A 49445-nucleotide genomic window follows, 5' to 3' on the forward strand; every position below is an offset into this window, starting at 1 on the left:
TTAAAGCTTTTTGATTGGTCATCCCACATCTTTCAAATTGCTTCACCTTATCAACTAGAACGATAGCATTCGTTACGACAATTCCATTTAGCATGAGTAAACCGATCATTGCTGGCATACCGATTGGTTCCTTCATAATATAAAGTCCAATTAATGCGCCAATAACAGAAAATGGAATAGCGAACAAGATAACAAACGGTGCTTTCCCTTCTTTGAAGGTAAAAACCATAACCAAATAAACTAAGAAAATACTTATTGCTATGGCAATCGACAAATCTTTGAAACCATCATCCATCGATGCAGATACACCTTCCTTATAATAGCTAATATTTTCAGGAAGCCGTAAGTTATTAATTACCTTATCTGCTTGGGCAATTACATCTCCTACTTTTTCATCCATAATAGTTCCATACACCATGATATATTCATGGCCATTTAGATGAGTAATTGAAGTTATATTATTAACCCTCTTCAGTTCTCCTATTTCATGAAGAAAGACAGGCATTCCCATTGCAATACTGATTTGGAGCTGTCCTAAATCTTTAAGAGATGTAACCTCATCCATTTTCAATCCTAGGTTCACTTCTCTTGTTTCCTCTTCAACCCTCATGGTCGTTACTACATCCCCACTAATGAGTGTTCGAAGGCTTTGTGCAACTATAGCTGGAGTGATTCCTTTTTCAGCAAGTTTTTTATCATCCAAATCGAAAACGATTTCTGGTACTTCTCCTTCTAAAGATGTTGTCACGTCCTCCATTCCTTGTACTTCTTTTAAAGCAGTTGTAATCTGCTCACTTGCTTTTTTAATATCTTCAAAATCCGTCCCATTTACAACTAGTGTGTATCTGCTTTCTGCCCCTCCTATAATTCCACCAATACCTGTGACGGTCATTTCCTCTGGTTCAGTTATCGTTGTTAATTGTAGTCGTACGTCATTTACATAGTCAGTCAAATTTCCAACAGAATCATTGACGACGAATGAAATCGTCGCACTTTCAGATTGACCGCCAATATTGGTATTTATAAGGTTGATGTCCTTTCGATCTAATAATATATTCTCTACTCTACTTACGACATCAGCTGTTTTCATGAAAGAAGTTCCTTTTGCCATTGTCATTTCGATTTTGAAATCATTCATTTTCTCTTGTGGCAGGAAGGTTGTCCCTAGCCTCGGTGCAATAGTGAAAATAGAGCCTATCAAAATTAATAAGGCCACGGTTAAAGTAACTAAACGATGGTGTAAAACCCATGTCAAACTGTTTCGATACCAAGTTTGAAGTCTATTTTCATGTGATTCTTTAGTAGTAATTTTTAATAAAAAGACCTTTGACAATATTGGAACAACCGTTACAGCTACAATTAATGAAATCAACAATGAAATAACAATAGTCCATGCAAGTGGCTTAAAAAAACCTCCTACAATTCCTGGCACAAAGGCAAGTGGTAAAAAAACAGCAACTGTTGTGATCGTTGAGGAAGTAATCGCAGTTGCTACTTCACTTGTAGCTTGCTCTATTAATTCTTCATTTCTTTCTTTAGAAGCTCTTACTCTTCTAAATATATTTTCAATGACGACAATTGAATCATCTACAACTCGTCCAACTGCTACAGCGATACCAGCAAGTGTCATAATATTTAATGTATATCCCATTGCCTTCAACAAAAGAAAAGATGCAAAAATTGAGACAGGGATGGAAATGACTGCAATAATAGTCGAACGAATATTTTTTAAAAATAATAAGGTGATGATGATTGTCATTAACGCCCCTAAAAATACTTCACGTAACATAGAATGGACCGATTGATTAATTTCGATGGATTGATCACGTAAAATTTCGACTTTATAATCTTCCGGAATAGCTAAATTGTTTATTACATTTTTCACTTGATCAACGATGGCTACTGCATTAGCACCACCTTCAGGAATAATGCTGAAACTTACGCCCTCTTTTCCATTAATGCGTGTCATATTGTTCGTATATTCACTTTCATATGAAACTTCAGCTATTTCGCCTAAATTCGTAGTTGTAATGTTTTGCGAATTTATTTCTTTAGTAAAAACCTTTATGTCTCTTATTTCCTCAATAGATTTTAGCTCGCTATTTATTCGCACTGGTAATACTTCATTTGATATAGAGATGTCTCCAGTCGGTATTGATAGATTATTTGCCAAAATAGCTTCTCGAACATCGTCTAAAGTAATACCATTTGACATCAATTTTTGTGGCAGAAGTCGAATAAAAATAAACTTTTCCGTTGTTCCATTGATTTCTATATCACTTATACCTTCTATTACAGTAAGTTGTGGAATTATAGTATTCTTGACAAAGGTTTGAACTTCGTCAATTTTTTCTGTAGCATATATTCCCATCGAGAAAATAATTGGATTTCCACCAGGTTTAGTTAATTCGAACCTCGGTTCCCCTGCAAATTTAGGCAACTGTAATTTATCTACACTTCTCCTTACGAGCTGCTCTGCTTCTTTCATATCCGTTGTCATTTCAAATTCAATCGTTGAAAAGACGGCATTAGCAACACCGTTCGTATAAACATTTTTTCTCCCTTCGAGTTTCATCAATTCCCTTTCCATTTGCTCCCCTATATCATTCATCGCTTGTTTAGGTGAAGCTCCTTGATAAGGGATAACTACTGTTAAATATGGAATATCAATATTCGGATATTTTTCAATATGTAAAGTTTGTAATGAATAAATTCCTCCCACAATAATAAGTGGTATTACTAATATCATTGTTAAAGCATTTTTCATACTAAAGCGGATGAACCGTTTCATATTGCACCTTCCTCAAACTATCCCTAGTAGTATTTTCTTTTCATCCCTGCTCCATTTGTATAACAGGCAACAATAAATCTAATTGAGTAAAGTCATCACCTCGATACCACTCAAGAATGGAGCGTGTCGGCACCCATTTATGTTGAAGCGCATATTGAAGTAATTTTATGTATCCATCCTTGATCGTTGTCATTTGTTCTTTAAATGGTAATGCCAGACATATACAAGAAGGCATATGTTCAATAAAATCACTTTCAGCTAGATCATGTATTTTTGTATCTGCTGGAACACCAAAGCCGATTTGAGCTTTGATTACATCTTGACCTGATAAATAATTTAAATAATAACTTTTAATACTTATATTTAATTGTTTTAATTCGTTTGCTCTTTTTTCAAAGTGCGCGCCAAATTTACCCGTTGTTGATTGAGCTGTATACCAAATGATTTTTTCATCATTTTTATCAATCAAATAGATACCATCTCGAATCGAATTACTTTCCAAGTAACGTAAGCTAATATCCAATAGGTCTCGTTTTTGTTTCATATTTTGAATCCATGTTTTCATCATTTCCTGGCGAGTCGTTTCATCCTGCTCGTGTAAATAATTTTGAATTTCCTGAATAGATACATCTGCTAATCGCAAAGTGGATATTAACTTTACTGTCGCAATTTGACTATCTGCATACACTCGATAGCCATTTGAACTTCTTTCCTCCGGTAACAGTAATTTTTTAGTTTCATAAAAGCGTAATGTGCTTTTGGCTATACCTGTTCTTTCAGAGAATTCTTGAATGGTCATAAATTTCTTCAAATCATCACACCTCTCTTAATTCCAATGTAAACCTTCAACTAACTTGAAGGTCAAGTATTATTTACCATTTTATGTAGTGAAACGGAATTATTTATCTACAAAAAAAGCCCCTTGTAAGGAGCATTTTAGGGGCTTAAAATTAAACATAATAAACGGGGATCATTATTTATTTGTATTGTATTCCCAACAATAAAAGTGAATCATTGTGCTGCCTCGCTCTTTTCAAATCGTAAAATCCTCTTTGTTACTATTGCCATCACTACCATGGCAATACTAATCATTAAAATAGGAACATAGACTTTAACACTAAATGCTTCAAATAATAAGCCATACACTATTTGCCCAATTGGTGCCATACATTGTGAAACGGCAATGATAATAGCCATGACCTTCCCTAAGTTTTCATTAGGTGTTTCTTTTTGTACAAGTGTAATAACATAAATGGAGATGATTGTCATAATATCATAGCGATTAAAAGTGCGCTCAAAACAAATAAAGTATAGGATGGATAATAGCCAATATTCAGCAGCAGAGGCGTAACCGCTATAGCCATTGGAACAATCAATAAAGCAGTAATGAAAATCCAAATATACAAATTAGTGATACCCATTTTTTTTGCAAAGTACCCCATTGATAAAGCCCCTAAAATTGTGGCAAAATCGATTAACCCCATCCCTACTCCATATAGTGTATCACTACTTAGCAATGTAACACGGAGAATAATCGGTACACCTACGACAAACAGCGGTGTTAATAATAAATTTAATAATGCCGCTAAAATCATACATTTGAAGATAAAAGATTGCTTCACAACATAGCGAAAGCCCTCTTTCAAATCATTGACAAGCGTCGGAATAATATGACCGTTCCGCTCTCGCTGTATAAATGGGATATGAATAAACATCTCTAATATGGCCGATAAGAAAAAGAACACACCGCTCACCACGACAAGTACTTTTAAGCCAATCAAACCGTACAGTATTCCTCCTAATACAGGAGCAGCTACATTAGACAATGCTTGAATACCATTAACAATTCCATTAGCTTGCTCAAGCTTTTCCTCTTCTACAAGTACTGGAATACTGGCCATCACTGCAGGTGCATACATAGCACTAACGAGGGAAAGCAATACCATCACTACACCAATAAGAAAAATCGAACTATTACCAATTGCTAGCATTGCGAAGAAAATAAACACAATTATGCTACTCATAAAATCGAAAATCACCATTAAATTGCGTCGATTAAACCTATCAGCAATGGCTCCTCCGAACGGTGCTAGTAAAATTGGAACGCTCGATATCGCAAATAGTACTGCAAAAAGATCGGCACGTCCTGTAATATCTAGTACATAAAGTGATAAGGCGAACCTTAAAAGCGCAGAACCTAAAATAGAAATAATTTGCCCAATCACCATCAGGTTAAAATCTTTTGAAAAGCCTTTTCTTTTAATCTGTGATTCCATCATTAGACCCCTTTCTTTTAGAACTATTAAAGTAACTATCATCCACGCCTATCTTGAACCAATTAGAAGGCTCTGATTTCCGCTACGGGCTACTCGCTTTCCCGCGGGAGTCGAGTAGTCCTACGCTACAATCAGTTAAAACGGGAATATATTGGCAAAATAGCAACAAAAATCCTATTATCGCTCAATAATAAGCCTATTTTTTTCTAATCAACACGCCTGAAATAAATCATTTTTTCGAATCGTAAGAAGAAGAACATTACTGAAAATACTCATAGTACTTAACCATATGAGCCACTCAATTTGCGTACTCCAAGACATCATTAGCAGCAATAGTCCCACGATAATAGATACATAATTTCCAGTGCGACTAATTTTTGATTTCCGACGAAATTTTTCCTTAACGTCATAGGCAGATTTCTTTATTTTATGTTTCATTAGATATACTTTTTCTTTTAACTTCTGTTCAGTCTCTTTTGCCTTTTGATGATAAAAAAACGATTTATCCCCTTTAATCATGACGTTATTCATCTCCATATCGTCGTTTTAATAACTCCGTTAAAACTCTCTCTTGGAAGCCTGAAATCTGTTCTGGTTTCTCTACCTCTATATTTACCGTCTCTTCATACCCATCTAGTTCCTCACCGTCAAAACGATAGAGTTTTTGCAATAGCGTCCACAATGTTTCAATTTCCTCTGTTGTAAAGTCTTTAAAGATGTCTGCTAAAAAGTAAGTTGACTTCTCCGAACAAGCAATTAAAGCTATTTTTCCCTCTGAAGTAATCTCGACATTGATCGATCTTTTGTCTAATTTACTTGGTATCGTTTGGACATATCCTTTTTTCACAAGACTCGTTATTAACTTATTCGCAGTTTGCTTAGTCGTACCAAGCTTTTTAGCTATATTTACAAGTGTTGTATTTTCTTCTGGTAAATGGGCAATAGCAATTAGAGCCATATGCTGTCTAGAAGTTAATACCTCTAAATATTCATCTCCTCTTATTTGAACCTTATTTACAACTGAAAACAAAGTCGCATAACTTTGCTACATAAAATGCAATTCCTTCAATAAAAGATTAAAATCCATATGTAGCACCTCTCTATTTAGTCACCATGTTTACCAAATGAAACATAACGATTTTTAAAAAGTCAACATGGTGACTTTTCTATTTTATAAATAGAATGAGATACAGCACTCTATAGACCGACTGTCGATTTATAGCATTAAATGCTATCCCTCCAAAAAAAGGAACTTATTTTAAACTTCTTCTTTAAAAGCTAGAACATTCCCCATAGGAATAAATACCTATTCATTTAATCATTTTATATTAAATTATGTAAAAATTAATTTTTATCATTGAAGGTACTACCAATATTACTTTTTTTAGTATATTATATTCGTTGTTTCCTTTTATTGAAAAACTTGATTAAATAGGTGATTTCGTGAATCGATATTTTCAATTTTTGTTCCTTTGCCATAGATTACCAAGCCGATCTTTTTTTTACAGAGGTGTTCAATTTCCGATTTGCGCACGTTGCACAGGAATTTGTATTGGATATGTGATTGGCATTATATTGGCGTTATTTAAAGTTTTACCTTTTTTTTATGCTCTTATTTTAACAATTCCTATGATTATAGACGGATCGGGACAATTATTTAATAAATGGCTTAGTACAAACTATCGGCGATTAGTAACAGGAATACTAGGTGGAATAGGCATTGTTTTTATGTTTTTATACGCCGCTCTCTTATTTTGGAGTTTAACTATTTATCTCTATAAAAAAGGGGAATATATTGGTTCATTAATTTTTAACTAAGGAGACTAAAATGTTTTGTACATACTGTGCATCCAATCTATTAGAGAATGCAGAAATTTGCCCAAATTGCGGCGTTAGAAAATTCAAAGTACTTAATTACTGCCATAATTGCGGCTATGAAATAAATCCTTTTCAAGATATGTGTACTTCATGCGGTATTATTTTAAGAAAATCTCCAAAGGGTACTCATCCACTAGCTCCTGCATTACTTACATTTCTAATACCCGGTGTAGGCCAAATCATTAATAATCAAGTGGGTAAGGGATTTCTTTGCTTATTTATATTTATAATGATTTCTGTTTATATTTTAAATAATTTAATAATTGGATTCATAATTGTTGGTTTACCTATTTTAATTGATGCTTATTTAATCGGGAAAAAATGCTATGAAAGAAAAGCAGTAGGAAAATGGGAATTTTTTTAATTTTAGGAGGTTTTATTTAATATGTTTTGTCCACACTGTAGTGAAGAAATTGCGGCACAAGCAGAAATTTGTCCAAAATGTGGTGTTCGTGTACATAATACATACCAAGAGGATAAACCTAATATAGCTATTAATATCCTTTCCTTTTGTTGTATACCGCTCTTAGGGATTATTATGTACTTTGTATGGAAAGATGATAAGCCTAAAGCCGCTAAATCCGCTTTAATATGGGCGCTGATTTCAGTCGGTATATATGTAGTATTGATGTTCTTATTTGGAGTACTAGGGTTTGTACTTGGTTCTATCGACGAGTATAATTAAAAAAGAGGCTGGGACTTAGCAAGTCGAAACTTTTAAAAGCGCGGGAAATCAATTTTAAACATTGATTTCTCGCGTTTTTCTGATGTGGAGTTTATGTTCCTGCTACCTATCCTCATTACCTCCTCATTTCATATTCAGTTCATAATGTCATGTTATAGTAAGAAACATAAAGGATTCATATTTTAGTTGAAGAAAATGAAGGGAGATTTTAACGTTGCAAGAGACTTTAAAAGATACTACTAAAACGAAGGATTGGCGACGTTTTATTCGCTTAGTCAAACAGGCTGAGCCACCGATGTGGCTTTTAATTATTTCATTAATTATGAGTTTAGCGACTACAGGCGTTGGCTTTATCGTTCCATTATTTACAAAAAAATTAGTCGATGGCTTTTCATTAGAATCACTTGATTATTGGCAAATTATTATATTAGGTATTGCTTTTATCGTGCAAGCTATCGCGAGTGGACTTTCCATCTATTATTTAAATCGTGTCGGACATCATGTTGTCGCGAAATTACGAGATCAGCTTTGGAGAAAGCTACTTCATTTACCTATCCCTTATTATGATGAGAACGATACAGGTGAAACATTAAGTCGTGTTACGAATGACACAGCTGTCGTTAAGGAGCTCATTACAGAACACCTTGCAAACTGTGTATCTGGTGTTATTTCCATTATTGGCTCCATCATCATTCTACTAATCTTAGATTGGAAAATGACATTAGTGATGCTAATTGCTGTTCCGCTTGCTATGGTTATTTTAATGCTTCTAGGAAGACGTATGTTTGTCATTTCGAAAGGAATGCAAGATGAGACAGCCAAATTTACATCTGTGCTCAATCAAGTTTTACCTGAAACACGATTAGTAAAAGCTTCAAATGCTGAGAATATTGAATATGAGCGTGGCAAGAAAGGAATTACCAACCTCTTTACGTTTGGCTTAAGAGAAGCTAAAATCCATGCTCTTATTTCGCCACTCATTTCGTTTGTCTTAATGTCAGTCCTTGTGGCCATTATTGGTTATGGAGGTGTTAGAGTTTCTTCAGGAGAGCTTACAGCTGGCGACATGGTGGCATTTATTTTATATTTAATCCAAATCATCATGCCGATGACCCAATTAACGATGTTCTTTACACAGCTTCAAAAAGCAATGGGTGCTACAGAGCGAATCAGTGCATTACTTGAACATGAGGAAGAAGATATTTTCGAAGGAAAAACATTAGAAAAAGTGAATCAGCCGATTCATGTAAAAAACGTTTACTTTGCTTATGGTGAAGAACCGATTTTATCGAATATTAATTTTACCATTGAACCTGGTCAAGTTACGGCTATCGTAGGACCTAGTGGCGGAGGAAAAACAACTACCTTTTCTCTATTAGAAAGATACTATCAGCCTACTAACGGAAGTATCACACTCGGAGACACGCCTATCGACACGTACTCCCTACATTCTTGGAGAAGCCAAATCGGCTATGTTGCCCAGGAAAGTGCACTGCTGTCTGGTTCGATTCGTGAAAATATTTGCTACGGCATTGACAGAGAAGTGCAGGATGAAGAGCTTGAAAGAGTTGCCAAAATGGCCTATGCCGATCAATTTATTAATGAACTACCTGAGCAATTTGATACAGAAGTTGGAGAACGTGGCATTAAGCTTTCTGGCGGTCAGCGACAAAGAATCTCCATCGCCAGAGCACTTTTACGCGACCCTCAAATATTAATGCTAGATGAAGCAACATCTAGTCTAGATAGTAACTCGGAAATTTATGTTCAAAAAGCATTGGATAATTTAATGCAAGGTAGAACAACGCTTGTCATTGCACACCGCCTTTCAACAGTAGTAGATGCAGATCAAATCCTTTTTGTAGAGAAAGGACATATTACAGGCAGTGGCACACATGATACTTTATTTGAGACGCATGATATGTACCGAGAATTTGCCAAACAACAATTACGTATAAAAAAGGAATAACGAAGGGATTTGTTAGCATAACAAAACTATTAGTTGTAGATGATGATGCGCATATTCGAGAATTAATTAAGGTATTTTTACAAAATGAAGGTTTAGAGGTAATTGAAGCTACGGACGGTGTAGATGCACTGTCCAAATTGGATTCTGATAAGGTGGATATGATTATTATGGATATCATGATGCCAAATATGGATGGCTGGGAACTATGCGAAGAAATACGTTCATTTAATGATAATCTACCCATCTTAATGTTAACCGCAAAGGGAGAAACTTCACAAAAGGTAAAGGGCTTTCATCTTGGAACAGATGATTATCTTGTTAAACCATTTGAGCCAGCAGAGCTGATCGTTCGTGTGAAATCAATTCTTAAAAGATACCGTATTTCCCTATCTCAGCTTGTGGAAGCTGGCACTATTAAGTTAAATCGAAATACACATGAAGTCTTGTATAATGGCAAATCTTTAACACTTCGTTTAAAGGAATTTGAACTATTATTTACATTAGCAAGCTATGCTGGAAAAACTTTTTCACGTGAACAGTTAATCGAAGAAATTTGGGGGTACGACTATGAAGGTGATGAACGTACAGTCGATGTTCATATTAAAAGACTTCGTCAACGTTTCCCTCAAGAAACAAGTGGATTTGTTATTCGTACAATTCGCGGCCTAGGCTATCGACTGGAACTTGTTTCATGAGAAGATTAAAAAATAGTTTAAAACTTTTTTTAATTTTAATGCTTCTTCTTACCATTAGCATCGTATTTACTTTTATCTCCTACCACATAACGTCCTGGCTTTATGATTGGTTAGGCAAACATCCACAAGGTTTCTGGCTTCAATTCTGGACCGTAGTTGGTGTTTTTATTCTCTTTGCATGCACTGTTATTATCACCTTTTTAATTGGGCTAAAAAAACAACGGAACTATTGGAATACGATTGTAGATGCATTAAGTCGTATTGCTAAAGGTGATTTTACTGTCAAGTTAGATCTTAAAGCAGATGATGAAGATCAATTTGGTCAATTAATACATGGCATCAACCATATGGCAGTCGAATTAGGTGAAATAGAAAGAATGCGCCAAGAATTTATCTCGAATGTATCGCATGAAATTCAGTCACCTCTAACCTCTATTAACGGCTTTGCTAAAGCATTGAAAAACATAGACCTCCCAGAGGATAAGCGACAGCATTATTTAGCAATCATTGAGATGGAAAGTAATCGACTATCAAAAATTAGTGACAATTTACTAAAGCTTACGTCGTTAGAATCACAACATCACCCCTTCGAGCCAAGGCATTACCGGCTCGATAAGCAATTGCGCAATGTAGTGCTAGCACTTGAACCAAATTGGCTAGCTAAAAATATTGAGATGGATCTTCAATTAGAAAACATTTCAGTAAATGCTGATGAGGACTTAATGAATCAAGTATGGATGAATTTACTAAGCAACAGTATTAAATTCTCGCCAGCTTCTGGCATTATTACAATATCTATGACGAAACAAATAGATACGATCACTATAGCTATTCATGATAATGGTATTGGTTTAACGACGGAACAACAAAATCATGTATTCGAACGATTTTATAAGGCAGACCAATCGAGGACAGCTGAGAATGGCGGAAGTGGCTTAGGACTATCTATTGTGAAGAAAATCGTCGATATGCATAAAGGCACAATTACTGTTGAAAGCAAGCTTGCTGAATTCACAACGTTTTTTTTAACATTGCCACTAGAAACCAATATGACTCGTGCAAACGAATAGGAGATTCTTTCTTCGTCTGCACGAGTATATTAGGCAGATGAACTAGTAAGCTACTTTTCTAAAATATTGATAAACTTTTTCGAGTTTTTTGCTTTGTCTCCCCTTCTTACTTTCCATATTGCCAAATTCAAAAAACTTCACTTGTTTAATGCCAACAAAATTAAATAACGCTCTTTTCATTAATATTTTATGCGCATTATTCAGCCATAAGAGTGGATATTTTGTTGGCCCCTTCATTGTCGAAATACACACTACTGATTTTCCCTTTAAAAGCCCCTCAGGAAATAGCCCCTTTTTATCTTTATAAGCAAAATTGGCCGCAAACAATTGATCAATATACCCTAAAAGCATAGCTGGTGGTCTTCCCCACCATATCGGATAAACAAATACGATTTTATCAGCCCACTTAATTTGTTCACGATATTTCTCAAGCTTTGGATCACGAAACATATCACGACGACGTTTATGTTCATGAAATACTAAAATCGGGTTAAATTGTTCCTCGTATAAATCTAAAACTTGAGTCTCCTTTATGGAAGGATTGTCATGACAGCCCTTAATAGCCTCCTGTAAAAAAGCATAATTCAAACTTTTATGATTGGGATATGTATAAATAATTAATGTATTCATCATGCATCCTCCATTACTTATCATTTGATAACAAAATAGTAAACTATCTATTTTTAGTTGTCAAATGATAATTGTTTTAAGATAAGTTTTTTGTTATCTTGTCAGTAAGAGGTGAACCCATTTGGACAAAAAACAATTATTTCATCAGTTCGTAGCATTTACAGCAGCGGTACACCAAGTAACGCACGAACTAACTCAAAACGTTAAAATCGATAATATTACACCTGTACAATATAAAATTTTAGAATATATAAAGGTAAGCCAGCCAGTTACACCTACTGAAATTAGTGATTGCCAGCATATGTCCTTACCTAATACAAGCCGTGAATTACGAAAACTACAGGAACGAAAGTTTATTGAAAAAATTAGCGATACTGAGGATCGAAGAAAGCACTATGTTTGCCTTACAGAGGATGGAGAAAAAATAATGGAGGAAGCATTCGCCTGTATAGAAGATCGCTTTCAACAGCTTATCCAACATGCATCTAAAAATGATTTAGAGGACATTCATCATGCATTAAACATTCTTGACGAAAAGGTCTTTAATCCAAAATTATAAAAAGAACCTGCATTGCTTTTCATTAGGAAAAGCAATACAGGTTTTTTCACTGTTTAGTATATTGACATAGAAAGCGTTCCACACCCGGGTATTTCTCTCCAAGGCTAGTTATGAAAAAACCATAGCGTCCATAAAAATCAACAGCCTCATTATCCGTTTCAGCAACAATTGATGGGTACTTACTTGCTATATAATTAATCATTTTACTGCCAATACCTTTTCCTCTTTGATCAGCTAATACAGCGATATGTTTAATCTCACACTCTAATCAATTACGCCAAGGCGTAATTACGTCCGGATTTTGAATTGTGCCCAGGCCTGCACGATGCAGGTCAGTTAGCCGTTTTCGCAGGATGCGAAGGTTTTAGGCTAACATCTTTTTTTCATTCCTTTAAAAATCCGTGACATCCGCCGGAGGTTTTATCTTCATTCAGTAGGTGTTGGGCTGAAAAGGAACTACCCCCTCATTCATCTCGCCATCTTCAGAGGTGGAAGTCTTCTGCTGAATGAAGATAAACTGATTTGTTCTATACCAATACAACCGACTATTTCACCCTCAACTACGAAGCTATATAATGTCCTATCCGATAAAAATATATATTTTTCATACTCTTGTTGAACTTTTTTATCCGAAGTTGCAAATGAAAGTAGTTTTCTAATAGCTGGAGAAATAGTGTTTGCTTGAACTATATTCATCTCTTATCTCCTTAACAGTTGGTAGCAGGAATGACCACAGCATGACAAGCTTGTTCATAAAACTCGATTGGACCCGCTCCTCCGATAATTGCATATTCATACCCCATCTCATGCATATCTTTTAAACAATGATGGAGGAGGGAATATCCTATCCCCTTCACACGATTAGATTTCGCTACACCCATTGGGCCAAAATAACATTTTTTATTTTGATAAATGTCAAATCCAGCAAATCCGACAAGATCTCCCTTATTATCAAAAGCTACATATATGGAAGGTGTAGTACTTAAAAATGCACTCTTTATCGTTTCTGACCACTCTTGAGAAAAATGACTTTCTACAAAATGAATGAGCTTGTTCTTATCATCACGATTGACTCTACGAATATTATTAGAAATCGCATCTGGGAAATTGTAATTGCGAAAATGAGTAACCATATCCCGCGAAGTTGTACCAAGCTTTAAAATCAGTTTCATATCTTCTTCTGAAACGAATTTCTCAAGCATATTCGTCTTTATTAGTGCTTTAAGAAAGTGACCTTCATTTAAATAAACCTGGTTATAGTTTTGCATATAGCAAATTGCTTGTTCCAATACTGTTAAAACATCATTTGATACTGGAACAGAAAATAAATTATGGCTTGTAACTTTCTTTTCTGATTTTTGATCAAATTCATTAACCAAGTTTCTTAAAGAAGCTTCATTCATAGTACATTTTAATACTAATTCACCAAGTGCCCCCTCTTTTTCTTTAAAACAAGCAAGCAGGAAATGAATTGGCAGTAACAATTTTTGTTGTGAAGAGGAAGCTTCATCTTCTGCATTCTTTATGATCCTTAACATACGATTTGTTAATTTTATAGTAGTTGAATTCAAATGCCTGACCATCCTTTCATTGATTCTTTTCAACTTCTAAATTTTTAACACTTAATAAATAATCTTTATATTAAATAATTGAAATATTAGGACTTTATCATATCATTAATCATGTTTTCTATTATAAATAAAATCGAAACTATTCATTTGCTTTTCACAAAAAATTAGGAATGACATTTGTTAAAACGAATGTTGATTGGAGTGGAGGCTGGGCGACTCCTTGGGAATCAGCGATAGAGGAACGAAGGCTAAAAGCATCACATCCTGTGATAACGCCTTCGTGATCAACATCCTGTTAGCCCGAGACCCTGGAGCGTAGCGAAGCGGCTCATCGGACGCCCCTTGGAAGCTTTGCTCTGCGTGAAAGCAAAGCGTCAGCGACAAAGCGGAAATCAACCACACGTTATGGTAATGAGCCATATAAATGATTTCTAATAAATTGATCCAACATCGGAATTTAGGGATGACATTTTGCTAAAACGTATGTCATGCATATAAGTTGATTGGAGTGGAGACTGGGCGACTCCTTGGGGATTAGCGATAGAGGAACGAAGGCTAAAACCATCACATCCTGTGATAACGCCTTCGTGACCAACATCATGTTGGCCCGAGACCCTGCAGCGAAGCGAAGCGGCTCATCGGACGCCCCCAGGAAGCTCTGCTCTGCGTGAAAGCAAAGCGTCAGCGACAAAGCGGAATTCAACCACACGTTATGGTAATGAGCCATATAAATGATTTCTAATAAATTGATCCAACATTGGAATTTAGGGATGACATTTTGCTAAAACGTATGTCATGCATATAAGTTGATTGGAGTGGAGACTGGGCGACTCCTCGGGGATTAGCGTCACAGATAAGACCCTGCAGCGAAGCGAAGCGGCTCATCTGACGCCCCCAGGAAAGCGCCCAGTCGGAACGGAAATCAACCACACGTTATGGTAATGATCCTAGTTAGAAAACGTTATGCCAATACATCGTCACTCATCTGCACTTTTTTTAATAATATAAAGATGTATAGAAGGAGGAGACATAAGTGGAAGTAGCAGTGTTAGACAAGAAGTGGATAGAAGAACATTTTGAAACACTTCCATTATGGCAACAGTCAGCATATACCGACTTCGCTGCCATGGTTGCAGATGAAGAAAATACGTTCCCCTGTATTCCAGCTAGAAAAGGTTTTTTATCGAACCATTTACGCTATAGTTTTATCGGAGATCCTCGAGAGGAACATTCGATAAAGACGTTAGCACTATGCTTAAAGGAATACGATAAGCACTGTCAAACATTCGGCAACTATACAACACATACCATTTTCTTCAAAACCCCTAATGATATGCATAAAAACTTCGATGTAGCGGATTATAGTAATTTATTTTGGTCAGTTTTAAACAATTTAACTAAATTTGATGATATCGATTGGCCAAAGGAAATTCCAACCGATCCATCGCACCATGAATGGGAATTTTGTTTTAACGGTGAGCCTTATTTTGTGTCTTGTGCAACGCCCGCACACAAATTAAGAAAGAGTCGTCATTTCTCAACTTTATTAATGGCATTCCAGCCACGCTGGATATTTGAAGAAATGAACGACTCAACTGTATTTGGTCGAAAATTAAAGAAGCTTATTCATCAACGCATTACAGAATACGATGCTATTCCCGCTCATACTGATTTAAAATGGTACGGGCAAGAAGGTAGTTATGAATGGAAGCAGTATTTTTTAAGCGATGATGATCGTAGTCCATCGAAATGTCCTTTTTTACGTATGCAAAATTCTTTGATCTTTCCACAGAACAAAGGACATTAAGCTTTCTTACCTTGTTTTTGCCTTTTCATGACAATCCAAGTCGCAATTCCTATTAAGATGATAAAAAGCAGGCTCACGAAAAAACCGAGTCTGCTTGTTTTTTCCCCTAACGTTCCAGACACTGTCACCACAATGAGCAACATCCCTATTCCACTCTTCACATACCCCCACTTCGACAGCTTCATTAGCTTCATATAGGTCACTAAAATAAAGAGCCAATTATAAATCAGCATTAAACCTGCAGCTGTAATCAAATATTCAAAAATCTTTTCTGGCATGAGGAAGCCTATTACAATCGTTATGATTAGACCACAAGCTAAAAAAAGAAATGCAGGAAATGGAATCTTCATTTTCCCCTTCTTCGCTAGAGAAGTTGGGGCATCATGATCCTCTGCCAATGTAATCAGAATTGTTATGACCGCGTATAAAGAGCCTACCATTGTTGAAAAACCTGCAATAATTAAAACGCCATTAAAAATATCTGCAACAAAAGGTATATGAAAACCATTAAGCACTGTAATAAATGGACTTTCCTCTATAGTAAAGTCCTTCCAAGAAACAAGCGCCAAGGCAAGCATAATAGCTATTACAAAAATGACAGTAATCGTAATAATCATCACTTTTCCAGCTTTCGGCGCTTCTTTAGGGTTTTTTAAATCAATGACCATTAAACCCATAACCTCAATTCCTCCAAATGCATAAAAGGCATATAGCAGTCCAAGCCAAATTCCTTTCACACCTTGCGAGAAAAATTCTTCATAATTTACATGCATTGCATCAAGTGCAGCTGAATCCGTGTTAAACCCTTTTATAATTAACACAACCGCTATTATAATAAACATGACAACCGCTGCAGCCTTTAACGCACCAAAAATATTTTGAAATTTTTCAAAGCCCTTCATGCCCATAAGGATAACGGCTAATCCAAGTGCAGCATAAATAGATGCAGCAACCCATAAAGGAAGCATTGGAAACCAAAGCTTTGTAAAAATACCAAGCGCCGTCAATTGGCTCCCCATAATAAGCATCTCAGAAATCAAGTAAATCCAGCCATTACTAAATCCTGCCCAATTTCCAAAAGCTTGCTTTGCATACGTACGGAATGAACCCTTATCTAGATTGTCAACTGACATCTTAACAAGAGCATCATAGACGATATACGTAGCTATCGCCGCTAACAAAAAAGGAATTAAAACAGCAGGACCACTTTTATGTATGGCCATACTTGTCCCAAGAAAAAATCCTGTTCCTAGTGTACAACCTATACCGAGAAGCGAAAGCTGCCACCAAGACAACCTCCCTTTCCTTGTTTTTGATGTCATTTGATCAACCCTCCTGCCTTTTGCTTACTTTCTTACTAGTGGCAATGTCATGCAACGAATGCCACCGCCGCCTTTTTCAAGCTCTGTGACTTCAATTTCTATTAAATTCTTTTTTTGCAATAGTGGATGCTTCGTCCATTGTTGCTTCGTTGCTTGCTTACTAATCAACAGTGTTTCGGGATTAAGATTGATAAAATTGATATCAGGGATTGTATTATATTTTTCAAGCCAGTAAACATCCAAGCCATGATGATTTAAAAATTGCTCGGTCATTTCGAAACGACTTGTTTGAGGTGTGAACACATGTACAGGAAAATAACGCATAAAGTTTTTAGCTATTACTAGATCTGCGTTTGCCACATTACAATTCATATCTAAATGAAGTGTATCGGAGCGTCTTGGCAAATCAATGATTGCGATTTCAGAAAATCCTTCCTGAAAGATGCTATCCTTAATACTTTCTACAGCCTCTAGCGTTGTTCTCATGCCAATATTAATAAGCACTGCATCCCTATTTAAAATCATTACATCTCCACATTCTAAAGCGGCCGATGGTTGTTTAACGTTTAAGATTTTTTCTGGAAACCACTTTTCTAATAATGAGTGTGCATGTGTATACTCCGGACGCCTTAAAGAGCTACCCGCCTCTCCAAGAAACATACTATTTCCTAAAACACAGGCTAGATCGCGTACAAAGTACCTATTTATAAGCTGCTCACTTACGATGTTCTCCTCATTTGTTAGCTCTTTCGAATAGTCAATCACCTTGACACCCGCATTTTCTAGCGTCGTCTTTAATTCCATGAAATTCTCCATTGCTTTTACGTGATTAACAGTAGCACTCCACCCTACATTTTCAGCTATTGTTGAATCTGTTACATCTAATTTTGATGGCTCACAAAGCATAACGACCTCCAACTCTTCATGCTCCGACCAACAATTCAGTTGAAATGAATCCAAATACATTCTCCCCTTTTTGAATGATTATCTCAGCTTAGCGTTACCATCAAAACTGGGATTATACAGATAATATGTAAATGGAGATTAGCATGATTAGAATCTAAAGGAGGAAATCTCTGGAATTTGTGTAATTAAAACAAGGACAGATAAATTTATTCAATTAGAAATGAGTGAAACGATGGAATACTATAAATTTTTACGACAATATGTTGGTCACCAACCCATTATTTTGCCAGGTGCTGTTGTATTAATCTTAAATAATGAGAATGATGTATTGTTACAAAAGAGATATGGTGGAGGTTGGGGGCTTCCAGGTGGCTTGATGGAATTAGGAGAAAGCTTAGAAGATACCGCAAAAAGAGAAGTGTTAGAGGAAACAGGTTTGATGATAGAGGACCTAAAGTTATTAGATATTTTTTCTGGTCCAGATTATTACCTTAAAGTTTCTAATGGAGATGAATTCTACTCCGTTACAGCCGTCTATTATACGAGAAATGTTAAAGGTGATTTAGTAATTGATTATAAAGAATCAGAGACAATGCAATATTTCTCACTATTAAAATTACCAGATGGAATCGATGGTAGATATATTGAACCGTATGTATCACAGTTAGTTATGAAATAAGCTTTAGAGAGAAAACTTATTAAACAAGTATAATTTGTTTTCTCTCATTAACGTGTTGAAAAGCAGTTGAATATAAGCTTCATCAATGAAAATACTGATGATAAGCTTGCTCAGCATCCATTTCGCTTGTAAACATTAGAATATCATTTGTTATTGGGTAATAATTCTCAAATAGAAAAAGCGCCAGTTCATTTGGATGATCCGGATTATTCACAACTGCCGCTTCCTGTATGTTCGCTACATCCTGAATATATGGATGGCGATAAAAAATATAAACAATATCCCCTACACTATATTGCTGCTCCATCCCATCACCTTCCTCTGATTTTCCATTAGTTTGGTGTTAGAAGCAGTAAATTATAATTAATTTTTGATTTTCGTGTAGATATTCATTAAAAATATTCCCCACCTACCAACGCTCCTATCATAAAACGTCTCAATTAGAATATATATTAATTTATGTGATAAATTTCACTAGATTTGATCCTAATGTATTAACACTGAACATTCCGATTATTTGGTACACTTAAGAAAAGGAGGAGGAAATATGATTAAACAATCAGTTATTGAAAATGTACTTGAAGCTGCCCTTTCAACAGGTGGCGATTTTTCCGAAGTTTTCATCGAGGATAAGTTTGTCAATGAATGTACATTGCAAAGTGGAAAAATTGAACAAAGTATTTCTGGACGTGATTTTGGCATTGGTATACGTATTTTTTCTGGTCTTCAGAGCATCTACACTTACACAAACGATTTTTCAGAGGAAGGCTTACTAGCAGCAGCAAAACGAGCAGCACTTGCCATTAAAGGAGGTGCTACCGGAACGATTCAACCACTAAAAAAAGAAATTATTACGCCTATTCATAACATTATCATTCTACCAAACAGTGTGGAACATGCTAGAAAAGCAACAATCATGCGACAGGCTAATGACATTGCTAGAAATTATGATGAACGCATCAGTCAAGTTAAAGTTCGGTATTTTGACGAAGAGCAGCATGTTTTAATCGCCAACTCAGAAGGAAAATTTGTAGAAGATACGCGTATTCATAGTCGACTTGCCATCCAGGCAACTGCCTCCGAGGGCAAAGAAATGCAAACTGGCTTCTACGGTCCTGGCGCACATGCTGGCTTTGAATTTATCGGAAATCTAGATTTAGAGCACTATGCTGGTGAAGCTGCACGTATTGCGGTCACAATGCTTCATGCCGATGAATGTCCTAGCGGAAAATTACCAGTCATCATTGATAATGAATTCGGCGGTGTTATATTTCACGAAGCTTGTGGTCATGGACTTGAGGCTACAGCAGTCGCGAAAAACAATTCCGTTTTTGCAAATCGTCTTGGTGAAAAAGTTGCCCCTGATATTGTTACATATATTGATGATGGCACACTTCCAAACGAATGGGGTTCCCTTAACATTGATGATGAAGGGGAAAAAACACGAAAAAACATCTTAATTGAAAATGGAATTTTAAAAGGCTACATGATTGATAAATTTAATGCGCGCCGTATGAATGCTGAGCCAACTGGATCTTCACGACGCCAATCCTATCGTTTCAATCCAACATCCCGAATGACGAACACATATATCGCTCCAGGCACATCTAAACCTGAGGAAATTATTGCATCTACCGAATATGGAATTTATGCAAAATATATGGGTGGCGGTCAAGTAAATCCATCGACTGGTGACTATAACTTCGCGGTTATGGAAGCTTATATTGTGAAGGATGGAAAAATCGATCGTCCTGTACGTGGTGCAACACTAATAGGTAACGGAGCAAAAACATTGCAGCTAGTTGATCGCGTTGGGAATAATCTTGCACATGGTGCCGGCATGTGCGGAGCCATTAGTGGTAGTCTTCCTGTCAATGTTGGTCAGCCGATGATTCGTGTTAGCGAAATGACAGTTGGAGGAACAAAGGGGGAATAATTGATGAATATTGCTGAATATCAAGAAAAACTACTAGATCAGGCGATAGAAGCCGGTTTTACAGAGGCTGAAGTTTATTATGAACGGAAAAATACGTTTAAGTGTATGCTTTACGAAGGACAGATTGATAGCTATGAAACGTCTGAGGATGGGGGCCTAAGTCTACGTGGGCTGCATAACGGAAAAATGGGCTACGCCTATACAGAAAAACTAGACGATGATTCGATGTCCTTTTTAATCAACCGTGTAAAAGCAAATGCAGACGTTCTAGATGAAGATGAGGGCATAGATATTTTTGAAGGCAGTAATAAATACACGCCACATGAATTTTACAATGAAGAATTAGAGACAATCGGAATTCCTGAAAAAATTGAACTGCTCCGTTTAATTGAACAAAAAATCCGTGCCTACGATTCGCGCATTGTAACACTTGATTACTGTTTCCTTCAAGAATATACTACTGAACGTTCATTAACGAATAGTAAAAACCTTGCCCTATCACATAAGGAGAATGGCTTAGTTATTTTCCTCTCTACGGTTGTAAAAGAAGGTGAGGAACTGAAAACAGGTAGTTATTTGAAAATGACACGTGATTTTCATTCTCTTAATGCTGATGATATTGCAAAAGAAGCGGCTGAGGAAGCTCTTACGAATTTAGGTGAAAAATCGATTCCAGCTGGCAAATATCCAATTGTCCTACGCTCAGACGCGGCAGCATCATTATTAAGTACCTTTATGCCGATACTCTCAGCTGAAAATGCTCAAAAAGGCCAATCCTTATTAAATGGAAAGGTTGGACAAAAAGTGGCGTCAGAGGTTATTACATTGCTGAATGCTCCATTCCATCCCGCTGCTTTGTCTGGAGCAAGTTTTGATGGAGAGGGTGTTGCAACAAAAGAGCAGGCAATTATTTTAGATGGCACACTCCAAACATTATTGCATAATAGAAAAACGGCAAAAAAGGACGGCTGTAAAACAACTGGGCATGCACATAAAGACTCCTACAAAGGTACTTTATCTATTGCGCCCCAAAATTTATATATTTCGACTGGTAAGAAATCTCAAGATGAGTTAATTAACTCGGTTACTGACGGAGTACTTATTACAGATTTATCAGGGCTTCATTCTGGTACGAATACAGTTTCTGGTGATTTTTCGGTTGCAGCTTCAGGATTCCATATTCAAGATGGCAAAATTGTCTCCCCTGTCAAGCAAATGACAATAGCCGGAAACTTCTTTGAGTTCTTAAATGATATCGAAGAAACTAGTTCAGAGCTTTACTTCCTACCAGATGGGTACGGCTCCCCTTCTCTCCTTGTGAAGGAGCTATCAGTGACGGTGGAATAAAACAAAAAACGCGTCACATTTTATAGATTAAACTAGACTATATGGTACTTCTCGGCAAAGCTTGTCGCTAATCATCGCGACAAGCTTTTTGATTGCAGCTAATTAGCCTCGATAAGTGGGTCACAGTTCCTCTGTTTGGCACTGTTTTTGTTCTGGTCGTCTGCTTCACCGAGACAATAGCAAGCTGCGGCGGCAGTCTGTCCTCGTATACCTGTTCCCCATGTAATGAAGAAAATCATCGTCCCTACATTACGATTCGTTTACTAATCTTTGAAATGTAAACCTCTCCATTCGTACTATGAATAATACGTCGCTTAAGCGAGGTTACAATTATTATTTCATATAGGAAAACGCCCAATAAAGCTGATGGCATCACCTTCTCGGTTAAATTTTCTTATGGAGGTAAAAATATGAAACTTTTTTACCTATTGATACGTACTAATTATGCAATGATGTTTATCATGCCAGATTAATAGGAGGGGTGGAATTTATGAAGAAAATTTGGACTTTGTTTCTTGCAGCGATACTTATTGTACCGATATTGCTGCAGCCAGCGACCGCTCAAGCGGCAAGGGCCATCACAATTTATGTGGACGGGGTTCAATTAAAGACCGACCAGCCACCAGTGATGATTCAAGGGCGCGTTATGCTGCCGCTTAGAGCAATCTTCGAGGCATTGGATGCAAGCGTGGATTGGGATCGAAAGAATCAAACCGTTACTGGGAATAAAGGAGGTACAACGGTAGTTCTCAAGATTAAATCGAAGGTAGCTACTATCAATGCCGAGAGAGTTACGCTTGATGTACCAGCACAGATAATAAATGGCAGAACAATGGTGCCAGTACGCTTTGTTAGTGAAGCGCTTGGTCAGGATGTTGACTGGAACTCGTATAATCAGATTGTATCTATTAACTCTGACACTCCGAGCAATATTAGTATTTCTCCAGTGAACTATGTATCGGTTAAAGATGTTGGTAATCAAGGAGATGGGCGTGACCTGGAGGTTAGCTTCTCCAAATCGTCCACTGAATCACTTGTGGATCATTACCGGGTTCTCGTTGTGAAAGCTTCAAAAAGCTTCAATCAGGCGTCGGCCCTGAAGGTCTCCGCTTCAAATTATACGAAAGTATCACCTACCGGCTCAGATCGTTCCATCACATTATCCCAGAGTTCACGGGATGTGGACGGAGACTTTATTAGAAATGACCAGCCTTATGTAGCGTATGTACTTGCAGTTGGAAAAGGTTCTTATTCCAGCGTATTATCGAAGTCTTCTCCGAAGATTACCCTAACGAACATGTCTTCGGTTGCAGAGGTAACAAATGTGAAAATTAGCGATATTAGCGATTTCGGCGACGGACGCGATATCTCGGTTAGCTTCACTCGTCCGCAGAATGACAACAATATTTCGAATTACCGTGTGTTTATCGTAAAGACTAAGGACGCTAACAATTTCAGTCTTACTACTGCGAATAATTTATCCAGTAGCTACTATACGACAATGTATAAATCGGGGAGCAACGGCGGTACGATGACAGGAACTCTGTCTTCCTCAGCACGTGATACTGCCGGTGATTCCATTAAGAACGGCGTACCTTATACAGCATTCGTCTTGTCAGTTAGCAGCGCTGATTCAGCTGTTAATAAGCTGTCATCTGCTTCTTCATCAGTAACACTTAGTCCAAATACAGTGGCTACTCCTGTTATTACTCAAGTTGATGATGTCAACGACTATGGAGATGGACGCGATCTGCGAGTTAGCTTCAACAAAATATCCAATGAGTCTAACATCAGCTCTTATCGGATCTTTGTTGTAAGAGCTAGCAACTATTCGAACTTCACATTGACGAAGGCGAACAGTCTATCCAGCTCTTATTACACGCAGGTGAATAAGTCAGGCTACAATATTACTCAGGTTCTCTCTTCAGGTGCACGAGATACAGACGGTTATGCCATTCAGAATGGGGTCAGTTATCGTATATTCGTAATGGCTGTAGCTACGAACTCTGGGAATAACGTGTTATCGTCTGCTTCCAATGCGATTACACTATATAGCAGCAATGTAGGAGCAGTATCGAATCTCTATGCCAACGATGTGAATGATTATGGCGACGGCCGTGATCTCTCTGTCTCTTTCACTAAAGCGGCGGATGAGTCCAATATTAGTCATTATCGTATTATGGTTGTACCAACATCGTATTACAGTAACTTCAGTCTGGCGGATGCTAATAATGTATCCAGCAGTAATTATACGACTTTGAACAAGTCAGGAAAAAACAATTACGAGCTGACGCTCTCGGGAAATGCTCGGGATGTGCGTGGCAATTATATCACGGATAGAACTAGCTACCGTGTCTATGTTCTCTCGGTAGGCAATGGCAATTATTCCGGCAGCAATGCGCTGTCCGCGCCAACGTCAACGATTACGCTCGGTAAGAACATCAATGTGCAGGCTGTAACCAATCTAACTGTTGCTGATGTAAATGATTATGGAGATGGCCGTGATTTACAGGTATCGTTCACGAAGCCTTCCGATGAAACAAATGTCAATCAATATCGGATTTTTGTCGTACCGACAGCTTATTACAGCAGCTTCAGCCTATCACAAGCCAATAGTAGCTCTTATTACATCACAGAAAGCAAAGGCGGAAATAAATCGGTAACTAGAACGTTAGATGGGGCTCGAGATGTTCGCGGTTATTCCATTACGGAAGGCACAAGCTACCGTGTTTATGTACTGACTGTAGCGAATGGAAATTCTTCAAGCGTCAATGCTCTATCTTCTGATTCATCGGTGATTACACTTACTAAGAACAAAACCGTTCAAGCGGTCAGCAATGTTAAGGCAAGCGATGTAAATGATTTTGGAGATGGTCGAGATTTACAGGTATCGTTCAATCATGCATCTGATGCATCGAATATAAGCGAATATCGAATTATGGTAGTACCTAAAAATAAACCATTCAATACTTCAATAGCAAGCAACGTCCAATTTCCAAACTTTACTGCCGTAAGTACTTCTGGCAGCAGTACTGACCAGGTTCTTAACGTTAAGGCAACGGATATAGATGGCAACTCTATCACTAACGGTACGCCGTATAACGTCTACGTATTGTCAGTTGGAAAAGGCAGTTCAGCCGGCACAGTTACATTGTCTGGCGCTTCGAATGATATTACGTTAACCAATTCTGCCGCAGTAGAAGCAGTAACTAATGTAAGTCTTTCTACCGCTGGGAATACTGGGACCTATGAAGACATACGGATTAGCTTTGATAAAGTAAGCAATGAAAACAACGTAACAGAATATCGAGTATTCTTGATTCAATCAAAAGATGTAGCAAATTTCAAGTTATCGGATGCGAATAATGTCAATCCACAGAATTACACATCATTCAAGTCGAACGAAAATACCAAAGGTGCATCTATAAATATGTTTGATGCATTTGGAACTAAAATCAATACTGATACTACTTATCAAGCTGTAGTAATGACCGTAGCCAAATCGGGAAATGGAAGTTTAAATGTATTATCTTTACTGTCTACTCAGTTCATACTTCAGCCTAAACAAGTTGATCCCCCGTCAGAAGGGGTAAAGTCTGCCCCATCTGACACTAAACTTTAAGAGATAAGTAATACTTCTTCACAAAAGGGACCCCTCTTATGGTACTTCATGTACCATAAGAGGGGTCCCTTCTTGTTGTGCGCAGCACAGCTCATTTGTCCTCCGACTGTTTCTATAAGAGCTTAATGAAATTATTTCGATAAATCAATTTTTTTATTTAATAAATAAATAGTCATACCACCAACAGTCATTGACAATAGCTCCCCAACGCCAACCGTAAACCATGTAGCCCAAAACGGAAGATCGTAGAGAATTGTTAATTGCCCTGCAACAGTGAACATTGATATAGCAAAAATCAATGCAGTTATAACCATTTTCACAAGATCATTTGTTATATTTTTCGTTACTCTTCGACAAAGAATCAAAACGAGAAATGTCGCAATTCCACCAATCGGTACATCTAATATCCACGTTGGTGACATGAAGTTTGCAAGTACTACTCCTAAAGTCACGGCAAGTACATAGCGTTTGTTGTATAGGGCTAGGTAGTTAAACATCTCCGATAAACGTAGTTGAACTGCCCCAAAACTTATGACTGACAATAATACAGTTACAGCCACATATAAAGCTGCAACAAGTGCCGTCTTTGTAAGCTCGGTTACAGAAGTACGGCTTGAATCTTTTACAATAGATGTATTCAATTTTATTCTCCTTTGTAAAATAGCACATCCGCTATTTTAGTAATAACTACGGCCAAAGGAAGAGAGCTTGTCGCCCTATCTGAAGTGCCGCAGTGCAAGCTGAATTTTGCTTACTTGCATATTATATAGAAGAATTTACGATTGAACAATACTATTTAGTAAGCCAGCCGCCATCAATCGGCATGATTGCACCGTGTATATAATCAGCTGATTGACTAGCCAAATAAAGTGTTAAACTCGCCACTTCACTTGGTTGTGCCCAGCGTCCAGCAGGCGTTTCTTTAGCGACCCATTTTGCGATTTCTCCATCACCTTCAAAATCAGCCTTGTTCATCGGTGTTTGAATGGCTCCAGGTGCAATGGCATTGGCGCGAATTCCTTCACGACAATAATCTAAATCTAGCTGTTTGGTATAGCCGACAATCGCATGTTTAGATGCTGTATACGCCGCACCACCACCGCCTGCAACAAGCCCTGCAATAGACGTCATATTAACGATGACGCCCGATTTTCGTTTTACCATATGGGGTAATATCGTATTCGTCACAAAAAAAGTACCCTTTACATTGGTATTCATAATTTTATCCCAAAGCGCCTCATCTGTATCAAGCGTTTTTGCAAAGCCATCTAAAACCCCTGCAGTATTTAATAAAATATCTACTTGCATAAAGATTGAAATTGCAGCTTTAAATGCTTGCTCTACATCGTCCTTATTGCATACACTACCTACTTTATAGGCAAATTGTTCAGGGTATTGGTGAAATAGATTTCCTAACCCTTGCTCCTCTATATCAAACCCGAATACGTTTGCTCCATTTTCTAAAAATGCAATAGCTTGGGCATGACCAATACCTGAAGCAGCCCCCGTTACAAATACCGTTTTGCCCTTATATTCTTCAAACGTCATTGATCTCTCTCCTCTAAAAACAAAGAAACCACCTCATTTGAGATGGCTCTTCCGTTTAATTAACAATTATCCAATCTTCCGCTAATAAATCACAGACTGTCGGTGTGAACATTGTATAGCCCTCACCACGTACATTAATTAAAAAATAAGGATTCAAAGTCTCACCATCATGTTCGCTTTGTCCAACTAGCTTCACATATAATTCGGCACCGCCCCAACCTTTACGAATTACTTTTTCTCCCGCCTTTAAGCGTGGTAAAATCTCTTCAAACGTCATTTAAATTCATCCTTTATTTACATTCTTTATCGGATTAGTATACTGGAATTCTCAATTGTTTACAACCTAGCCCTCAAGCAAAACAGTATAAAGTATATGTTGCCCATTTATTTCCGCAATGATTGTATAAGTATTATTTTCATTTGTAGAGAAAATCTTTGTTCCACTTTCCAGTTTAGTAGCATAAAAATCCTTAAAATTTTTAGAGGAATTTGTAGTTTTAATAATTTCCCCTATCTTCTCACACTTCGTATATTCAAATTGTTGCATTGATTCCAAACTTGTAGCATTAATATAAATCAAATTATTATACTGAAGAATATCCACCTGAGAATGTTCTTTAAGGATAGATTTCGCAGTGGGATTAGTATTTATAGCTGGTGTACAACCTACCAATAATAATATTAGTAAATTACATATGAGCATTTTCCTCATAACAAAACACCTTCTTTTTTTAACTATCTGGAACAACTGCGGCTCAATTTAAACTCGTCGACATTGGCCGTCTATATCTCCCGAAATTTAAGTAACATAATTTTGCCTAGCTTAACGTTGAAGCCTTCAGAAATTCTCTCTTCTCTTCTCACCTCGCAAACTATTAATCTATTTTCTTCTTCATTTGCACTTGCTCCGTCTTCACTTCAAGCCCATTCTCCGTCAAATAGCTCGTTGCTGGATTACTTGCTAAAAAGTTAACTGTTGCCAGTTTTACTTTGTGTTTTGTAATGCTTGCGATAAAGTGTGGAATAAGTTCAACATTGCCATTCCCTAATAACTCTAATTGATAAAGCACTATGCTGTCGATGGCACCATCCCTATCCCATACTGTTCTATACAGCATATAGCCAATCGCTTCATTATTCTCGTTATAAAAAATTTTAGCTTCTCCTTGTTTATTGCTTTGCCAGCTACATTGCCAAGGGACATCTTCCTGATAAAAAGATAAATGCGATAGCTCTTCTGGCCGAATAGTTTCCACATGAATTACGACTGGCTGCTCTACTTTTGCTTCATATTCGCCACTTAAAAAAAACAATTGATTTGTTATTGTATAGCCATACTTTTCATATAACGCAATTGCTACTTTATTCTCTTTTATAGCTTCAAGCGTTGCAACTTCCACCTTCTCTCTTTCATAGAGGGCGATGGTTTCTTCCATTAAAACACGCGAAACACCTTTACCGCGATAGTCTGGAGAGATGCCAGTTCCACCATTCCAAGAGATTTTCTTACCATCCATTAGTCTAAATCCATTTAATACAATGCCAACAGGATTATTATGATCAAATGCGACGATTGATAGCTCTAGGGATAGTCCTTCTCCAACGAGTCGGTTTAAAAACACCTCTGCATTCATTTCTATTTGTACAAAATACCCCTCAAAACCTTTATTCCAAGCTTTTAAAGTTTCATTTAACGTGCACTGTGAGACTGTTTTTATTTCCATGATTTCACCCATCCCTACGTTAATTTAGTGATAAATCTTCTAAAGATAATTTTTTTATGATTTCATAACCATTCCCAGGACCATTTGGCTTTACAATAACCATTCCCATATTCGAAATCTCCCCTAATCCAACATCTTCAGGAAAGCTATGGGCAATAATCACTTGATTCGTTCCCTGCGGTGGCTTTCTTTCTAACACTGATTGCAAACTTGATAATATATTTGTCTTTTCAACAAAAGGAATATTCCCACCCAATTTATAAATTTCATAACCAATTGGGTCAATTTGGATATAAGAATACGGAAATGCGAGCTGTGCCGTTTCAATTGTACGACAAAAAGGACTTACGACTATTGGGGAACTAATCGGAATTTGTAAATGACGTAGCAGTTGTCCAAAGTAAACGGCCTGCCTTCGTCCAAATTCAGACAAATTTCTTTGCGTAACACAATCTTGAAAATTTAAATATGGCTGATCTACCCCGACAGTCGCTTGACCATGCCTTGCATACAAAACAAATCCACCCTTTTTCAATAAATCAAGGATTGATTTATCCAAATATTTCAACTCCCCCTAATAGAATACCATCGATTAGTAGTACTATATGAAATGAATTACTCAAATAATGTAAAAGTGAAAGTTGAAACTGCTTTTCGCATATAAAGGGCGCTATTCCACTAGCAAATATTTCACTTTGCAGGTAGCAGCGGACTTAGATCAAAAAAAATTGAAAAAGCTTCCTTAAATTTTCTGTTGAAAGCCCCGTGTTGAACAAAATTCTCGTTACAATATCCGTTAATATTATATTGTAACGCTTTAAATGAAGGTGATTTCCGTTCCAAGTTTCTCGCTTTCGCACAGACATCCCCCTTTGCAGAAGTTTCCTTTTTTCACTATAAATCAAAGTAACATGCCATAAAATAATTACTATGAGGGATAGTTGATTGGAGTGAAGGCTGGGCGACTCCTTGGGGATTAGCGATAGAGGAACGAAGGCTAAGAGCATCACATCCTGTGATAACACCTTCGTGACCAACATCCTGTTGGCCTGAGACCCTGGAGCGAGCAACGCGAGTGAAGCGGGTAGAGGAACGAAGGCTAAAAGCATCACGTCCTGTGATAACGCCTTCGTGACCAACATAGTGTTGGCCCGACGCCCCCAGGAAGCTTTGCTCTGTGCGAAAGCGAAGCGTCAGCAAATGTTTTATCTGTGCGAAAGCATAGCGACAGCAACAACAAAGCGCCCAGCCGGAACGGAAATCAACCACACGTTTTGCCGAAGAGTCATACTTTAATTTCATTAACATAATAGTTTATCAACCAAAAATAAAACTTCCTACAATTTTCTGTAGGAAGTTTCGAAATTTACTTTATTGGAATGGTTACTATTGCGGTTGTCTCTAAATGTTTTGAGGAATCGATAGAAATTTGACCGTCGTACTTATTGACTATTTCATTCACAATAAACAAGCCTTGCCCTCTTGTTTTACCATTCTCCGGTTTCTTTGTGGAAAATCCTCGCTTGAATATTTGCCCTGCTTCTACTATATTTGGTCCGGTATTTGTAACCTTAAATTTATATTGCGTGTCATCAGCTTTACAGCAAATTGTTATTTTACGTTGTTCTTCCGGTAATTCATTTGCAGCATCAATCGCATTATCTATTAAATTTGATAAGATTTTGATTAAATCCGTAGTTCTAATTTTATTAAATGCATCCGCAGAGACTGTGAAATCCATATCAATATTATGATTTTGTGCCGTTAGTTTTTTCGTTTGCAATAAAATCGCCAAGCCAGGATGATCAATATTTAATTTAAGAGACTTAATAGCATGAACTTCTTTAGACAGTGAAGATAAATATTGTTTTGCCTGATCAGGTTCGTCTAATTGTAGAAATCCATGCAATACTTGTATATGATTTGTGAAATCATGTCTTAAAGAGGACACGGAAGTGATTAAAGTTTTAATTTCCGCTTGATATGTATTTTCTGTTGCTCCAACTTCTTCTGCCACTTCTTTTTGATACCATCTCTGTAAAAAGAAAACAGAGCCGATCACGATTAAAATGAGTACACCATTAAAAATAAAGATAAAAAGATTGTCTTCGATCACTTTTCCCTTAATGTCATTTAATGTGTCTGCACTAATATCAATGCCTAAGTATGCAATAACCTCCCCTGTTTCATCCTTAATCGGTGCACCAACAGTTAAGTAGGAGCCATAAATAGAATCTAGTATTACATCAGTTGCAAATGTTTCTCCATAATAAGCTTTTTGCAATTGTGTCTCGGGTACTGTACAGTCCATTCCGATATCAAAGCCTTCAACTTCACTTGGTAAACCCATGATCATTGCTTTGGATACCTTTGGATTTTCAATATCTAATGTATAAACAAATAATGCACCTATTTTTACTCTTGCATCGTTTAAGTAGCTTCTTAATTGCCAATAATATTCGTTTTTCTCGGGGTTATCTAAAAATTGTTTGTACGCCTCTACATCAATAGAAGATGCGATAGAAATAGCCGATTCCAGACTTTGGTTCGCTATTGACTCTTCTACTGTCTTTTTCATTTTTATATAGGATGTAAAGATGTTTAAACTTGTAAACAATACTAATAAGAGCGTTGATAATATTAAAATTAGTTTTATTTTTCGTGTTTTCATACAAACTGGTACTTCCTCATCTTAGACATGAATTATGTCTTAATTTAATTGAGCTTGGCTTTCACATTACATAAAAAAATCGTTAGTCGTAGTTGACATCATGTCATATTTTCAACCAAGGAAACAATTTCATATCTTACCTATTATACTACAATATACTTCTTTTTTTACGGTTGTTTTAAAATCTTATTTGCGTAGTGAATCACTCTTCCTGCTGAAAATCATATGCAGAGAAGTAAGAAATTTAGAAGTTTGAAACGACAATGGCTATTTATCCCTTTACATGAATCTTAAACACACTGTTCCAAATACGTTTTCAGGATTCTTCGCTTCTCTAAATAAGAATATTCGTTCTTAGTTTATCATCACAAGCAAGTTTTTCCTATCACCTATCTACATTTATCGCACCCTACTTTTCGTGCTATTTCCTCCCCCTTTTTGAAATTGGAGTCGTCTGTCGGAAAATGATAAAAAGATCAGGCCATTAAAAGACCTGATCTCTTCATTCTAAGTATTTATTTTTTCCTACTCGATGTCTTTGTCTCATCCTGTACATTTAAAAATTTCGGTCGCTTACGATAACCTGAAGGAGATAGGCGAACTAAAGATTTTTTAATGTCTTGCCAATCTAAATCTGCTCCCATATTTAAGTACGGAACGCCTAATACTCGTAAATTTGCAATATAAAGAAGTATGAAAAACACTGAAATAAAGAATCCAAATAACCCCAAAAAGCCAGATGCTAAAACAATGATTATCCTGAGAATACTCATTGCTGAAACCATGGATTGATTGACAAGTGTAAAAGCTGCAATACTTGACGTAGCTATAACGACAATCATGGAAGGACTCGTAACACCCGATTTAATGGCTGCATCTCCAATAATTAATCCCCCGACAACGCTTATGGAACCACTGATAACATTGGGAAGATGTATATTTGCCTCCCGAAATATTTCAAACATAAAAAGCATCAATAGTATTTCAAGGATAGTTGGAAACGGGAGCCCCGTTCTTGATTCAACAACTGTTGCCAATAGGATGGATGGCAATTGCTCTTGATGGTGGGTTGAAAGTGCAAGCCAAAAACCTGGTAAAAGTACACTTATTAAAATAGCCACTATTCGTAGTAAACGCTCCATAGAGCTTACAAGAATCGGATACTCATTATCCTCACCTGATTTAAAAAGTAACATTACATTAGTAGGTGTAATAATGGCATATGATACCCCATCGACTATGATGATAATACGCCCTCTACTTAAGGCTTGTACAGCAAAATCCGGGCGTCCAGTATAATCATGTTTAGGTAGAATTTTATCGCTCTGCTCAATTCTTTCCATCAATATATCCCCACTAAATATAACATCCGCATCAACTCCCTTGAGCTGTAATTTTATTTTCTCAAGCATCGTTTTATTTACGACATCTTCTAAATAAAGTACAGCTACGGTTGTTTTGGATCGTGTGCCAAGCTCATATGTCTCAACACTTAATGAATTAGTCGGTAATCGTTTTCGTATTAAAGCAATATTAATTAATACATCCTCAGTAAAATCATCTCTCGGACCTTTGACAACTAATTCAACAGTTGTTTCTTTAGGCTCTCGATTTGGTTTTTTAGCGATATAACTTGAATACAGCAAATCCATATCTTCGAAATATAGTAAAACATGTCCTTTATAGACTCTTGTGATGGCCTCATCTTTACTTGTTATTCTCTGAAGATGGGGAATGTGTAAATGATTTTGTATATGTTCTGCTAACAATTCATCCGATGTTGCAGTAAATAAGGATTGAACTCGTTGCACAATAACGGTCTGCAGTAACCGCTCATTAATCATCGCTTCACATTTTATCAAATGTACTTTATGTTGCTGAAAGCAATACTCTTGAAATACCACATCAGCAGAGCGTTGAAATAATGACTTCAAAGATTTCAAATTTAACGCTTGTTCCATTGAAGAAATATCCATCATCTCCTACTGAGCCAGCTCCAAATTAGTACATTTATGAAATTAACATAAATACACTTACTGATATTTTCTCCATGCTTTTAAAAAATATTCAGGAATATATGCTGTTTATTATGCTTTGTCAGAATAATTTAGCGGTAAAATTCCAACCTATTATTAGCAAAGATTTATCCAATCATCTTCTTTAAATTTGCCATTTCAATTGCAGACATTGCTGCGTCATAGCCTTTATTTCCTGATTTAGTCCCTGCGCGTTCAATCGCTTGTTCAATATTTTCAGTAGTAACAATGCCAAAAATTACAGGTACATTTGTAGTTAGTGACACATTGGCAATTCCTTTTGCTGATTCATTACATACATAATCATAATGTGTTGTAGAGCCACGAATTACCGTACCTAATCCAATAATTGCATCATATTTCTTTGTTTCTGCTAACTGTTTCGCGATGAATGGAACTTCAAATGCTCCTGGAACCCATGCTACGTCGATAGAATTCTCATCCACTCCATGACGCTTTAAACCATCTAATGCACCGTCTAATAATTTACTTGTAATAAATTCGTTGAAACGACCTACTACTACTGCTATTTTTAAATCCGTACCAATTAATTGTGCTTCAAATGTTTTAACCATTTTAATCTCTCCTCTTTTATGTTGTATAATCACATCACCATAACGTGGGGCTGATTTCCGTTCCGGCTGGGCGCTTTCCTGGGTGCAGTTCACTATCCCCAAGGAGTCGCCCAGCCTCCACTCCAATCAACTTATATACATGGCATACGTTTTAACAAAAATCCTCCACAACTTTAGGTGATAGGTCTTTTTATATAGTCATTGTGTTTTTTTCCATTATTTGTCGATGGCGATATGTTGCCAGTGCTTCTATGGAAATCATTTTTAAACTATGTTGTGCTGCATATTTAACGAGATCATTAAAGCGTAGCATTTCGCCATTGTCGCCCATAATTTCACATATAACTCCTGCAGGAACGCTATTACAAAGCTTTGCCAAATCTATTGTAGCTTCCGTATGTCCTCTACGTTCTAATACACCATTGTCCTTTGCTATTAATGGGAAGACATGACCTGGTCTACGAAAATCTGCAGCTTTCGCTTGTGGCTCTAGCATTTTTTGTATTGTCATTGCCCGTTCAAAGGCGCTAATTCCAGTTGTTGTGTCTATGTGATCTATGCTAACGGTAAATGCGGTTTGATGATTATCTGTATTAATACTAACCATAGGCTTTAATGCTAATTTTTGTGCAAGCTGCTGTGATATCGGCGTACAAATAAGACCCCTTCCATAGGTCGCCATAAAGTTAATCGTTTCAGGCGTCATAAATTCCGCAATCGCTAATAAGTCCCCTTCGTTTTCTCGGTCCTCATCATCAACTACAATAATCATCTTCCCTTGTTTTAAATCCTCAACTGCTTCTTCAATCGAATGTAGCAATATCGCCACCTCCTGTTCAATAATGTTGATTAAAATCCGTTTTCAGTTAAGTAGTCTCTTGTAATGGTCGGCGGTTCCTGTCCACACTTAAGTTGATGCAAAATGTATTTTCCTACTAAATCGGTTTCTATATTGACAAGATCCCCCATCTTCTTCAACCCTAAAATTGTTTCTTTGTATGTGTGGGGTATCAGTGATACTGTGACACTATTTTTCTCGACATGAAAGAGTGTTAAGCTCGTTCCGTCAATTGTGATGGAGCCCTTTGGAATACAGAAGTTCGTTAACTCCTTTGATAGCTCTATATCAATATAAACTGCATTTGCTAACGGCCGCTTTCGTATCACTTTCCCTACTCCGTCTACATGTCCGGATACAAAATGACCACCGAATCGCCCATTCGCTGACATAGCGCGCTCTAAATTTACCGGATCTCCAATTGCAAGCTGCTGTAAATTTGTTGCTCTCACCGTTTCAGGCATTACATCCATCGTAAGCTCTTGTTCATTAAAAGATATCACTGTTAAACAAGCACCATTGACCGCTATACTGTCCCCGAGCTTTACATCCTCTACCATTTTCTTTGAAATAACGGTGATTTTCATACTTTGTCTATCGCTTTGCAAGGTTTTTACGGTGCCAATATCCTCAATAATTCCTGTAAACATTTTTTCACCCGCTTTCATTCATTGGTCCAAGCTTTTCTCTTCCGCTTTCGGAGTCCTATGTACCTCCTCCCTTAATCAAAAATTTCTGTTCAAACAAAAAACCCCTTTGATTAAAGGGGTTTGGGAGTTCATATAAATAAGACGTCAACAAATAAACCTTAAGGATACGAAATTTTTCCATAGGCTATCATCTCATCGTTCTTCTCCCATCCAGACTCTCACTGTCGGTTTTGGATTTGCACCAAATCAGCTTGCGCTCACGGACTTTGAATTACTTCATCACCGCCGATTGGGAATTTCACCCTACCCCGAAGAACTACTGCTATTCAATTCGTTAGCTAAATAAAACAAAAAACTTCCCAACTTAAACGATGGGAAGTAGTTTACATAAAAGCATAATCAAATAAACCTTATAAACTCAAGCGAATTTAAAAAGCTCTTACTTTTACCCTTCTCCCATCCAGACTATAACTGTCGGTTTTGGATTTGCACCAAATCAGCTTGCGCTCACGGACTTTGAATTGCTTCATCACCGCCGATTGGGAATTTCACCCTACCCTGAAGGATATTTTTTATTTAGCTATTTCTTACGATAACACTATTTTATTTTATTATCCAGATAATTCTTAATAAAAATTTTTCCTCTAACTAATGTCGCTTTTGCAAGTCTCAATGTCAGATAAAAACAGCCACCACCTTTGGTCATTATTAAAGACCAAAGGCGTGGCTGTTTAAAAAGACAAATCGATTATGCCTCGGCATAATTGCGTCCGGAATCGACTTTGTTCTTGAACAAAGTTAGAAGTAAAATTTATACAGTCAAACTACCGTCAACAGAGACAACAGCACCAGCCATGAAGCTTGCTTTATCTGAAGCTAAGAATAGGACTGCTTCTGCTACTTCTTCTGGTTCACCATGGCGTCCCATGCGTACACGTGACATTTCTTCTGGTACGTATCCTGTTTTTTCAAGTGTTTCACCAACACTATGGAATAATGGAGTAACAATACCACCTGGACACACAGCATTCACACGAATACCTTTATTTGCATACTCGATTGCTACACCTTTTGTTAAACCGATTACTGCATGTTTACTCGCTGAGTATACAGCAATACTGTGCTCTGGACGAATACCTGCAGATGAAGCAGTATTTATAATCGACCCTTTGCCCTGTTTTTCCATTACTGGAATGACATATTTCATACCTAGGAAAATACCTTTTACATTGATATCCATAAGACGATCGTATTCTTCCAATTCAACCGTTGTAAAAGGTGCAAACTTTTGAATGATGCCAGCGTTATTGAATAATACATCGATACGGCCATATGTGTTTATAGCTTGCTGTACATAATTCTGAACATCCTCTACTTTAGAAACATCCGCTTTAACGAATATCCCTTCACCGCCATTTTGTTGAACTAGTTTAAGAGTCTCTTCTCCAGTTTTCTCGTTAAAATCAACTAACGCGACTTTATAGCCATTTTCAGCAAATTTAATACTAGTTGCTCTACCAATTCCACTACCTGATCCTGTAATAACTGCAATTCGATTTTCATTTGTCATATTAACTTCCTCTTTTCACTTTTTATATTTTTTTACGTAATCATAAATATTTTCTCAATCGGTGGTCCTCTTTGCTTTTCCATGTTTATGATCTTAGTTTAATTTCATTTTCATATGATCTTCGTAATTACCTTTAAAAATACTCATGCCTGTTGGGGAAAGCTCCACCATTTTGTGTGCTAGCTTATTAAGAAAATATCGATCATGTGAAATAAAGAAAAGTGTTCCCTCAAAATTCAAAAGAGCCTGTTCCAATACTTCTTTACTATATAAATCAAGATGATTAGTTGGTTCATCCATAATAAGCACGTTAGCTTTTTGCAATACGAGTTTCGATAATGCTACTCGCGCCCTCTCACCTCCACTGAGGGCAGATATCTTTTTAAACACATCTTCACCAGTAAATAAAAAATTCCCTAAAACAGTACGAACTCTCGCTTCTTCCATGTGCGGGAACATACTCCAAACCTCATGTAAAATAGTGTTATTTGGATGTAAGTTCGACTGCTCTTGATCGTAATAACCTATCGTTATACCGTTACCCCAAGCGATAACACCTGTATCTGGACTAATCTCCTTTAACAGAGTCTTTAATAGCGTTGATTTTCCAACACCATTTGGACCAATTAATGCAACCTTTTCACCACGATGTAGCTGAAAACTAATATTTTTTAATAGCGGTTGTTGTTCGCGTTCTACGGTAAAAGAAATTGATAAGTCTCTTACATTTAACACTTCCTTATGAGAGTTTTTTTCTATTGAAAATGCCATCTGTGTATGTTTTAAATCCTTCAGAGGCTTCTCAATTCGTTCTATTCTCTCAAGCTGTTTTCTTTTGTTTTTTGCACTTTTAGAAGAAGTGGCCATAGTAATATTGCGTTGTATATAGTCTTCCATTTTCGAAATTTCTTGCTGTTGCAAGACATATTTTTTTCAAGCAATTCGCGATTTTTGTCTTTATTTTCTACATACTTAGAGTAATTGCCGACATATTTCCTGACTTCTGTTCGCTCAAGCTCATAGATACCGTTAACAAGTGCATCTAAAAAATATCGATCATGCGAAATAACAAGAATGGAACCTTGATATGAGCTTAAATACGTTTCAAGCCAATTTAAAGTTGTAACATCCAAATGATTCGTCGGTTCATCTAGCATTAATAAATCTGGCTGTTCTAGTAAAATTTTCGCCAGTGCAAGGCGAGTTTTTTGTCCTCCACTTAGCTGATGAATAGGGGTATTTTTAGACATACTTTCAAAGCCCATGCCATTAAGAATAGTGTTAATTTTAGCTTCTATTTCATAGCCACCATGCTGCATAAACCATTCTGATTTTATTGCATATCGATCCATAATTTTTTCAAGTTTTATAGGATTGTCTATGAACAACGGATCGCTCATCTTCTTTTCAAGCTCTCGAAGTTCTTTTTCAGCCTCAAGAAGGTCAGGTAACGCTTCTAACATTTCAGCCCAAATTGTATTGTCTTGCTTCAAGCCACTGTCTTGCCGCAAGTACCCAATTTTAATACCTTTCCCGATGTAAATCTCTCCTTTATCATAGGGAAGGTCTCCAGCAATTACCTTTAATAATGTTGATTTACCAGCCCCATTAACACCAATGAGGCCAATTTTATCTCCACGCTCAATTTTCATTGTTATATTTGAGAGAATTGGATCTCCCAAATAGCTTTTACTAATTCCATTTAATTGAAGTATCATTTATATAATCTCCTTATAGATTTTGACCATCTCTTTTGCAAAGCTAAAGACGCTTAACAAATGAATGGACAGATAAGGTTACTCATCTTTTTTCACTCCTATCAATTATGCCTCGGCATAATTGCGTCCGGAATCGGCTTTGTGCTTGCACAAAGAACTCCTTTCCGATTCCGTGACATCCGCCGGAGGCTTTAACTTCTTTCAGCAGGTGTTTGGACACCTGCTGAAAGAAGTTAAAACACAAAAAAGGCGCCGAAAGAACGGCGCCTTAAAAGTGCGAAAAAACCCTACAGCATAGGAAAGGTTTCTTATATTTCACAATGGAACGTAAAAAAGCGCCGTACAGAACCGGCGCCACAATGCGTAAATATATTTATTCAAGTTCATCAAAAATTATTGACTACAATTGTTAAAATAAGAAGGCAAAAGCTTCCGGAATCTGTTTTCGATATGAAATTTGCTTAAAAAAGGGCAGACTTCTCCCTTTGACAGCAAATCTCCAAGCAATCTGTAAGATTTTACCTCTTTTTCTGTTAAGCCTTTTGCGAATACAGTTTCCATCACTTTTACCTCCTTTCGAATTCAATAGTTCTTACTAATCTATCACAATATTATAAAGAACACAAATTCCTTAATCAAATTTTCATCCATTACCAAGCATAATAAAACTCACATCAATGAATAACACGAGTTTAATAATGCTATAACTAACTTAGGTTGCTAACAGGCATATTAGCCGTATTATTTAATTAAGGAACCTCTTTTCGATAAGCACGTTCTTTATACATGGCACTTTTTAATCTGCTTGACATAAAAAAAATCATAGTAAAATTGTGAGTCATTGTTCGTGTCAACTCCAACAATGAACACAACGTATATGATTAAATTCTATTCCCTCATTGGAGGTTTTTTTATTGCAAAACATCTTGAAAAAAAAATCTTATAACAAAGTTATATTTTATACCTTTATTGCTATTTGCTTTATCGCTTCTGTTTTTTTCGTTTATCACAACGAAGCATTTTATGAGCGTCCAATTGCGGAAGTTATAAAAACCGAATTAACAGAATCAACCCCTGTAATGGATATGTATGAAAATAATGATCATTTATATACTCAGTTTATTACAGCTGTATTAAAAAATGGTGAAGAAAAGGGTAAGCTGATTCATTTTACAAATGAGTATTCAGCATCTGGAGCCTTCGATCAAGAGTATCAAGTTGGAAATAAATTATTTGTTTCCATTAAAGCCAAGACAGACAAAAATGGAGATTTAACTGGGACTATTTTAGACGTGAAACGTGATCAGTTCGTCTTAATAGTAGCGTGGATTTTTATTTTTGCTTTGCTGATTGTTGGTAAAAGACAAGGTTTATTTTCAATCATTAGTTTAATTGTAAACTCCCTTGTATTATCTTTTGCCTTGGATTTATATGTGCATTCAAATATAAATTTGATATTTATAAGTGGGGTATGTGTTCTTTTATTTACGCTCATTTCTTTAATTCTCATTAACGGCTTGAATGAAAAAACATATGCAGCGATTGTTGCAACACTTTTAGGAACATTTATTTCGTTATTAATTAGCTCTTTAGTCCTATGGGTTACATCCGAGAATGGTCTTCGGTATGAAGAAATGCAATTTTTAACACGACCTTATCGAGTGATTTTTATGGCTGGGTTATTTATTGGGGCACTAGGGGCTGTAATGGATGTCTCCATCACAATGGCTTCTTCTATGTTCGCATTATTTGAGCAAAACCAAGATATTTCTGACCAAGCTTTAAGAACTTCTGGAATGGATATCGGGAAAGACGTTATGGGAACGATTACAAGTATTTTGTTCTTCGTTTATATTTCTGGCTCATTTCCAATGTTAATTTTATATTTAAAAAATTCTTATCCATTAGGGCAAACACTTTCCATGAACCTTTCGTTAGAATTAGCTCGTGCCCTAGCAGGTGGAATTGGTGTTGTCTTAACGATCCCCATTAGTCTTTACACTTCTATTTTTTTCATTAAACGAAAGAGGGCAAAATAATGAATGTATTAGTATGGTTAACGGCCATTTTATTTATATTGATGATCGTTATTGGTGGAAAAAAAGGAGTAAGATCATTTCTATCTTTATTTTTAAACTTTGGGGTACTCTTTATTACTATTTTTTTAATGACCAATCCAAAGAATAGTCCGGTTTTATTAACGTTTATTGCCTGTACCGTTATAAGTTGGATTAGCTTATTTTTTATAAATGAAATGAGTAGTAAAACGATGACTGCTTTCATTTCTACGATGATGACGATTGTAGTTTTATTACTTTTTATTGTTTTTGTAACGGAGAAATCAATGATTCGAGGATTTGGGGAAGAATCCGCAGAAGAAATCAGCATATTTTCACTTAATATCGGCGTCAATTTTGTACAAATCGGAGCTTCTGTTATTATTATGAGTACAATTGGTGCAATTTTGGATGTTGCCATTTCCATCGCTACTTCCATGCATGAGATTCTTCATCATAATCCGTTAATAAGCAGAAAAAAATTATTTACATCAGGTTTAAGCATTGGAAAGGACATTTTAGGTACAGATACAAATACATTATTTTTCGCTTTCTTTGGTGGATATTTAAGCTTGCTCATATGGTTTAAAGATTTATCTTATTCAATTGGCGAAATTATAAATTCTAAAGTATTCGCCACTGAACTGATTATGATTTTTTGTGCAGGTATTGGAATCGCACTTATCATTCCTATTACCTCCTCAGTAAATGCCTATTATTTAATAAAAAAACGAGAAAAAACTGAAAATGCTTCATCATAGACCGTACCTGTCACCCTGCTTTAATATCGACCGGTGACAGGTACTTTTATGCCACCCCACTCAAAATTAATAGATATTCATTTAAGTTATATCGAAATATTTTACGGGATTTTACATAATATCGATTTGAAAATTGCGTAATCGAACAACTTTACATAAAAAATATGGCTTAAAACCAAAAGTTGTGGAAGACATTCGTTAAAACGTATGCCATGTATATAGTTGATCTTCGTTACGACTGGGCGACTCCTTGGGGATCAGCGATAGAGGAACGAAGGCTAAAAGCATCACGTCCTGTGATAACGCCTTCGTGACCAACATCGTGTTGGCCCGACGCGCCCAGTCGGAACGGAAATCAACCACACGTTTTAGTGATGATCCAAAAATATTTATTTATTAATGAAAAATTTGCTCATCTAGAGTTATTTGTACGATTCTTTTTCATATCCTGTATAATCATGTCATTTTTTTAAGTATAGGCAGTAACATTTTCAAGAAAAAAACGTCTTTACAATTAGATTATAAAGGAGAAAATTTGTAATGAAATATATTATCTTTGATTTTGATGGAACATTGGCAGATTCTACGGCAGTGTTTGCAGCAGCTTGGAATACAATTGCGCAAAAATATAAATTTAAAGGGATTGAGTTAAAGGAAATTGAATCATTGAAAAAATTATCTATAGCGGAACGAAGTAAATTATTCGACTTCCCTATGTATAAATTGCCCATGATTTTACCTCAGTTTTATCGCTTGTATCGTCAGTCATTAAATGATGTTCATCTTTATGATGGTATGAAGGAAGTCCTGATGGAAATTGATAAAAGGGGCTATAAAATCCTTATCATTTCCTCCAATTCACAGGAGAACATTTTAGAATTTCTAAAAATGAACGGTATTCATTGTGTATCAGACGTTCTTTGTTCAAACCGTATTTTTGGAAAGGATAAAGTGATAAAGAAATTTTTAAAGGACTCAAGCATTACACCATCAGAAGTTTTATACATTGGTGATGAACAAAGAGATATCGCAGCCTGCAAAAAAGCGGGGGTCCCTATAATTTGGGTTGGTTGGGGATATGACGCTATTGAAGTTGTACAACAAGAGGAACCCGAGTACAAAGTTTCTACACCACAAGAAATTTTAAATATTATATAGACGAAGAGGATAATAGCGATTAATTTGCTATTATCCTCTTTGTCTATGTATTAGTTAAGCCTTTGCTTCGCTAATATGCATTAATTTTTCTGCTGCGCTGTTAATTCCTTTATAAGCATCGGTTAATTCATGCATACTCACCGAAAATTGCTGGGTAAACGTTGCGATTTGATTTGCTGATTCATTGACTTGATCAATAGATTGTTTAATGCTTTCTAATTGATTTGTAATGCTATCGGCACTTTCCGTACTACTTTGCGACATTTTCTGTATTTCAGATGCTACTACAGCAAAGCCCCGTCCATGCTCCCCTGAGCGAGCAGCTTCGATGGAAGCATTTAATCCAAGAATTTTAGATTTCATAGCTAAATCTTTTACTAAATGAACAATCGTATTGATTTGTTGAATATCGCCAGTCATTGATTCCGAAAATTTGGATAGCTCTCCCAAGCGATTTGATACATCTACACTTGCTACTGCTAACTCTTCATTCGTTGCTGTCATTTCTTCAACAGCACTCGAAAGCTCAGTTGCTAATAAACGCATACCATCCATTTTTTCATTCGAAATAATGGCACTTAACACACCGATTACTTTCCCACCATCAAAAATAGGCTGTGCAGATGCAATATACGCCAGTCCAAATTCCTCCGAACCTCGCTCTTCCCTAATAAACTTTCCTTGGCTTAGAGACTTTTCAGTTGTTGTTCCACGATACTTGGCTACAGGATCTCCAACTTTAATCTTTAAGTCCACTTGTTTACCTGGCTTGTAGGCAATGACCTTCTCAGTATCAGCAACTATAATACAAGCATCATCTGGATATGTAACCTTGTAAAAATCGATAGAATCTATTGCTGCCTGTAGTTTTGGATGCATTATTTTTCCCCTTCTTCCATAACACGATTATACTGAAATTTCTCAATTTAACTATAGCATGACACCTAAAAAAAGACACCTTAAGCTAAAGTGCCTTTGAAAAAACTACTACAACTTTTTCAAGATTTCTACATATTTTTCTGCTGTTCTTACCTCAACTGTAAGAGAGTTTTTACTATAGTTAGCTTTTATCAAAAATGGTACATCACTGGTATTGTGGAATCTAAAATCTAAGCCACCATAGGAAACTGTAGCGTCTCTTCCTTTTGGAACATACCCCACATCTAAAGAATGGTGATGACGTTCTACAAATTTTATTGGTATTTGATCAACTGCGTTAAATAAGGTCGAGGACGTTTGACAAATACCTCCCCCAATGCCCATCACAACCTTTTTGTTAATGATTTCTGGTGCGGGCTGATATCCATTCGCTTCGTCTCTAGGTCCAACGACTGTATTAAACGAGAAATAATCTCCACTTCCAACGATAACATTATTAATTGCCTTCGCAGAAAGCTCAATATTTTTATTTCTTCCTACATCATGGGTATTGAAGTAAGTTGTATAGGATGCAACAACTACGTTTTCTAATAAAGGAATATCTTCTAAATAATATCCGCTTTCTGTAATATAAAGAGGCATCTCCACTTTACCACCGGTAGCTGATGCTTCTAATATTCTCTCTACTAATTCACTTTCTTTTAAAACAATTAAAGGACTACCTTTCATTATTTTTCCTTGATCGTCCAGCTTATCGAGGATCATACGCTTATCATAGCCTGCCGTTTTTTCATTCCCTCTCGCCAACTCTTTTGCTAATTGCTCAATTTGTTTTGTATACGATTGTTTATCATTTTCATAGCCCATTTCTTTCGGTGAAATTGTTTGTATGATGGTTTTCGTAGAAGGATCCACAATTTTAACAACGACAGGCTCTGTTTGTGGTTGTTCTAAGGTTACAGGCCTTTTTAAATCATCCGCTTTTTGCTCTGACTCTTGAATTTGTTGTACTTGCTTATTCTCATCCTCAGATTTCCCCTGACAGCCAACTAGCCCAATTGTACAAATAATACATAATGTGGTCATCCACTTCTTTTTCAAATAAAACACCTACCCTATCGTCATACTACAGAGACATCTTATTCGTGTATTGCTGATAGTGTGTTTCATTTCATCATTTTTATTTGTTTATAAAATGAAAACACTCTACAAAGTTACATGACTTTGTAGAATGCAGATGAAGGACACGTTACATCTTTATTTAGCATATTTCACATAAAACCTATAGATTAATACGATATAAATCCAATCATAAATAAAGATTGCAAGCGAAATAATAGTAATCAATGGTGTTCTAAAATACATATAGAAGCCCACTGCTGCAAACACAGTACCGACCATTTTACAAACGGCTATGCCCATTGATTGGCCACTTAAGTTCCCTCTTTGTATGAATAAGGCAATAAAAAGCCCTGACATCATTAGATTTTGGAAAAATGCGGCATATATGCCTGCTGTATCTTTGAATTCATGCATCAGCGCTAAAATCGTGAAAAAGCTTACTACGAGTGTTATGAAAAAAGATGAATAGAATACCTTTCTCGGAATAACTTTTTTATACTCCTTATACCCATAAAGTAAAAATTGTATCAGAATGAAGATATCCAAAAGAAACCACAGGAAAGTAAGGATTCTTTGCAAGTCATTTAGCGGATACATAAATGAAAAAATAAACTCCCATGAAATATTGGCACAAATTGCGGCCATGGGCATCCCATATCTCTTATCCTGTATTCCTTGTTTGATAATTAATATATATGTAATAATCCAAAAGAGCCACATGGCAAAATGGCAGATCAGTAGGAATTTTTCTTGAGTCATTTACCCATACACCTTCCCTCATTAATGATTCTTCGATACTATATGTGAAGAAATCTATTCTTTATGTCTAAAAAATTTGTAGAAGGATATGTAAATACTCAAAGCTCTTAAAATCTTAAAAGTAAGCGCCTATACATTCATGAACCAATCATATATAGTAAGACGAGGTGATGATATGAAAACTAAAATTTTTTTTGATAATGACCAATTTATCGCAGGTACTACCTTAAAGGATGATATCGAGCTAGAACTAAACAATATGGCACTTCATACATGTGTGAACGAAGCAGATGTGCTGGAAAACCGGAAAAAATTGGCATATACTTTAAATTGTGACCTAAATAATTTTATTTGCACGCAACAAACACATAGTGCTAATTTCCATAAAGTTATCATTTCTGATAAAGGACGCGGCGCTGAGCAAATGGACACTGCCATTAGTAATACCGATGCACTTTATACAGTAGAGCCAAATTTACTTTTATGTAGTTTTACAGCGGATTGCGTTCCTGTCATTTTTTATAATGAAGTCAAGGGCCTTATCGGCGTGGTTCATTCAGGCTGGCAAGGGACTGTCAAGGAAGTAACATCAAAGCTTTTCCAACATTTGATGGAACATGAGCATTGTAATCCACAAGATTTTCATGTACAAATCGGTATGGCACTTAGTCAGCAAAAATTTGAGGTGGATACAGATGTTTATGAAAAATTCCACAATCTAGGCTATGCTGAGGACTTTATGTATTACAATGCAGAAACAAATAAATATCATATCGACAATCAACAAACTGTCAAAAAGCAATGTGAGCTTGCAGGTATTCCTTCTAAGCAAATTTTGATTGATTCAACGTGCACATATCTTAGCCCAGATGGTTTTTCCTACCGCCAAGATAAACACGCTGGCAGACATTTAAGCTTTATTATGAGAAAAGAACAGTAGAAGAAAGGGACAATCCAATTATTAATGGAGTGTCCCTTTTGTAGTGCGGTACAACAAAATTCGGCGCTTTAAATAGGATAATTTCCGTTCCAAGCAACTCTCTTTCCTGTAGGCAAGCGCCGAGCCAATTTCTCTGCTTACGTTGGTGCTGTCGCTTTGCTTTATCACTATTAACCAGAGTGGCATGCAAGAAGATACATACTTGTACTTTCGCGCAAAAAACATTTGTTGGTCCGACACCCCTAGGAAAGCACCAAGTCGGTACGGAAATCAACTTTGCTGAAGGACAATACCTCTATCACAAAAATAAAAAGGATGTATCTCATAGTAGAAATACACCCTTTTATCATTATTTATTAACAGGACGATCTTTTCCAATCCTAAAAACATAATAGCTCATGATCACAAGAACTAAGAAAACAATTCCCACAATAAGAGAAACTCTAGTATCATCATTAATCCACATACCGATTAGCACCATTATTAAAAAGGCAATCGTTAAATAGTTTGTAAATGGTGTTAAGGGCATTTTGAATGGGTGCTTGGAAAGTTGTTCACCTTTTATTTTTCTAAATCGGATTTGACTGATTAAAATAATAAACCACGGAACCATTCCTGGTAATACACTAGCACTGTATACATATACAAATAAATTTCCTGGTGCAATATAACTTAGAATAACGCCGATGACCAAACCAACTAGCACGCCTGCTGTACCGAATATTGGAACACCATTTCTAGAAAGCTTCGCAAAAAATTTAGGTGCTTGTCCATTCATGGCAAGCGTATATAACATGCGTCCAGCACTATAAATTCCACTATTACAGCCTGACATTGCTGCTGTAATGACCACAAAATTTATAATACCTGCCGCAGCAGTAATTCCAACCTTTGCAAAAGTTGCAACAAACGGGCTACCAATCGTACCTAATTCATCCCACGGATAAACTGTTACAATGACAAAGATTGCACCGATATAAAATATTAAAATACGCCAAATAATACTTTGAATCGCATTCGTTATAGTTTTTTGAGGATTTTTCGCTTCTCCTGCTGTAATCCCAATGAGCTCAACACCTTGATAGGCTGCAACTACTAATGATAACGCAAAGAAGAAACCTGTCCAGCCGCCAGTAAAGAAACCTCCATGATCCCAAAGGTTCGATAATCCGATTGCCACGCCTCCATTACCAATCCCAAAGAAAATAAGACCGAAGCCTGCAATAATCATTAAAACAATCGTTACAATTTTAATCATGGCAAACCAAAACTCAAATTCTCCAAAAGTTTTAACAGAAATAAAGTTGGCAACACCTAAAATAACCATTGCTATTAATCCAGGAATCCATGCTGGTAAATCAGGATACCAGTATTGCATATAAGTTCCTACAGCTATGATTTCTGACATCCCAACAATAACCCACTGAAACCAGTTACTCCACGCAGTTAAATAACCGGCTAATGGGTGAATATATTTATAGCCAAACGTTGCAAAGGAACCTGTACTTGGCTCCATATAAAGCATTTCTCCCATTGCTCGCATAATGAAAAAAATAAATATACCTGCTATACCATATGCAAGGAGCACGGAAGGCCCTGTCCACTGAATGGCATTAGCAGACCCCATGAACAAGCCTACGCCAATAGTACCTCCAAGAGCTATCATTTGGATATGACGTGCATCTAATCCCCTGTTTAATTCTTTATTTGCCACAAATTACGCCTCTTTCTGAAGTTCTTTCTACGATGAATTATCTTATAATAATAATAAATTCTTTTGAAAAATACAATTGTATTTTTAGGAAAAACACGAATTATGGCAAGATGACAAGGGTTCTGAGCATTTTGGGGTTCTTTCCGTCGCTTTGAAGGTTCTATCCACGATTTTGACGGTTCTATCCACGTCTTTGGCTGTTCTATCCACGTTTTTGACGGTTCTATCCACGTTTTTGACGGTTCTATCCACGTCTTTGGCTGTTCTATCCACGTTTTTGACGGTTCTATCCGTCACTTTGGCTGTTCTATCCGTCACTTTGGCTGTTCTATCCGTCGCTTTGATGGTTCTATCCGTCACTTTGAAGGTTCTTTCCGTCACTTTGACGAGGCTATCCACGATTTTAACGGTTCTATCCACGTTTTTGGCTGTTCTATCCGTTACTTTGACTGTTCTTTCCGTCACTTTGATGGTTCTTTCCGTCACTTTGACGAGGCTATCCACGATTTTAACGGTTCTATCCACGTTTTTGGCTGTTCTATCCGTCGCTTTGACAAGGCTATCCACGACTTTGGCTGTTCTATCCACGATTTTGATGGTTCTATCCACGTCTTTGGCTGTTCTATCCGTCGCTTTGATTTCTATCCGTCACTTCGAAGGTTCTTTCCGTCACTTTGATGGTTCTATCCGTCACTTTGGCTGTTCTATCCGTCACTTTGACTGTTCTTTCCGTCACTTTGATGGTTCTATCCGTCGCTTTGGCTGTTCTATCCGTCGCTTTGATTTCTATCCGTCACTTTGACGGTTCTATCCGTCACTTTGGCTGTTCTTTCCGTCACTTTGAAGGTTCTTTCCGTCACTTTGATGGTTCTATCCGTCGCTTCGGCTGTTCTATCCGTCGCTTTGATTTCTATCCGTCACTTCGAAGGTTCTTTCCGTCACTTTGATGGTTCTATCCGTCACTTTGGCTGTTCTATCCGTC

Annotated in this window: 44 protein-coding genes, 2 pseudogenes and 2 riboswitches (1 of these 48 only partly in view); of the genes and pseudogenes, 16 read left to right on the top strand and 30 right to left on the bottom strand. The window is 36.7% G+C overall.

All coding sequences use genetic code 11. The features are described 5' to 3' along the window. From ACQKN2_RS06665 to ACQKN2_RS06685, 5 genes and pseudogenes are all read right to left on the bottom strand, one after another. Positions 1-2791, bottom strand: partial view of an efflux RND transporter permease subunit gene (locus ACQKN2_RS06665; protein ID WP_427414278.1) — the 5' portion only. Its footprint begins 221 nt before the window's first position; the window shows 2791 of its 3012 coding nt (coding positions 1-2791); its start codon is at positions 2789-2791; its stop codon lies beyond the left edge, outside the window. Positions 2792-2831: 40 nt separating this feature from the next. After that, positions 2832-3602: a MerR family transcriptional regulator gene (locus ACQKN2_RS06670; RefSeq protein WP_427414279.1), complete on the bottom strand. Its 771-nt coding sequence runs from the start codon at positions 3600-3602 to the stop codon at positions 2832-2834. A 200-nt stretch (positions 3603-3802) separates the two neighbouring features. Further along, a pseudogene (locus tag ACQKN2_RS06675) lies at positions 3803-5067 on the bottom strand (MFS transporter). A 210-nt stretch (positions 5068-5277) separates the two neighbouring features. Continuing rightward, entirely contained in the window at positions 5278-5586 is a 309-nt protein-coding gene (locus tag ACQKN2_RS06680) for a hypothetical protein (protein WP_427414280.1), read from the bottom strand. Positions 5587-5590: 4 nt separating this feature from the next. Next, a complete protein-coding gene (locus ACQKN2_RS06685) occupies positions 5591-6097 on the bottom strand; it encodes a MarR family winged helix-turn-helix transcriptional regulator (RefSeq protein ID WP_427414281.1) in 507 nt (168 codons plus the stop codon). A 413-nt stretch (positions 6098-6510) separates the two neighbouring features. On the opposite strand from ACQKN2_RS06685, the gene ACQKN2_RS06690 reads away from it, so the two are divergent. The 6 genes from ACQKN2_RS06690 to ACQKN2_RS06715 all read left to right on the top strand — a co-directional run bounded on the left by ACQKN2_RS06690 (position 6511) and on the right by ACQKN2_RS06715 (position 11364). After that, on the top strand, positions 6511-6885 hold the full coding sequence (locus ACQKN2_RS06690; protein ID WP_427414282.1) for a DUF2085 domain-containing protein: 375 nt from the start codon (positions 6511-6513) through the stop codon (positions 6883-6885). Positions 6886-6895: 10 nt separating this feature from the next. After that, entirely contained in the window at positions 6896-7309 is a 414-nt protein-coding gene (locus tag ACQKN2_RS06695) for a zinc ribbon domain-containing protein (RefSeq protein ID WP_427414283.1), read from the top strand. Positions 7310-7330: 21 nt separating this feature from the next. Further along, positions 7331-7630, top strand: a complete 300-nt coding sequence (locus ACQKN2_RS06700) for a zinc ribbon domain-containing protein (protein WP_427414284.1) — start codon at positions 7331-7333, stop codon at positions 7628-7630. A gap of 214 nt (positions 7631-7844) precedes the next feature. After that, on the top strand, positions 7845-9599 hold the full coding sequence (locus tag ACQKN2_RS06705; protein WP_427414285.1) for an ABC transporter ATP-binding protein: 1755 nt from the start codon (positions 7845-7847) through the stop codon (positions 9597-9599). A gap of 17 nt (positions 9600-9616) precedes the next feature. Continuing rightward, entirely contained in the window at positions 9617-10294 is a 678-nt protein-coding gene (locus ACQKN2_RS06710; RefSeq protein WP_427414329.1) for a response regulator transcription factor, read from the top strand. After that, entirely contained in the window at positions 10291-11364 is a 1074-nt protein-coding gene (locus ACQKN2_RS06715) for a HAMP domain-containing sensor histidine kinase (RefSeq protein ID WP_427414286.1), read from the top strand. The genes ACQKN2_RS06710 and ACQKN2_RS06715 overlap by 4 nt, the downstream gene beginning before the upstream one ends. A gap of 42 nt (positions 11365-11406) precedes the next feature. Here the strand turns inward: ACQKN2_RS06715 and ACQKN2_RS06720 are convergent, their stop codons facing one another. Then, positions 11407-11994 carry an NAD(P)H-dependent oxidoreductase gene (locus ACQKN2_RS06720; RefSeq protein ID WP_427414330.1) on the bottom strand — a complete coding sequence of 196 codons (588 nt, stop codon included), beginning with the start codon at positions 11992-11994 and terminating at the stop codon, positions 11407-11409. A 121-nt stretch (positions 11995-12115) separates the two neighbouring features. Here ACQKN2_RS06720 and ACQKN2_RS06725 point away from each other — a divergent pair, with 121 nt between their 5' ends. Then, positions 12116-12553 (top strand): MarR family winged helix-turn-helix transcriptional regulator, encoded by a 438-nt coding sequence (locus tag ACQKN2_RS06725; protein WP_427414287.1) that lies wholly within the window; start codon positions 12116-12118, stop codon positions 12551-12553. A 46-nt stretch (positions 12554-12599) separates the two neighbouring features. Here the strand turns inward: ACQKN2_RS06725 and ACQKN2_RS06730 are convergent, their stop codons facing one another. From ACQKN2_RS06730 to ACQKN2_RS06740, 3 genes are all read right to left on the bottom strand, one after another. Next, positions 12600-12809: a GNAT family N-acetyltransferase gene (locus ACQKN2_RS06730; protein ID WP_427414331.1), complete on the bottom strand. Its 210-nt coding sequence runs from the start codon at positions 12807-12809 to the stop codon at positions 12600-12602. Positions 12810-13021: 212 nt separating this feature from the next. Further along, on the bottom strand, positions 13022-13249 hold the full coding sequence (locus ACQKN2_RS06735) for a hypothetical protein (RefSeq protein ID WP_427414288.1): 228 nt from the start codon (positions 13247-13249) through the stop codon (positions 13022-13024). Between the two features lie 11 nt (positions 13250-13260). After that, positions 13261-14124: a GNAT family N-acetyltransferase gene (locus ACQKN2_RS06740; RefSeq protein ID WP_427414289.1), complete on the bottom strand. Its 864-nt coding sequence runs from the start codon at positions 14122-14124 to the stop codon at positions 13261-13263. A 1033-nt stretch (positions 14125-15157) separates the two neighbouring features. Here ACQKN2_RS06740 and ACQKN2_RS06745 point away from each other — a divergent pair. Continuing rightward, positions 15158-15931, top strand: coding sequence for a YqcI/YcgG family protein (locus tag ACQKN2_RS06745; RefSeq protein ID WP_427414290.1), 774 nt, complete (start codon positions 15158-15160; stop codon positions 15929-15931). Here ACQKN2_RS06745 and ACQKN2_RS06750 read toward each other — a convergent pair. Together ACQKN2_RS06750 and ACQKN2_RS06755 are read right to left on the bottom strand one after the other, a co-directional pair. After that, positions 15928-17253: an amino acid permease gene (locus tag ACQKN2_RS06750; RefSeq protein WP_427414291.1), complete on the bottom strand. Its 1326-nt coding sequence runs from the start codon at positions 17251-17253 to the stop codon at positions 15928-15930. The two genes, ACQKN2_RS06745 and ACQKN2_RS06750, sit on opposite strands and share 4 nt — an antisense overlap. Before the next feature lie 24 nt (positions 17254-17277). Continuing rightward, positions 17278-18219: an arginine deiminase family protein gene (locus tag ACQKN2_RS06755; RefSeq protein WP_427414292.1), complete on the bottom strand. Its 942-nt coding sequence runs from the start codon at positions 18217-18219 to the stop codon at positions 17278-17280. A gap of 172 nt (positions 18220-18391) precedes the next feature. On the opposite strand from ACQKN2_RS06755, the gene ACQKN2_RS06760 reads away from it, so the two are divergent. Then, complete coding sequence (locus ACQKN2_RS06760) at positions 18392-18838, top strand: NUDIX hydrolase (protein ID WP_427414293.1); 447 nt, start codon at positions 18392-18394, stop codon at positions 18836-18838. 82 nt (positions 18839-18920) lie between these two features. Here ACQKN2_RS06760 and ACQKN2_RS06765 read toward each other — a convergent pair whose 3' ends face one another. Then, entirely contained in the window at positions 18921-19145 is a 225-nt protein-coding gene (locus ACQKN2_RS06765; protein WP_427414294.1) for a transcriptional regulator SplA domain-containing protein, read from the bottom strand. 240 nt (positions 19146-19385) lie between these two features. On the opposite strand from ACQKN2_RS06765, the gene ACQKN2_RS06770 reads away from it, so the two are divergent. From ACQKN2_RS06770 to ACQKN2_RS06780, 3 genes are all read left to right on the top strand, one after another. Beyond that, complete coding sequence (locus ACQKN2_RS06770; protein ID WP_427414295.1) at positions 19386-20774, top strand: TldD/PmbA family protein; 1389 nt, start codon at positions 19386-19388, stop codon at positions 20772-20774. A gap of 3 nt (positions 20775-20777) precedes the next feature. Continuing rightward, on the top strand, positions 20778-22121 hold the full coding sequence (locus tag ACQKN2_RS06775) for a TldD/PmbA family protein (RefSeq protein ID WP_427414296.1): 1344 nt from the start codon (positions 20778-20780) through the stop codon (positions 22119-22121). Positions 22122-22611: 490 nt separating this feature from the next. Beyond that, positions 22612-25743: a stalk domain-containing protein gene (locus ACQKN2_RS06780; protein ID WP_427414297.1), complete on the top strand. Its 3132-nt coding sequence runs from the start codon at positions 22612-22614 to the stop codon at positions 25741-25743. 131 nt (positions 25744-25874) lie between these two features. On the opposite strand, the gene ACQKN2_RS06785 is transcribed toward ACQKN2_RS06780, so the two are convergent. From ACQKN2_RS06785 to ACQKN2_RS06845, 13 genes and pseudogenes are all read right to left on the bottom strand, one after another. Beyond that, positions 25875-26384, bottom strand: a complete 510-nt coding sequence (locus ACQKN2_RS06785) for a QueT transporter family protein (protein ID WP_427414298.1) — start codon at positions 26382-26384, stop codon at positions 25875-25877. 151 nt (positions 26385-26535) lie between these two features. Continuing rightward, entirely contained in the window at positions 26536-27291 is a 756-nt protein-coding gene (locus ACQKN2_RS06790) for a 3-oxoacyl-ACP reductase (RefSeq protein ID WP_427414299.1), read from the bottom strand. 55 nt (positions 27292-27346) lie between these two features. Next, entirely contained in the window at positions 27347-27568 is a 222-nt protein-coding gene (locus ACQKN2_RS06795) for a DUF2829 domain-containing protein (RefSeq protein ID WP_323646632.1), read from the bottom strand. 66 nt (positions 27569-27634) lie between these two features. Continuing rightward, a complete protein-coding gene (locus tag ACQKN2_RS06800; RefSeq protein WP_427414300.1) occupies positions 27635-28003 on the bottom strand; it encodes a hypothetical protein in 369 nt (122 codons plus the stop codon). Between the two features lie 163 nt (positions 28004-28166). After that, positions 28167-29015, bottom strand: a complete 849-nt coding sequence (locus ACQKN2_RS06805; RefSeq protein ID WP_427414301.1) for a GNAT family N-acetyltransferase — start codon at positions 29013-29015, stop codon at positions 28167-28169. Positions 29016-29034: 19 nt separating this feature from the next. Then, positions 29035-29574, bottom strand: a complete 540-nt coding sequence (locus tag ACQKN2_RS06810; RefSeq protein WP_427414302.1) for a histidine phosphatase family protein — start codon at positions 29572-29574, stop codon at positions 29035-29037. An 807-nt stretch (positions 29575-30381) separates the two neighbouring features. Beyond that, positions 30382-31686, bottom strand: coding sequence for a sensor histidine kinase (locus tag ACQKN2_RS06815; RefSeq protein WP_427414303.1), 1305 nt, complete (start codon positions 31684-31686; stop codon positions 30382-30384). A gap of 515 nt (positions 31687-32201) precedes the next feature. Next, positions 32202-33647 (bottom strand): spore germination protein, encoded by a 1446-nt coding sequence (locus tag ACQKN2_RS06820; protein WP_427414304.1) that lies wholly within the window; start codon positions 33645-33647, stop codon positions 32202-32204. A gap of 182 nt (positions 33648-33829) precedes the next feature. Further along, positions 33830-34297 (bottom strand): 6,7-dimethyl-8-ribityllumazine synthase, encoded by a 468-nt coding sequence (gene ribH, locus ACQKN2_RS06825; protein ID WP_370082743.1) that lies wholly within the window; start codon positions 34295-34297, stop codon positions 33830-33832. Positions 34298-34487: 190 nt separating this feature from the next. After that, the gene (ribB, locus tag ACQKN2_RS06830; RefSeq protein ID WP_427414305.1) at positions 34488-35117 is read right to left on the bottom strand and encodes a 3,4-dihydroxy-2-butanone-4-phosphate synthase; all 630 of its coding nucleotides are present in this window, start codon (positions 35115-35117) and stop codon (positions 34488-34490) included. A 29-nt stretch (positions 35118-35146) separates the two neighbouring features. Next, entirely contained in the window at positions 35147-35785 is a 639-nt protein-coding gene (gene ribE, locus ACQKN2_RS06835; protein WP_427414306.1) for a riboflavin synthase, read from the bottom strand. Positions 35786-35979: 194 nt separating this feature from the next. Further along, a riboswitch (FMN riboswitch) is annotated at positions 35980-36105 on the bottom strand. 124 nt (positions 36106-36229) lie between these two features. Then, a riboswitch (FMN riboswitch) is annotated at positions 36230-36355 on the bottom strand. 241 nt (positions 36356-36596) lie between these two features. Continuing rightward, positions 36597-37355 carry an SDR family NAD(P)-dependent oxidoreductase gene (locus ACQKN2_RS06840; RefSeq protein ID WP_427414307.1) on the bottom strand — a complete coding sequence of 253 codons (759 nt, stop codon included), beginning with the start codon at positions 37353-37355 and terminating at the stop codon, positions 36597-36599. Positions 37356-37448: 93 nt separating this feature from the next. Next, positions 37449-39073: pseudogene (locus ACQKN2_RS06845) on the bottom strand (ABC-F family ATP-binding cassette domain-containing protein). A gap of 914 nt (positions 39074-39987) precedes the next feature. Here ACQKN2_RS06845 and ACQKN2_RS06850 point away from each other — a divergent pair. The 3 genes from ACQKN2_RS06850 (at position 39988) to ACQKN2_RS06860 (ending at position 43049) form a co-directional block, all read left to right on the top strand. Continuing rightward, positions 39988-41112 carry a YibE/F family protein gene (locus ACQKN2_RS06850; protein ID WP_427414308.1) on the top strand — a complete coding sequence of 375 codons (1125 nt, stop codon included), beginning with the start codon at positions 39988-39990 and terminating at the stop codon, positions 41110-41112. Beyond that, entirely contained in the window at positions 41112-41891 is a 780-nt protein-coding gene (locus tag ACQKN2_RS06855) for a YibE/F family protein (RefSeq protein WP_427414309.1), read from the top strand. Before ACQKN2_RS06850 ends, ACQKN2_RS06855 begins: the two co-directional genes overlap by 1 nt. Before the next feature lie 540 nt (positions 41892-42431). Continuing rightward, positions 42432-43049 (top strand): HAD-IA family hydrolase, encoded by a 618-nt coding sequence (locus ACQKN2_RS06860; RefSeq protein ID WP_427414310.1) that lies wholly within the window; start codon positions 42432-42434, stop codon positions 43047-43049. 54 nt (positions 43050-43103) lie between these two features. Here ACQKN2_RS06860 and ACQKN2_RS06865 read toward each other — a convergent pair whose 3' ends face one another. The 3 genes from ACQKN2_RS06865 to ACQKN2_RS06875 all read right to left on the bottom strand — a co-directional run bounded on the left by ACQKN2_RS06865 (position 43104) and on the right by ACQKN2_RS06875 (position 45809). After that, positions 43104-43928 carry a methyl-accepting chemotaxis protein gene (locus tag ACQKN2_RS06865; RefSeq protein WP_427414311.1) on the bottom strand — a complete coding sequence of 275 codons (825 nt, stop codon included), beginning with the start codon at positions 43926-43928 and terminating at the stop codon, positions 43104-43106. 108 nt (positions 43929-44036) lie between these two features. Continuing rightward, positions 44037-45029: a VanW family protein gene (locus tag ACQKN2_RS06870; RefSeq protein ID WP_427414312.1), complete on the bottom strand. Its 993-nt coding sequence runs from the start codon at positions 45027-45029 to the stop codon at positions 44037-44039. Positions 45030-45185: 156 nt separating this feature from the next. Continuing rightward, a complete protein-coding gene (locus ACQKN2_RS06875; protein WP_427414313.1) occupies positions 45186-45809 on the bottom strand; it encodes a hypothetical protein in 624 nt (207 codons plus the stop codon). Positions 45810-45984: 175 nt separating this feature from the next. Here ACQKN2_RS06875 and pgeF point away from each other — a divergent pair, with 175 nt between their 5' ends. Further along, the gene (gene pgeF, locus ACQKN2_RS06880) at positions 45985-46749 is read left to right on the top strand and encodes a peptidoglycan editing factor PgeF (RefSeq protein WP_427414314.1); all 765 of its coding nucleotides are present in this window, start codon (positions 45985-45987) and stop codon (positions 46747-46749) included. A 349-nt stretch (positions 46750-47098) separates the two neighbouring features. Here the strand turns inward: pgeF and ACQKN2_RS06885 are convergent, their stop codons facing one another. Together ACQKN2_RS06885 and ACQKN2_RS06890 are read right to left on the bottom strand one after the other, a co-directional pair. Next, complete coding sequence (locus ACQKN2_RS06885) at positions 47099-48463, bottom strand: amino acid permease (protein WP_427414315.1); 1365 nt, start codon at positions 48461-48463, stop codon at positions 47099-47101. Positions 48464-48547: 84 nt separating this feature from the next. Next, a complete protein-coding gene (locus tag ACQKN2_RS06890; RefSeq protein WP_427414316.1) occupies positions 48548-49072 on the bottom strand; it encodes a hypothetical protein in 525 nt (174 codons plus the stop codon). Positions 49073-49445 lie beyond the last annotated feature (373 nt).

Origin of the sequence: Lysinibacillus sp. NPDC093688 (genome assembly GCF_050280145.1) — a bacterium.
In the GTDB taxonomy this organism is placed as follows: domain Bacteria; phylum Bacillota; class Bacilli; order Bacillales_A; family Planococcaceae; genus Lysinibacillus; species Lysinibacillus xylanilyticus_B.

Excerpts from the sequence above, each read along its gene's own strand:
- ACQKN2_RS06680 (WP_427414280.1), bottom strand. The coding sequence starts at position 5,586 with ATGATTAAAGGGGATAAATCGTTTTTTTATCATCAAAAGGCAAAAGAG.
- ACQKN2_RS06695 (WP_427414283.1), top strand. The coding sequence starts at position 6,896 with ATGTTTTGTACATACTGTGCATCCAATCTATTAGAGAATGCAGAAATT.
- ACQKN2_RS06700 (WP_427414284.1), top strand. The coding sequence starts at position 7,331 with ATGTTTTGTCCACACTGTAGTGAAGAAATTGCGGCACAAGCAGAAATT.
- ACQKN2_RS06715 (WP_427414286.1), top strand. The coding sequence starts at position 10,291 with ATGAGAAGATTAAAAAATAGTTTAAAACTTTTTTTAATTTTAATGCTT.
- ACQKN2_RS06720 (WP_427414330.1), bottom strand. The coding sequence starts at position 11,994 with ATGAATACATTAATTATTTATACATATCCCAATCATAAAAGTTTGAAT.
- ACQKN2_RS06735 (WP_427414288.1), bottom strand. The coding sequence starts at position 13,249 with ATGAATATAGTTCAAGCAAACACTATTTCTCCAGCTATTAGAAAACTA.
- ACQKN2_RS06750 (WP_427414291.1), bottom strand. The coding sequence starts at position 17,253 with ATGACATCAAAAACAAGGAAAGGGAGGTTGTCTTGGTGGCAGCTTTCG.
- ACQKN2_RS06755 (WP_427414292.1), bottom strand. The coding sequence starts at position 18,219 with ATGTATTTGGATTCATTTCAACTGAATTGTTGGTCGGAGCATGAAGAG.
- ACQKN2_RS06760 (WP_427414293.1), top strand. The coding sequence starts at position 18,392 with ATGGAATACTATAAATTTTTACGACAATATGTTGGTCACCAACCCATT.
- ACQKN2_RS06765 (WP_427414294.1), bottom strand. The coding sequence starts at position 19,145 with ATGGAGCAGCAATATAGTGTAGGGGATATTGTTTATATTTTTTATCGC.
- ACQKN2_RS06770 (WP_427414295.1), top strand. The coding sequence starts at position 19,386 with ATGATTAAACAATCAGTTATTGAAAATGTACTTGAAGCTGCCCTTTCA.
- ACQKN2_RS06775 (WP_427414296.1), top strand. The coding sequence starts at position 20,778 with ATGAATATTGCTGAATATCAAGAAAAACTACTAGATCAGGCGATAGAA.
- ACQKN2_RS06780 (WP_427414297.1), top strand. The coding sequence starts at position 22,612 with ATGAAGAAAATTTGGACTTTGTTTCTTGCAGCGATACTTATTGTACCG.
- ACQKN2_RS06790 (WP_427414299.1), bottom strand. The coding sequence starts at position 27,291 with ATGACGTTTGAAGAATATAAGGGCAAAACGGTATTTGTAACGGGGGCT.
- ACQKN2_RS06795 (WP_323646632.1), bottom strand. The coding sequence starts at position 27,568 with ATGACGTTTGAAGAGATTTTACCACGCTTAAAGGCGGGAGAAAAAGTA.
- ACQKN2_RS06800 (WP_427414300.1), bottom strand. The coding sequence starts at position 28,003 with ATGAGGAAAATGCTCATATGTAATTTACTAATATTATTATTGGTAGGT.
- ACQKN2_RS06805 (WP_427414301.1), bottom strand. The coding sequence starts at position 29,015 with ATGGAAATAAAAACAGTCTCACAGTGCACGTTAAATGAAACTTTAAAA.
- ACQKN2_RS06815 (WP_427414303.1), bottom strand. The coding sequence starts at position 31,686 with ATGAAAACACGAAAAATAAAACTAATTTTAATATTATCAACGCTCTTA.
- ACQKN2_RS06820 (WP_427414304.1), bottom strand. The coding sequence starts at position 33,647 with ATGGAACAAGCGTTAAATTTGAAATCTTTGAAGTCATTATTTCAACGC.
- ribH (WP_370082743.1), bottom strand. The coding sequence starts at position 34,297 with ATGGTTAAAACATTTGAAGCACAATTAATTGGTACGGATTTAAAAATA.
- ribE (WP_427414306.1), bottom strand. The coding sequence starts at position 35,785 with ATGTTTACAGGAATTATTGAGGATATTGGCACCGTAAAAACCTTGCAA.
- ACQKN2_RS06840 (WP_427414307.1), bottom strand. The coding sequence starts at position 37,355 with ATGACAAATGAAAATCGAATTGCAGTTATTACAGGATCAGGTAGTGGA.
- ACQKN2_RS06855 (WP_427414309.1), top strand. The coding sequence starts at position 41,112 with ATGAATGTATTAGTATGGTTAACGGCCATTTTATTTATATTGATGATC.
- ACQKN2_RS06860 (WP_427414310.1), top strand. The coding sequence starts at position 42,432 with ATGAAATATATTATCTTTGATTTTGATGGAACATTGGCAGATTCTACG.
- ACQKN2_RS06865 (WP_427414311.1), bottom strand. The coding sequence starts at position 43,928 with ATGCATCCAAAACTACAGGCAGCAATAGATTCTATCGATTTTTACAAG.
- ACQKN2_RS06875 (WP_427414313.1), bottom strand. The coding sequence starts at position 45,809 with ATGACTCAAGAAAAATTCCTACTGATCTGCCATTTTGCCATGTGGCTC.
- pgeF (WP_427414314.1), top strand. The coding sequence starts at position 45,985 with ATGAAAACTAAAATTTTTTTTGATAATGACCAATTTATCGCAGGTACT.